Source organism: Dyella sp. EPa41 (genome assembly GCF_016586165.1).
Lineage (GTDB): Bacteria > Pseudomonadota > Gammaproteobacteria > Xanthomonadales > Rhodanobacteraceae > Dyella.
On the sequence record NZ_BCPR01000011.1, the window covers coordinates 1 to 55,717 of the forward strand.

General features: G+C 64.7%; 56 protein-coding genes, 1 tRNA gene and 1 other RNA gene (1 of these 58 cut by a window edge). 26 read left to right on the top strand and 32 right to left on the bottom strand.

What is annotated here, in order from left to right:
- The 4 genes from JMF82_RS05555 to rpoZ all read right to left on the bottom strand — a co-directional run.
- A partial coding sequence (locus JMF82_RS05555) for a DEAD/DEAH box helicase (protein WP_201313545.1) occupies window positions 1-1,102 on the bottom strand: 1,102 nt, incomplete at its 3' end.
- Window positions 1,103-1,182: 80 nt separating this feature from the next.
- A complete protein-coding gene (locus JMF82_RS05560) occupies window positions 1,183-1,566 on the bottom strand; it encodes a RidA family protein (RefSeq protein ID WP_038614840.1) in 384 nt (127 codons plus the stop codon).
- 85 nt (window positions 1,567-1,651) lie between these two features.
- Complete coding sequence (locus JMF82_RS05565) at window positions 1,652-3,817, bottom strand: bifunctional (p)ppGpp synthetase/guanosine-3',5'-bis(diphosphate) 3'-pyrophosphohydrolase (protein ID WP_201313546.1); 2,166 nt, start codon at window positions 3,815-3,817, stop codon at window positions 1,652-1,654.
- Between the two features lie 130 nt (window positions 3,818-3,947).
- Window positions 3,948-4,238, bottom strand: coding sequence for a DNA-directed RNA polymerase subunit omega (gene rpoZ / locus JMF82_RS05570; protein WP_038614834.1), 291 nt, complete (start codon window positions 4,236-4,238; stop codon window positions 3,948-3,950).
- Between the two features lie 194 nt (window positions 4,239-4,432).
- Here rpoZ and JMF82_RS05575 point away from each other — a divergent pair, with 194 nt between their 5' ends.
- On the top strand, window positions 4,433-5,269 hold the full coding sequence (locus tag JMF82_RS05575; protein WP_201313547.1) for a VacJ family lipoprotein: 837 nt from the start codon (window positions 4,433-4,435) through the stop codon (window positions 5,267-5,269).
- Window positions 5,270-5,346: 77 nt separating this feature from the next.
- Here JMF82_RS05575 and JMF82_RS05580 read toward each other — a convergent pair whose 3' ends face one another.
- The 7 genes from JMF82_RS05580 to JMF82_RS05610 form a co-directional block, all read right to left on the bottom strand.
- Window positions 5,347-5,652, bottom strand: a complete 306-nt coding sequence (locus tag JMF82_RS05580) for an STAS domain-containing protein (protein ID WP_201313548.1) — start codon at window positions 5,650-5,652, stop codon at window positions 5,347-5,349.
- Complete coding sequence (locus JMF82_RS05585) at window positions 5,649-6,320, bottom strand: ABC transporter substrate-binding protein (protein ID WP_201313549.1); 672 nt, start codon at window positions 6,318-6,320, stop codon at window positions 5,649-5,651. The genes JMF82_RS05580 and JMF82_RS05585 overlap by 4 nt, the downstream gene beginning before the upstream one ends.
- Before the next feature lie 53 nt (window positions 6,321-6,373).
- Window positions 6,374-7,225 carry an outer membrane lipid asymmetry maintenance protein MlaD gene (gene mlaD / locus JMF82_RS05590; protein ID WP_201313550.1) on the bottom strand — a complete coding sequence of 284 codons (852 nt, stop codon included), beginning with the start codon at window positions 7,223-7,225 and terminating at the stop codon, window positions 6,374-6,376.
- A 49-nt stretch (window positions 7,226-7,274) separates the two neighbouring features.
- A complete protein-coding gene (gene mlaE, locus JMF82_RS05595; RefSeq protein WP_201313551.1) occupies window positions 7,275-8,048 on the bottom strand; it encodes a lipid asymmetry maintenance ABC transporter permease subunit MlaE in 774 nt (257 codons plus the stop codon).
- Complete coding sequence (locus JMF82_RS05600; RefSeq protein WP_201313552.1) at window positions 8,045-8,881, bottom strand: ABC transporter ATP-binding protein; 837 nt, start codon at window positions 8,879-8,881, stop codon at window positions 8,045-8,047. The genes mlaE and JMF82_RS05600 overlap by 4 nt, the downstream gene beginning before the upstream one ends.
- Window positions 8,882-9,150: 269 nt before the next feature.
- Window positions 9,151-9,792, bottom strand: a complete 642-nt coding sequence (gmk, locus tag JMF82_RS05605) for a guanylate kinase (protein ID WP_201313553.1) — start codon at window positions 9,790-9,792, stop codon at window positions 9,151-9,153.
- On the bottom strand, window positions 9,789-10,649 hold the full coding sequence (locus JMF82_RS05610) for a YicC/YloC family endoribonuclease (protein ID WP_201313554.1): 861 nt from the start codon (window positions 10,647-10,649) through the stop codon (window positions 9,789-9,791). Before JMF82_RS05610 ends, gmk begins: the two co-directional genes overlap by 4 nt.
- 81 nt (window positions 10,650-10,730) lie before the next feature.
- Between JMF82_RS05610 and rph the strand changes: the two genes are divergently transcribed.
- From rph to hemW, 4 genes are read left to right on the top strand one after another with little or no spacing between them, the layout of a single operon-like run.
- On the top strand, window positions 10,731-11,462 hold the full coding sequence (gene rph / locus JMF82_RS05615) for a ribonuclease PH (protein WP_201313555.1): 732 nt from the start codon (window positions 10,731-10,733) through the stop codon (window positions 11,460-11,462).
- Between the two features lie 8 nt (window positions 11,463-11,470).
- Entirely contained in the window at window positions 11,471-11,980 is a 510-nt protein-coding gene (locus JMF82_RS05620) for an N-acetyltransferase (RefSeq protein ID WP_201313556.1), read from the top strand.
- Between the two features lie 3 nt (window positions 11,981-11,983).
- Window positions 11,984-12,583, top strand: coding sequence for an RdgB/HAM1 family non-canonical purine NTP pyrophosphatase (rdgB, locus tag JMF82_RS05625; RefSeq protein WP_201313557.1), 600 nt, complete (start codon window positions 11,984-11,986; stop codon window positions 12,581-12,583).
- Window positions 12,584-12,587: 4 nt separating this feature from the next.
- The gene (gene hemW, locus JMF82_RS05630; RefSeq protein ID WP_201313612.1) at window positions 12,588-13,754 is read left to right on the top strand and encodes a radical SAM family heme chaperone HemW; all 1,167 of its coding nucleotides are present in this window, start codon (window positions 12,588-12,590) and stop codon (window positions 13,752-13,754) included.
- Window positions 13,755-13,766: 12 nt separating this feature from the next.
- Here hemW and JMF82_RS05635 read toward each other — a convergent pair whose 3' ends face one another.
- From JMF82_RS05635 to JMF82_RS05665, 7 genes are all read right to left on the bottom strand, one after another.
- Window positions 13,767-14,414, bottom strand: coding sequence for a hypothetical protein (locus JMF82_RS05635; protein WP_201313558.1), 648 nt, complete (start codon window positions 14,412-14,414; stop codon window positions 13,767-13,769).
- 10 nt (window positions 14,415-14,424) lie between these two features.
- Window positions 14,425-14,931 carry a nitrous oxide reductase accessory protein NosL gene (locus JMF82_RS05640; protein WP_201313559.1) on the bottom strand — a complete coding sequence of 169 codons (507 nt, stop codon included), beginning with the start codon at window positions 14,929-14,931 and terminating at the stop codon, window positions 14,425-14,427.
- Complete coding sequence (locus JMF82_RS05645) at window positions 14,928-15,764, bottom strand: ABC transporter permease (RefSeq protein ID WP_201313560.1); 837 nt, start codon at window positions 15,762-15,764, stop codon at window positions 14,928-14,930. Before JMF82_RS05645 ends, JMF82_RS05640 begins: the two co-directional genes overlap by 4 nt.
- Window positions 15,761-16,690 (bottom strand): ABC transporter ATP-binding protein, encoded by a 930-nt coding sequence (locus tag JMF82_RS05650; protein WP_236585316.1) that lies wholly within the window; start codon window positions 16,688-16,690, stop codon window positions 15,761-15,763. Before JMF82_RS05650 ends, JMF82_RS05645 begins: the two co-directional genes overlap by 4 nt.
- Window positions 16,680-17,936 carry a nitrous oxide reductase family maturation protein NosD gene (locus JMF82_RS05655; protein ID WP_201313562.1) on the bottom strand — a complete coding sequence of 419 codons (1,257 nt, stop codon included), beginning with the start codon at window positions 17,934-17,936 and terminating at the stop codon, window positions 16,680-16,682. Before JMF82_RS05655 ends, JMF82_RS05650 begins: the two co-directional genes overlap by 11 nt.
- A complete protein-coding gene (locus JMF82_RS05660) occupies window positions 17,933-20,050 on the bottom strand; it encodes a 4Fe-4S binding protein (protein ID WP_201313563.1) in 2,118 nt (705 codons plus the stop codon). The genes JMF82_RS05655 and JMF82_RS05660 overlap by 4 nt, the downstream gene beginning before the upstream one ends.
- An 89-nt stretch (window positions 20,051-20,139) precedes the next feature.
- The gene (locus tag JMF82_RS05665) at window positions 20,140-20,562 is read right to left on the bottom strand and encodes a c-type cytochrome (RefSeq protein WP_201313564.1); all 423 of its coding nucleotides are present in this window, start codon (window positions 20,560-20,562) and stop codon (window positions 20,140-20,142) included.
- Window positions 20,563-20,806: 244 nt separating this feature from the next.
- On the opposite strand from JMF82_RS05665, the gene nosZ reads away from it, so the two are divergent.
- The 9 genes from nosZ (at window position 20,807) to cydX (ending at window position 32,039) form a co-directional block, all read left to right on the top strand.
- Entirely contained in the window at window positions 20,807-22,750 is a 1,944-nt protein-coding gene (gene nosZ, locus JMF82_RS05670; RefSeq protein WP_201313565.1) for a TAT-dependent nitrous-oxide reductase, read from the top strand.
- An 83-nt stretch (window positions 22,751-22,833) separates the two neighbouring features.
- The gene (locus JMF82_RS05675; protein WP_201313566.1) at window positions 22,834-23,958 is read left to right on the top strand and encodes an FAD:protein FMN transferase; all 1,125 of its coding nucleotides are present in this window, start codon (window positions 22,834-22,836) and stop codon (window positions 23,956-23,958) included.
- Window positions 23,959-24,116: 158 nt separating this feature from the next.
- Window positions 24,117-26,414, top strand: a complete 2,298-nt coding sequence (locus tag JMF82_RS05680) for a DUF1631 family protein (protein WP_201313567.1) — start codon at window positions 24,117-24,119, stop codon at window positions 26,412-26,414.
- A gap of 5 nt (window positions 26,415-26,419) precedes the next feature.
- On the top strand, window positions 26,420-26,779 hold the full coding sequence (locus JMF82_RS05685; protein ID WP_201313568.1) for a PilZ domain-containing protein: 360 nt from the start codon (window positions 26,420-26,422) through the stop codon (window positions 26,777-26,779).
- A gap of 673 nt (window positions 26,780-27,452) precedes the next feature.
- Window positions 27,453-28,775, top strand: a complete 1,323-nt coding sequence (pepQ, locus tag JMF82_RS05690; protein ID WP_201313569.1) for a Xaa-Pro dipeptidase — start codon at window positions 27,453-27,455, stop codon at window positions 28,773-28,775.
- Window positions 28,776-28,945: 170 nt separating this feature from the next.
- Window positions 28,946-29,173, top strand: coding sequence for a cytochrome oxidase putative small subunit CydP (gene cydP / locus JMF82_RS05695; protein WP_201313570.1), 228 nt, complete (start codon window positions 28,946-28,948; stop codon window positions 29,171-29,173).
- Window positions 29,173-30,756 carry a cytochrome ubiquinol oxidase subunit I gene (locus JMF82_RS05700; RefSeq protein WP_236585317.1) on the top strand — a complete coding sequence of 528 codons (1,584 nt, stop codon included), beginning with the start codon at window positions 29,173-29,175 and terminating at the stop codon, window positions 30,754-30,756. The genes cydP and JMF82_RS05700 overlap by 1 nt, the downstream gene beginning before the upstream one ends.
- 11 nt (window positions 30,757-30,767) lie before the next feature.
- Window positions 30,768-31,898 (top strand): cytochrome d ubiquinol oxidase subunit II, encoded by a 1,131-nt coding sequence (gene cydB / locus JMF82_RS05705; protein WP_201313572.1) that lies wholly within the window; start codon window positions 30,768-30,770, stop codon window positions 31,896-31,898.
- A 15-nt stretch (window positions 31,899-31,913) separates the two neighbouring features.
- A complete protein-coding gene (cydX, locus tag JMF82_RS05710; protein ID WP_201313573.1) occupies window positions 31,914-32,039 on the top strand; it encodes a cytochrome bd-I oxidase subunit CydX in 126 nt (41 codons plus the stop codon).
- Window positions 32,040-32,145: 106 nt separating this feature from the next.
- Here the strand turns inward: cydX and JMF82_RS05715 are convergent, their stop codons facing one another.
- Together JMF82_RS05715 and JMF82_RS05720 are read right to left on the bottom strand one after the other, a co-directional pair.
- Entirely contained in the window at window positions 32,146-33,495 is a 1,350-nt protein-coding gene (locus JMF82_RS05715; protein ID WP_201313574.1) for an aminopeptidase P N-terminal domain-containing protein, read from the bottom strand.
- On the bottom strand, window positions 33,453-34,013 hold the full coding sequence (locus JMF82_RS05720) for a UPF0149 family protein (RefSeq protein ID WP_201313575.1): 561 nt from the start codon (window positions 34,011-34,013) through the stop codon (window positions 33,453-33,455). The genes JMF82_RS05715 and JMF82_RS05720 overlap by 43 nt, the downstream gene beginning before the upstream one ends.
- A 101-nt stretch (window positions 34,014-34,114) precedes the next feature.
- Here JMF82_RS05720 and JMF82_RS05725 point away from each other — a divergent pair, with 101 nt between their 5' ends.
- The 6 genes from JMF82_RS05725 to rpiA all read left to right on the top strand — a co-directional run bounded on the left by JMF82_RS05725 (window position 34,115) and on the right by rpiA (window position 36,698).
- Window positions 34,115-34,354, top strand: coding sequence for a TIGR02449 family protein (locus JMF82_RS05725; RefSeq protein WP_130619803.1), 240 nt, complete (start codon window positions 34,115-34,117; stop codon window positions 34,352-34,354).
- Complete coding sequence (locus JMF82_RS05730; RefSeq protein WP_111980891.1) at window positions 34,347-34,670, top strand: cell division protein ZapA; 324 nt, start codon at window positions 34,347-34,349, stop codon at window positions 34,668-34,670. The genes JMF82_RS05725 and JMF82_RS05730 overlap by 8 nt, the downstream gene beginning before the upstream one ends.
- A gap of 6 nt (window positions 34,671-34,676) precedes the next feature.
- A non-coding RNA gene (gene ssrS, locus JMF82_RS05735) (6S RNA) lies at window positions 34,677-34,863 on the top strand.
- A gap of 83 nt (window positions 34,864-34,946) precedes the next feature.
- Window positions 34,947-35,567 carry a 5-formyltetrahydrofolate cyclo-ligase gene (locus JMF82_RS05740; RefSeq protein ID WP_201313576.1) on the top strand — a complete coding sequence of 207 codons (621 nt, stop codon included), beginning with the start codon at window positions 34,947-34,949 and terminating at the stop codon, window positions 35,565-35,567.
- A complete protein-coding gene (locus JMF82_RS05745) occupies window positions 35,564-36,031 on the top strand; it encodes an EVE domain-containing protein (protein ID WP_201313577.1) in 468 nt (155 codons plus the stop codon). Before JMF82_RS05740 ends, JMF82_RS05745 begins: the two co-directional genes overlap by 4 nt.
- A 28-nt stretch (window positions 36,032-36,059) precedes the next feature.
- The gene (gene rpiA / locus JMF82_RS05750) at window positions 36,060-36,698 is read left to right on the top strand and encodes a ribose-5-phosphate isomerase RpiA (protein WP_201313578.1); all 639 of its coding nucleotides are present in this window, start codon (window positions 36,060-36,062) and stop codon (window positions 36,696-36,698) included.
- 28 nt (window positions 36,699-36,726) lie between these two features.
- On the opposite strand, the gene JMF82_RS05755 is transcribed toward rpiA, so the two are convergent.
- On the bottom strand, window positions 36,727-38,382 hold the full coding sequence (locus JMF82_RS05755) for an MFS transporter (protein WP_201313579.1): 1,656 nt from the start codon (window positions 38,380-38,382) through the stop codon (window positions 36,727-36,729).
- 267 nt (window positions 38,383-38,649) lie between these two features.
- Between JMF82_RS05755 and JMF82_RS05760 the strand changes: the two genes are divergently transcribed.
- On the top strand, window positions 38,650-39,495 hold the full coding sequence (locus JMF82_RS05760; protein WP_201313580.1) for a DUF4339 domain-containing protein: 846 nt from the start codon (window positions 38,650-38,652) through the stop codon (window positions 39,493-39,495).
- A gap of 103 nt (window positions 39,496-39,598) precedes the next feature.
- On the opposite strand, the gene JMF82_RS05765 is transcribed toward JMF82_RS05760, so the two are convergent.
- The 4 genes from JMF82_RS05765 to JMF82_RS05780 form a co-directional block, all read right to left on the bottom strand.
- Window positions 39,599-40,030 (bottom strand): DUF6326 family protein, encoded by a 432-nt coding sequence (locus JMF82_RS05765; RefSeq protein WP_201313581.1) that lies wholly within the window; start codon window positions 40,028-40,030, stop codon window positions 39,599-39,601.
- 19 nt (window positions 40,031-40,049) lie between these two features.
- Window positions 40,050-40,733 carry a DUF4386 domain-containing protein gene (locus JMF82_RS05770; protein ID WP_236585311.1) on the bottom strand — a complete coding sequence of 228 codons (684 nt, stop codon included), beginning with the start codon at window positions 40,731-40,733 and terminating at the stop codon, window positions 40,050-40,052.
- Window positions 40,734-41,516: 783 nt separating this feature from the next.
- Window positions 41,517-41,636: transfer RNA gene (locus tag JMF82_RS05775), tRNA-OTHER, on the bottom strand.
- Between the two features lie 4 nt (window positions 41,637-41,640).
- On the bottom strand, window positions 41,641-42,111 hold the full coding sequence (locus JMF82_RS05780) for a helix-turn-helix domain-containing protein (RefSeq protein WP_201313582.1): 471 nt from the start codon (window positions 42,109-42,111) through the stop codon (window positions 41,641-41,643).
- Between the two features lie 447 nt (window positions 42,112-42,558).
- On the opposite strand from JMF82_RS05780, the gene JMF82_RS05785 reads away from it, so the two are divergent.
- Both JMF82_RS05785 and JMF82_RS05790 read left to right on the top strand, forming a co-directional pair.
- On the top strand, window positions 42,559-43,191 hold the full coding sequence (locus JMF82_RS05785; protein WP_201313583.1) for a hypothetical protein: 633 nt from the start codon (window positions 42,559-42,561) through the stop codon (window positions 43,189-43,191).
- Between the two features lie 2 nt (window positions 43,192-43,193).
- The gene (locus JMF82_RS05790) at window positions 43,194-44,408 is read left to right on the top strand and encodes an XRE family transcriptional regulator (protein ID WP_201313584.1); all 1,215 of its coding nucleotides are present in this window, start codon (window positions 43,194-43,196) and stop codon (window positions 44,406-44,408) included.
- A 67-nt stretch (window positions 44,409-44,475) separates the two neighbouring features.
- On the opposite strand, the gene JMF82_RS05795 is transcribed toward JMF82_RS05790, so the two are convergent.
- The 3 genes from JMF82_RS05795 to JMF82_RS05805 all read right to left on the bottom strand — a co-directional run bounded on the left by JMF82_RS05795 (window position 44,476) and on the right by JMF82_RS05805 (window position 46,313).
- A complete protein-coding gene (locus JMF82_RS05795; RefSeq protein WP_201313585.1) occupies window positions 44,476-45,222 on the bottom strand; it encodes a hypothetical protein in 747 nt (248 codons plus the stop codon).
- A 10-nt stretch (window positions 45,223-45,232) separates the two neighbouring features.
- Window positions 45,233-45,934, bottom strand: a complete 702-nt coding sequence (locus JMF82_RS05800) for a hypothetical protein (protein WP_201313586.1) — start codon at window positions 45,932-45,934, stop codon at window positions 45,233-45,235.
- 130 nt (window positions 45,935-46,064) lie between these two features.
- Window positions 46,065-46,313, bottom strand: coding sequence for a helix-turn-helix transcriptional regulator (locus tag JMF82_RS05805; protein ID WP_201313587.1), 249 nt, complete (start codon window positions 46,311-46,313; stop codon window positions 46,065-46,067).
- Window positions 46,314-46,561: 248 nt separating this feature from the next.
- On the opposite strand from JMF82_RS05805, the gene JMF82_RS05810 reads away from it, so the two are divergent.
- Together JMF82_RS05810 and JMF82_RS05815 are read left to right on the top strand one after the other, a co-directional pair.
- Window positions 46,562-46,909 carry a hypothetical protein gene (locus JMF82_RS05810; protein ID WP_201313588.1) on the top strand — a complete coding sequence of 116 codons (348 nt, stop codon included), beginning with the start codon at window positions 46,562-46,564 and terminating at the stop codon, window positions 46,907-46,909.
- 11 nt (window positions 46,910-46,920) lie between these two features.
- The gene (locus tag JMF82_RS05815) at window positions 46,921-47,448 is read left to right on the top strand and encodes a hypothetical protein (RefSeq protein WP_201313589.1); all 528 of its coding nucleotides are present in this window, start codon (window positions 46,921-46,923) and stop codon (window positions 47,446-47,448) included.
- Window positions 47,449-48,058: 610 nt separating this feature from the next.
- Here JMF82_RS05815 and JMF82_RS05820 read toward each other — a convergent pair.
- Both JMF82_RS05820 and istA read right to left on the bottom strand, forming a co-directional pair.
- On the bottom strand, window positions 48,059-48,784 hold the full coding sequence (locus JMF82_RS05820; protein WP_201313590.1) for an ATP-binding protein: 726 nt from the start codon (window positions 48,782-48,784) through the stop codon (window positions 48,059-48,061).
- A complete protein-coding gene (gene istA, locus JMF82_RS05825) occupies window positions 48,778-50,310 on the bottom strand; it encodes an IS21 family transposase (RefSeq protein WP_201313591.1) in 1,533 nt (510 codons plus the stop codon). The genes JMF82_RS05820 and istA overlap by 7 nt, the downstream gene beginning before the upstream one ends.
- Before the next feature lie 498 nt (window positions 50,311-50,808).
- Between istA and JMF82_RS05830 the strand changes: the two genes are divergently transcribed.
- Window positions 50,809-53,043 (top strand): AAA family ATPase, encoded by a 2,235-nt coding sequence (locus JMF82_RS05830; protein WP_201313592.1) that lies wholly within the window; start codon window positions 50,809-50,811, stop codon window positions 53,041-53,043.
- On the opposite strand, the gene JMF82_RS05835 is transcribed toward JMF82_RS05830, so the two are convergent.
- Both JMF82_RS05835 and JMF82_RS05840 read right to left on the bottom strand, forming a co-directional pair.
- On the bottom strand, window positions 53,044-54,675 hold the full coding sequence (locus JMF82_RS05835; RefSeq protein ID WP_201313593.1) for a MobA/MobL family protein: 1,632 nt from the start codon (window positions 54,673-54,675) through the stop codon (window positions 53,044-53,046). It abuts the gene before it with no gap.
- Window positions 54,676-55,138: 463 nt separating this feature from the next.
- On the bottom strand, window positions 55,139-55,717 hold the 3' portion of the coding sequence (locus JMF82_RS05840) for a hypothetical protein (protein ID WP_201313594.1). Its footprint extends 285 nt past the window's final position; the window shows 579 of its 864 coding nt (coding positions 286-864); its start codon lies beyond the right edge, outside the window; the stop codon is at window positions 55,139-55,141.

The following is a 55,717-nucleotide window of genomic DNA, read 5'->3' on the forward strand; positions in this document are numbered from 1 at the left end:
CTTTGCCGGCCAGCCACGCCACCTCGATGCCGAGCGGTGTCAGCCAATGGCGAAAGTGATGCAGGTGCTGTTCGGCGAGCAGTTCGGTCGGCGCCATCAGGGCGACCTGGTAGCCCGACTCCACCGCGGCCACGGCCGCGAGCGCGGCGACGATGGTCTTGCCGCTGCCCACGTCGCCCTGCACCAGCCTCAACATGGGCTCGGATTGCGCGATGTCGGCCGCGATCTCGGTCGAGACGCGTTGTTGCGCACCGGTAAGCCCGAACGGCAGCGCCACCCGCAATTGCTCGCGCAACACGCCGGTGCCACGCAGCGACGGCGCGTGCCGGCGCCGCACGGCTTCGCGCATGCGCTTGAGGCTCAGGTGCTGGGTCAGCAGTTCTTCGAAGGCCAGACGCTGCTGCGCGGGATGCCGCCCCGTGGTGAGTTGGCCCAGGTGCGCGTCCGGCGGCGGCCGGTGCACGTACAGCACGGCTTCGCGCAGCGACGTGAGGCCATGCGCCTGGCACAAGGCCGGCGGAATCAATTCGAGCTGCGCGTCGGGCGGCAACAGCGCCAGGGCCTTGGCGATCACGCCTGCCAGTCGTTTTTGGCCCAGGCCCTCGGTGGTGGGATAGATCGGCGTGAGCAGCTCATCGACTTCCACGGGTTCGTCGCCGCTGAGCCGCTGGTACTGCGGGTGCACCATCTCCAGCCCCTGCGCACCCTGGCGCACCTCGCCGTAGCAGAGCAATCGCGTACCCGGCTGCAGCTGGTCGGACTGGCTGCGGCGGAAATGGAAAAAGCGGAGCATCAGCGTCTGGTGCGAATCGTCACCGATCGCCACCTTGAGCTGCGGCCGATAACGAAAACCCCGCTCGACCGCTTCGACCACGCCTTCGACCTGCGCCCGCTCGCCGGGGCGCAGATCCGCAATGGCGGTGACCTGCGTCTTGTCTTCGTAGCGCAGCGGCAGGTGGAACCAGAGATCCTGCACGCGCTCCAGCCCCAGCCGCGCCAACGCGTCGGCCAGCGCGGGCCCGACGCCCGGCAGCGATGCCACGGGGGTGGCGCCGGGGTCGGCAGGCGTAACCAGGCGGTGGGAGGGATGACGCGCGGGCATCGGCGAAGCCTAACCGAGCCGACACCCGCCGCGCAGCCGGTGGCGGCTCGCCGGCTGTCGGCGCACGCAACCGCGAAGGATCAGTCGAGCACCATGATGGCGTCGACTTCCACATCGGCGAGCTTCGGCAGCGCCGACACTTCGATGGTGGAACGCGCCGGGTAGGGAGCCTGGAAATACTCGCCCATCACTTCGTTGACCGAAGCGAAGTGGCCGAGGTTGGTCACGTAGATGCCCACGCGCACGATCTTGTCCATCGAACCGCCGGCAGCGGCGACCACCGCCTTGAGGTTGTCGAACACGCGACGCGTCTGCAGCGTGATGTCGCCCTCCACCATCTGGCCCGTGGCCGGATCGAGCGGAATCTGGCCCGAGAAGTACACGGTGTTGCCGGCGCGCACGGCCTGCGAATACGGACCAATGGCGGCGGGCGCCTTGTCGGTGGCGATGATCTGACGGGACATGGAAAGGCCTCGTGGTTGCACAGGCCGGACAGTCTAGAGCGAGACGGGGACGAAAAGGAGGGACGGAACGCCTCGGCGCCGCCGTTTACAGCGGGTAGCGATAGGCGCCACTGACCACGCCGGTGCGGCGTACGCGGCGGATCACTTCGGCGAGATGCTTGCGGTTCTTCACTTCCAGCGCGAACAGCAGCGTGGCTGCCGCGGCGTCGCGCTCGACGTATTCCACGTTCTCGATGTTCGAGTTGGCCGCGGCGATGGCTGCCGCGACGGTGGCGAGCACGCCCGGGCGATTGATGACCTCGATGCGCAGCTCGGCGCGATAGTCACCCTGCACATCGCGATCCCACTCGATCGCCACGCAGCGCTCCGGCGACTTGCGCAGCTCCACCACGTTGGGGCATTCCACGCGATGCACCACGATGCCCTTGCCCGAGGACAGGTAGCCGATGATCTCGTCGCCCGGCAGCGGGTGGCAGCAGTTGCCGAAGCTGAGCACGCCGCGCTCGGCACCGGTGATGCGGATCTTTTCCATCGCATGCGGCGCCGACTGCACGTCGGCCGACTTCTTGCCGCGCGCCGCCACCAGCTGGCTCGCGACCAGATGTGGCATGCGGTTGCCCAAGGCGATGTCGGAAAGCAGCTCCTCCAGGCGCTTGAGCTTGGCGGTCTCGAGGAAACGGTCCAGCACGGCCGGCGGAATCGCATCCAGGCTGGTGCCCAGCGCGTCCAATGCGCGGTCGAGCATGCGATGGCCGAAGTCGACCGCGTCCTCGTGCTGCAGGTGCTTCAGGTACTGGCGGATCGCGGTACGCGCCTTGCCCGTGACCACCGATTCCAGCCACGCCGGATTCGGCACCGCCGACGGCGCGGTGATGATTTCCACCAGTTGGCCCGATTCCAGGCGCGTGCGCAGCGGCACCAGCTTCTTGTCCACGCGCGCGGCCACGGCGTGGTCGCCCACGTCGGTGTGCACGGCATAGGCGAAATCCAGCGCCGTCGCGTTGCGCGGCAGCGCCAGGATGTCGCCACGCGGCGTGAACAGATAGACCTCGTCCGGGAACAGGTCGATCTTGACGTTCTCGATGAACTCCGACGACGAGGCGGTGTGCGCCTGGCTGTCCGCCAGCGACGACAGCCACTCGCGGGCGCGCGCCTGCGCGCTGTTGGCTGGGCCGGAATCGGTCTTGTAGGCCCAGTGCGCGGCCACGCCACGCTCGGCCACCGAGTCCATCTCCGCGGTGCGGACCTGTACTTCGATCGGCGCGCCAAACGGCCCCAGCAGCACGGTGTGCAGCGACTGGTAGCCGTTCGCCTTGGGAATGGCGATGAAATCCTTGAAGCGGCGATCGACCGGCTTGTACAGGCTGTGCACCGAGCCCAGCGCCATGTAGCAGCTCATCGCCGAATCGACCACGACGCGGAAACCGTAGACGTCCATCAGCTGGGCGAACGTCTTGTGCTCGCTGCGCATCTTCGAATAGATGCTCCACGGCGACTTGATGCGACCCACCACGCGCGCGGCGATGTGCTCGGCGGCCAGGCGCGCGGACAGCGCCGTCTCGATCTTGCCCATCGCCTCGCGACGGTTGCCCAGCGCCGCGCGAATGCGCTCGCTGATCACGCGGTAGCGATCGGGATACAGCGCGCGGAAGCCCAGGTCCTGCAGCTCGGCCTTGAATTTGTTCATGCCCAGGCGCTGGGCGATGGGCGCGTAGATTTCCAGCGTTTCGCGCGCGATGCGGCGGCGCGACGGGGCATCTTTCGCGCCCAGCGTGCGCATGTTGTGCAGGCGGTCGGCCAGCTTGATCAAGATGACGCGCAGGTCGCGCGCCATCGCCAACAGCATCTTGCGGAAGCTTTCGGCGTCCGCCTCCTGGCGGCTGGAGAAGCGCATCTTGTCCAGCTTGGTGACGCCGTCGACCAGTTCGGCCACGGTCTCGCCGAACTCGCCGGACAATTCCGTGCGGCTCAACGCGGTGTCTTCCAGGGTGTCGTGCAGGATCGCCGCGATGATGGTCTCGGCGTCCAGGCCCAGCTCGGCGAGGATGCCGGCCACGGCCACGGGATGCGTGATGTAGGGCTCGCCGCTCTTGCGGGCCTGGCCCTCGTGGGCCACGGCGCCGACCTGGTAGGCACGGATCACGCGCTCGACCTGCGGCTCCGGCAGGTAGGCCACGCGCTCCTTCAAGGCCAATACGTACGGGGGCAGCGTCGACGTATCCAGGGCAGAGGAATCCGTGACGGCCGGCATGGATGTACGGTCCCCGCTCAGGCGACCGCCTCCATGCGTTTGGACATCAGGCTGGCGGCTTCTTCAAGGCAGCGCAAAGCGCCGGCCATGCCGGCGTCCGGGAAGCGCTGTCTACAGCCGCCACCTTCCATCAGTCGTCACCGCCCTTGGAGAGGTCGTCGTCCACTTCGGCGGCGGCCCATTCCAGCGCCTCGCGCTCGGCGCGCTCGCGCTCGGCCTTGTCGATCTCGTCGATGGTGGCCTGGTCGATGCGGCGATCGGCGATTTCGCGCAGGGCGAGCACGGTCGGCTTGTCGTGGTCGGGATTGACTGCCGGCTCGGCACCCTTGGAGAGCTGGCGGGCGCGCTTGGTCGCCATCAACACCAGTTCGAAGCGGTTGTCGACTACCTGCAGGCAGTCTTCGACGGTAATGCGGGCCATCTGAAATCCTTAGAGAATAAAGCGACTTATCGCGTGTCAGTGTAGCCAGAGGCTGCTTTGCTGGCAATGCAGCAAACCGTAGAATGCGCGGTTCAGCCGGCCTGCAGCCACCCCCCGAAACACTGCAGGGGGCTATACACAATAAAAAACCAACCAGTACAATATTATACTTACCCCTAGGACTGTCGCCACAGATGCCGTCCGCCCTCCTCCCAATCCTCAAGCGCAGCCTCCCCCTGGCTGCGATCACCCTGCTGGCGGGCTGCACCATCGCCAAGCCGCGTACCGACGATCCCTACGAGAAATTCAACCGGGACATGTACGCGTTCAACGACTCGGTGGACAAGGCGGTCATCCGCCCGGTCGCGGTGGGTTACCGCAAGGTGACCAATCCGCCCGTGCGACGTGCGGTGAGCGACTTCTTCACCAACATCCGCATGCCGATCACGGTCGCCAACGACCTGCTGCAGGCGCGGCCGATGCAGGCGGCGCAGAGCACGGGGCGTTTCCTGGTGAACCTGACCCTGGGTATCGGCGGCTTCTTCGACCCCGCCAGCCAGCTGGGCATCCCGCTGCAGGACACCGATTTCGGCATCACCCTGGCGCGCTGGGGCGTACCGGAGGGCGGCTACCTGGTGCTGCCGTTCGTCGGCCCGACCACGGTGCGCGACGTGTGGCGCCTGCCGGTGGACAGCTACTTCTTCGACCCGCTGAGCTATTACTCGCGCAACCACAGCTTCAAGTACGGCCAGGAATACCTGCCCGAGCTGTTCTACCTGGTGACGCTGCGCTCGCGCGGCATCGATGCCGAAAGCTTCCTGCAATCGGCTTACGACCCGTACGTGTTCATCCGCGACGCCTACCGCCAGCAGCGCCTGTACGAGCTGTACGACGGCAACCCGCCGGCGGAGATCATCGAGCAGATGCAGGGCCTGAAGGACAAGAACTTCGATCCCGACGAGCTGCTGGAAGAGCAGCACTCCTGGGAGAACAAGCAGCCCGAGCAGGGACAGCAACCGGTCAAGAACTGAGCGCCGGCGTTTCGCGGAAGAACCAAAAAAGGGGCCCCGAAGGCCCCTTTTTCCTTGTGGCCGCCGGTGGCCGAAGGTCAGGCCAGCAGGGCTTCCACCTCGCAGACGCTGGCCAGCAGATGCATCCCTTCAGGCATGTTGCGCACGGTCAACGAGCGTCCCCGCTCCGCTGCGCCCGCGAGCACCGCCAGCAAGCAGGCCAGGCCGGCGCTGTCGCTGCGGGTCACGCCTGACAGGTCGATCACCTGGCGGCCGTCGCGAGCCACGGCGGCGCCGATCGTGTCCAACGCCCTGGCGGCATTGGCGAAGGTGAGCACGCCCGACACCCGTACGGCGTCGGGCGCGATGTCGTCGACCTTCACGGGCGCGGCGGCATCGCTCATGACTTGCCCTTGGTGTCCTTTTCCATCGTTTCCAGTGCCTTGGAGCCCTGGGTTTCCAGGTTGGTGGTCAGCTGGTCGATGCCGACCTTGCGGATTTCCGCATCCACCTGGTTGCGGTAGTTGGTGACGTAGGAAATGCCTTCGATGATCACGTCGTAGGCCTTCCAGCTGCCGTCGCGCGACTTGCGGAAGGCGTAGTCCACGCCGACGGTCTTGCCGTCGTCCAGCACCACCTGCGTGCGTACCACGGTGCGCTTGTCGTTGAGGTCGCCGGAGAACGGCAGCACCTTCACGCGGCCACGGGTGTAGTTGAGCAGGCCTTCGGCGTAGCGATGGGTGATGGAGTTGTAGAACGCCTTGGCGAAGCGCGCGCGCTGCTCCGGCGTAGCTTCGCGGGCATGCTGGCCGAGCACCAGGATCGACGCGTAGTCGATGTCGAAGTGCGGCAGGAATACATCGTCGATCACCGCGATCAGCTTTTCCTGATCGTTCTTCAGCTGCTGCTGGTGCCCTTCGATGGCGCTGGCGAGCTGGTCGGCGATGACCTGCACCACCTGCTCCGGCTGCTGCTGGGCACCGGCCGCGGCAGGGGCGTTCTGGGCGAACGCCGGGGCGGCGATCACGCCGCCGAAAGCGATGGCGGTGGCAAGGGCCAGGCTACGCAACATGGGGTAACTCCTGATGATGATCCGTGGGGAATATCGGGACGTGACGCGCTGACTCAATGCTTGTTGTCGCCGTCGGCAGGCTTCTTGTCGCTGGGCGAACCACTGACCAGGAACTTGCCGATGAGATCCTCGATCTGCAGCGCCGACTGGGTCAGTACGAGCTCGTCACCGTCCTTCAACATGTCCGGCGAACCGCCGGGCTGGATGGCAACGTACTGCGTGCCGATCAAACCACTGGTGAACACGGCGGCGGCCGAATCGTCGGGGATCTGGCTGTATTTCTTGTCGATGGACAGGCTCACTTCAGCATCCAGCTTGACCGGATCGGCCTGCACCGACTGCACGCTGCCGATGGCCACGCCAGCCATCTTCACCGGGGCGCCGACCGACAGTGCGCCGATGTTGGTGAAGCGCGCCTTGACCGTATAGCTGCCGGACAGGTTGTCCGCGGCACCGCCGGCGCCGAAGAACTTGCCCAGCATCTCTTCCAGTTGCTGCGCCGGGCGGGTCAGTGACAGCGTGCCGCCCTCGGCCAGCGTCTTCTTCGAGCTGCCGTACTGCAGGCCGATGTACTGGTCACCCAGCAGGCCGCTGGTGAAGATGGTGGCGACGGTGTCCTCGGGAATCTTGTCGTAGCGCTGGTCGATGGCCAGCTTCACGTCGGCCGTCTCCTTGCCCGCATCGAGCGTGATCGACTGCACCTGGCCCACGCGCACGCCCGCGACCTTCACCGGCGCACGCGCCTTGAGCTGGCCGATGTTGGCGAAATGCGCCTCGACGGTGTAGGTCGGCCCGCGGCTGGTGTTGACCACCGAGGTGGTCTGGGTGGCGAGATAGCCGAGCGTGGCGAAGCCAAGCACGATGAACAGGCCGGTGCCGACGGCGTAGGAGGGTCTCTGGCTCACGGCACGATCCTCAGTGAAGGGTTGATGGTGAATTCGGTCATGGCGACGCTCACATCAGGAAGGCGGTGAGCACGAAATCGAGCGCCAGGATGGCGATCGACGAGGCGACCACGGTGCGGGTGGTGGCGTAGGCCACGCCCTCGCTGGTGGGCGGCGTGGTGTAGCCCTGGAATACGGCGATCAGCGAGACCACGGTGCCGAACACCAGGCTTTTCCACAGCACGCCGTTGATCACGTCCTTGCCCACCTCGACGGTGGCGGTCATGTTCGACCAGAAGGTGCCGTTGTCGATGCCCAGCCAGGTGACGCCCACCAGGTGGCCGCCGAAGATGCCCATCGCGCAGAACACGCAGGTCAGCAGCGGCATGGCGATCATGCCGGCGAGGAAGCGCGGCACCGCGACGTAGGCGATCGGGTCGACCGCCATCATCTCCATCGCGGCGATCTGGTCGGTGGCGCGCATCAGGCCGATCTCGGCGGTGACCGAGGTACCCGCGCGGCCGGCGAACAGCAAGGCCGTGACCACCGGGCCCAGCTCGCGGTAGATCGCAATGGCCACCACCGTGCCGGTGGCCGAGGTGCCGCCGAAGATCGACAGCACATCGTAAAGCTGCAGGCCCAGCACCATGCCCACGAACAGGCCGCAGACCATGATGATGATCAGGCTCATCGCGCCCACGAACCACAGCTGCCGCACCGTCTCGCGGTAGTGGCGCAGGCTCTGCGGAACGGCTGACAGCAGGCGCAGCAGGAACAGGCCGCAGTTGCCGATCTGCTCGAGCGAGCGAATCACGATGTTGTCGCGACTCATCGACAGGCTCATGCGCCCCTCCGTGGAAAGCCGAGCGCGGTCGCGTAGTCGCCCGCGGGATACTGGAACGGCACCGGGCCATCGGCCTCGCCACCGAAGAACTGCCGCGTCCATGGCGAACCGTCGTCCGCGATGGTCCTGGGGTCGCCCTGCGCCACGACCTTGCCGTTGGCGATGAGGTAGATGTGGTCGGCGACCTGCTTGATCGCCTCCAGCTCGTGCGCCACCAGCACGCTGGTGATGCCCAGCGTCTGGTTGAGCGTGCGGATCAGCTTCAGCACCTGGTTCAACGCGATGGGATCGAGGCCGACGAACGGTTCGTCGTACAGGATCAGCATCGGGTCGAACACGATGGCCCGGGCCAGCGCCACGCGACGCGCCATGCCGCCCGACAGCTCCGACGGCATCAGCGCGGCGGCGCCGCGCAGGCCCACCGCCTGCAGCTTGGTCAGCACGATGTTGCGGATCAGCACTTCCGGCAGCTCGGTGTGCTGGCGCAGCGGGAAGGCCACGTTCTCGAACACATCGAAATCGGTGAGCAGCGCGGAGTTCTGGAACAGGTAACCGATGCGCTCGCGCAGCTCGAACAGCTTCTCGCGCGACAGCTTCGACACGCTGTGGCCGTCCACCCACACCTCGCCCGCATCGCCGCGCATCTGGCCGGTGATGTGCTTGAGCAGGGTGGTCTTGCCGGTACCGCTGGGGCCCATGATCGCGGTGATCTTGCCGCGCGGGATATCCATGTCCAGCGCGTCGAACACCTTCTTGCCATTGAGCACCGTGGTCAGGCCACGGACGCGCACGAGGGCGCTGTCGTCGGGCTTGGCGCTAACGGAGTCGGTCATGGGCGGGCTACGGGCGGGAGAAAGCCGCCACGTTAGCTGAATACCGCTATGAAGGCCATGCGCCGCCTCTTCTGCCGCTCAGGAATCGCTAACGAAACAAGACTTTGCGGAACCCGCACCTTTCTGTAGGAGCGCACCCAGTGCGCGATCGCGGCGTGGCGGTCCGCCTCGGTGCATCGTCCGCGCGACATCCTCAGACTTGCGGCTTCACCGCCCTGTAGGCTTTTCGCGCACTGGATGCGCTCCTACAAAAAACGACAGGCGGGGCTTCAGGCCAACAGCTCGGCAATCAAGGTTTCATGCCGCTTCCACTGCAGCTGGCTGCGCTGGCGCACGGCGCGCACGATGGCCTGCAGGTCATCCAGGGCCTCGTCGAAGTTGTCGTTGACGATGATGTAGTCGAACTCGTGGGCGTGCGCGATTTCCTCGCGCGAATTGTGCAGCCGGCGCGCGATGACCTCGGCGCTGTCCGAACCGCGGCCGCGCAGGCGGCGCTCCAGTTCGGCGCGCGACGGCGGCAGGATGAAGACGCTCACGCAATCGGGCTTGGTCTTGCGGATCTGCCGGGCGCCCTGCCAGTCGATCTCCAGCAGCACGTCACGCCCCTGCTCCAGCAAGGTGTTCACCGTCGTGCGCGAGGTGCCATAGAGGTTGCCGTGCACTTCCGCATGCTCGAGGAAGACGCCCTCGGCGATCTCGCGCTCGAACTCTTCGCGTTCGACGAAGAAGTAGTGCCGACCGTACTGCTCGCCCGGACGCGGCGGACGCGTGGTGTGCGAGATCGACAGCGAGATGGCTGGCTCCCGTTCCAGCAGCGCATTGACCAGGGTGGACTTGCCCGCGCCCGAAGGCGCGGCCACCACGAACAAGGTGCACTCGGTGCTGGGCGAGTCGGGCGCGGCGGTATTCATTCGATGTTCTGCACCTGTTCGCGCATCTGCTCGATCAGCACCTTGAGCTCTACCGCCGCATTGGTGCTGCGCACGTCCACGGCCTTGGAGCCCAGCGTGTTCGCCTCGCGGTTGAATTCCTGCATGAGGAAATCCAGGCGGCGGCCCACCGCCTCCTTGGTGCCCAGCACGCGGCGGGTTTCGGCGATGTGCGCCGTGAGCCGGTCGAGCTCCTCATCCACGTCGCTGCGGGTGATCTGCAGCACCAGTTCCTGTTCCAGGCGGCCGGGATCGGCGGGTTGCTTGATATCGGCCAGTCGCGATTCCAGGCGCGTGCGCAGGCCTTCGCGGATCTGCGGCATGAAACTGCGCACGTCGGCCACGATGCGCTCGATCGCATCGAGACGATCCTTCAGCAATTCGGCCAGCTTGGCGCCCTCGCGCTCGCGGGTGGCGGTAAGCGCATCGAGCGCGCGCTCAAGCACATCCAGCAGGGCGGCCTGCAGCACATCCTGGTCCACCTCGGACTGCTGCAGCACGCCGGGGAAGCGCAGCAGTTCGGTGAACTCGATGTTCATGCGGGGGAAGCGGGCTTCCAGGTCCATCGCCAGTTCCGACAGGCGCGCCAGCGTGCCCGCGTTGACCTGCAAGGACTCGCCGCGCGCCTCGCCGCGCAGGCGCACGGTGATGTCCACCTTGCCGCGCGAAAGCCGGGCCGCGATGCGCTCGCGCAGGGCCGGCTCGAACACGCGCAGTTCATCCGGCAGGCGCGGGCTGAGCTCAAGGTAGCGATGGTTGACCGTGCGCAGCTCGCAGCTGAGCGTGCCGGCGGGGCCGGCGGCCTCGGCGGAGGCGTAAGCCGTCATGCTGCGGATCATGGGTGGCCTTGAGGTGTCAGGAAAGGGCGAATGGTAAACTTTCCGGCCCTGGCTTGCCCAATCCTTAAGGCCAACGCATCCATGAGCTCCCCCAGCCGCCCCAGTGGCCGCGCCAGCGACCAGCTGCGCACCGTCACCATCGAACGCCATTACACCCGCCACGCCGAAGGTTCGGTGCTGGTCAGCTTCGGCGATACCAAGGTGCTGTGCACGGCCAGCATCGAAGACCGCGTGCCGCCGTGGCTGCGCGGCAAGGGTGAAGGCTGGGTTACCGCCGAGTACGGCATGCTGCCGCGCGCCACCAACACCCGCATGCAGCGCGAAGCCGCGCGCGGCGGCCAGGGTGGCCGCACCATGGAAATCCAGCGCCTGATCGGCCGCAGCCTGCGCGCCTGCGTGGACCGCCAGGCCCTGGGCGAGCGCGTCATCACGCTGGATTGCGACGTGATCCAGGCCGACGGCGGCACCCGCACGGCGGCCATCACGGGCGCCTATGTGGCGCTGGTGGATGCGGTGAACGTGCTGATGAAGCGCGAGAACCTTCGCCGCAACCCGGTCGTCGGCGCCGTGGCCGCCATCTCGGTGGGCATCTACCAGGGCGTGCCGGTGCTCGATCTCGACTATGCCGAAGACGCCAACTGCGACACCGACATGAATGTGGTGATGAATGACGGCGGCGGCTTCATCGAAGTGCAAGGCACGGCCGAAGGCCATGCGTTCCGGCGCGATGAGATGGACGCCCTGCTCCTGCTCGCCGAAAAGGGCATCGGTGAACTCGTCGCCGCCCAGCGTGCGGCGCTGGACCTGCCGTAAGCCTGCGGATGTTCGCGATCCGTCAGCCGCGTACCGACGAACTGGCCGCCATCATGGCCGTCCATCGCGCCGCGTTCGGGCGCGATGACGAAGCCGCCCTCGTGCGGCGCCTGCGCGCCGATGGCGACGACGCCTTCGAACTGCTGGCGGAAGCCAACGGCGACGTCGTTGCGCACGTCGCCTATTCGCGGGTGCGGATCGAGCGCGGCGATGACCGGCGGGCGCTGGGCCTGGCGCCCGTCGCGGTATTGCCGGCATGGCAGCACCGTGGCGTGGGCAGTACGCTGATCCGCTACTCGCTGGATGCGCTGCGCCAGCGCCCGATGCGCGCCGTGGTCGTGCTGGGCGAGCCTGGCTACTACGCACGCTTCGGGTTCCAGCCCGCCTCCAACGCGGGCCTGCACGACACCTATGGCGGCGGCGACGCCTTCATGGCGCTCTCCCTGCAGCCCGGCGGCCTCGACGGCTACCGCGGCCGCGTCGACTACGCCCCCGCCTTCGCCCTGCTCACGGACTAGCCCATGACCCGCATCGTTCTCGCCAGCAGCAATCCCGGCAAGCTGGCCGAATTCAACCACCTGCTCGCCGACAGCGGGCTCAATGTCGTGCCGCAGTCGGCGTACGATGTGGATGACGTTGAAGAAACCGGTCTCACCTTCGTGGAGAACGCGTTGCTCAAGGCGCGCCACGCATCGCGCATCAGCGGCCTGCCCGCGCTCGCCGACGACTCCGGCCTGTGCGTGGAATACCTGCGCGGCGCACCCGGCCTGTATTCGGCCCGCTACAGCGGCGTGCACGGCGACAACGCGGCGAACAACGCCAAGCTGCTGCAGGAGATAAGCCATGTGCCCATCGAGCAGCGCGGGGCGTTCTTTATCTGCGTGCTCGTGCTGCTGCGGCATGCGGACGACCCGGCCCCGCTGGTCGCCGAAGGCCGCTGGCATGGCCGCGTGCTGACCGAACAGCGCGGCGTCCATGGCTTCGGCTACGACCCGTTGTTCCTGCCCGATGGCGAGGCGGCGAGCGCCGCCGAACTGCCGCCGGGGCTGAAGAACCGCATCAGCCACCGCGGCCGCGCGCTGGCCGAGCTGCGCCAGCGCCTTGCCGAGCCGCATGTCTGACGCCATGCCGTTGATCGCGCCGCCGCTGTCGCTTTACGTCCACATGCCGTGGTGCGTGAAGAAGTGCCCGTACTGCGACTTCAATTCGCACGGCGTGAAAGGCGAGCCGCCGCCGTACGTTGAATACGTCGACGTCCTGCTCGCCGACCTCGATGCCGACCTGCGCGACTTCGGCAACGCTGCACGCGGTCGCCCGGTGCACAGCATCTTCTTCGGCGGCGGCACGCCCAGCCTGTTCGCACCGGAGCTGATCGACCGTTTCCTCGATGGCGTGCGCGAACGCTTGCCGCTGGCCGATGGCACCGAGATCACGCTGGAGACCAATCCGGGTACGGTCGAGCACGGCCGTTTCGACGGCTATCTCGCGGCAGGCGTCAACCGCCTGTCGTTCGGCATCCAGAGCTTCGATGACGACAAGCTGCGACGCCTGGGCCGCATCCATTCGGCCAGCGAGGCCGAAGCGGCGGTGAAATCGGCGCAGGACGCGGGCTACGCCAACATCAACCTCGACCTGATGTATGCGCTGCCGCAGCAGACCCTCGATGGCGCGCAGGCCGACGTGACGCGGGCGATCGCGCTGCAGCCGACGCACATCTCGCATTACCAGCTCACGCTGGAGCCCAACACCGCGTTCGCCGCGAACCCTCCGCCGCTGCCCGACGACGACCACGCCTGGGCCATGCAGGAGGCCTGCGAGCAGCAGCTTGCCGCCGCCGGCTATGGGCAGTACGAGATCTCCGCCTACGCCCAGGCGGATCGCCGCTGCGTGCACAACCTCAACTACTGGCGCTTCGGCGACTACCTCGGCATCGGCGCCGGTGCCCACGGCAAGCTGACCCGCACGGACAAGGGCACGATTCATCGCCGCTGGAAAACGCGACACCCCAAGGCCTACCTGGCCGCTGCCGGCGATACCGGCCGCATCGGGGGCGACGGCCCGGTGGCGGTCGACGAATTGCCGTTCGAATACATGCTCAACGCGCTGCGTTTGATCGACGGCGTGCCGCTTGCCGATTTTTCCGCGCGCACCGGCGTGCCGATGGAACGCATCGCTTCCGCGCTTGCCTCGGCACGCGAGCGCGGCTGGCTGGTCGAGGATGCCGGGCGCCTGCAGACCACGGCGCTCGGTCAACGTTTCCTCAACGACGTGATTTCCAGCTTCCTCGACTGAGCGGTCGCCGGCTCAGTCCAGGCCAAGCGTCGGCGAGTGGGCCAGCGCCTGCAGGAAGGCCAGCACCACTGCCGGGGTTTCGCCCATCAAGGGCAGCGATATCGGGTTGGCGACCACCGAGCCGTCCGGTCGATGCACGTGCGCCACGCTGTCGACACCCGGATGGGTGACCGGTGCGGTATCGAGGCGCCAGGCCTCACCGGCCCAATGCCACTCGAATGACCAGGCCTGCGGCGTCAACGCGCGCACCAGCACCTGGATGCCCGATTCGCCACTGAAGGAGATCGCATCCGGGTGCAGGCGCATGCCACCCGCGAATACGGGCGGCAGCATCGGCCGCATCGCGTACGCCAGCGCGGCCAGGCCGGAACGCGGCGGCGGCAAGCGCTTTCCGCCGTTCGCGATCAGGCAACGCCACTGCAAGGTAGCTTGCAGGGCGCGCTCGCGGTCGCCGAGCAGCCTCGCCGCCAGCCAGGCGTCGTAGCCGGGATGCTCGGGCAGGCTGCCCTCGCGCACCGCCGCCAGGATCTCATCGGCCTCGCCGCAGCCCGTCTCCCCAAGCAGCCGCTTGCACCGTTCGCGCAGGTCGAACATCCGTCGCGACACATCGGAAATCGCCGTAGCGGCCCGCGGATCCACGTTCTCGAAAAAAGCTCTCATACGCTCGTCCTCACATGCCCATGTCGCCGCCGGCGCCGCCATCCAGGCGCACCATGTCCGGCGTGATCTGCGTGTAGCCCAGCACCTCGCCGCCGTACTGGCGCGCGAACGCCTCGGCGTCGGCACGCTCGGTGAAGCTGGCCAGCGAGGGGCCCATGCTTCCACCGCGACGCGAACCGCGCACGTAGTAGGCCTTGGTCGCGTCGATCCAGTGCCCTTGAGGGTGATCCCAGTCGGCATGCGCCATGTCCTGGGTGTAGGCACCGGCCACGGCACGCACCTGTTCGGGACGAAGCAGCATCGAGAGCAACTCCAGCGTGTCGCAGAAGTACGCCGTCTTGCCGTCCGCATAATGGATCTGCCCCTTGGGACCGGGGTAATCGGCCAGCGTCATGCCGTCGAGCTCGCAGTGCGCATCGGCACGCGGTTCGACCGGCCCCACCGTGGCAGCCTGCTGCGCGCACGCGGCGAGCAGCAGCACGAGCAGGCCAGGCATCCAACGTCGCATCGAACTCATCGAAACCTCCAAAGTGCCACGCCGAGCGGCGCGGCGATCCAGGCAAGCAAGACGCCATAGAGCGTGGCCGGCGCGTTCCACCCCTGGGCCATCAGGGTGCCCAGGCCGAACGAGCTGCGCAGCGCCTCGGCGCCGAACACGTTGATGACGCGAAACACGTCCGCGGGATTGAGCAGCAAGGCATACGGCGCCCAGGTCGACGCATGGCTCCCCGCCGATGCCACCAGCGCGCCGAGCAGCGAGAGGTCGAACACCAGCACGAAGCCGAACCACAGCGCGATGGCGGCACCGGTGGCCCGCGTGCGATCACGCGCTACCGTCGACACCAGCACGGCGAGACTGAGAAAGGCCAGGCCGAGCATCAACGCGCTGCCCACGAAGCGCAGGTAGATCACCAGCGCGGCGAGGTCCATTGACGGCGCCAGCGGCACCAGCGCGGCGCCGAAACCGACCAGCGTCGCCATCGACAAGGCCGCTGCGAGGCCGAGGTACTTGCCCGCGAGCAACTCGGCGCGCGTGATCGGCTGCGACAGCAGGAGATCCAGCACGCCGCGTTCGCGTTCGCCGACCACCGCATCGAACCCGAGCAGCAAGGCAATCAAGGGCACCAGGTAGATGGCCAGGCTGGTCAGGCTGGCGACCGTCGCTGCCGCGCTGCGCAAGCCCACCACGCCCGATGGCGCACCGCCGAAATAAGCGATCAGCAAGGCAAAGGCGCCAAACACCACGGCCACCGCCAGTACCCAGCGGTTACGCAGGCGATCACGCCACTCCTTGGCCGCGATCGCGGCGACCAGGCGCCACTGCCAGCACGACGTCGCCGATCGACTCATGCCGCTCGCTCCACCCAGGTGGTGCCACGCTGGTGACTGAGGAAGACGTCTTCGAGCGTGGGCTCGGTGATCGTGTATTCCAGCAGTTCGTCAGAGAGCGATGCCAGCACGCGCAGCAGCGCCATGCGAAGGGGCGCCCGCACGGCCGCCCGCACCGCGCCGTCGCCTGCCTCCTGCGGAACAAAGCCGGCAGCGAGCAAGGCACGGCTCACGCGAGCGCGAGCGCCCTCGCGGGGCGTTACCATTAGTCGTGCCGGCAGGCCCGACGCGGTGGCCAGCGCGGTTACCGTGCCTTCCGCCACCAGCTTGCCGCTCGCCATGATCACCAGGCGGTCCACGCGCGACTGGATCTCGGCCAGCAGATGCGAGCTGAGGACGATGGTGGTCCCGGCCGCCCTCAACTCCTGCAGCATGCCGTAGAAACCGTGGATGGCTTCCGGATCGAGGCCGTTGGTGGGTTCGTCGAGCAACAGCAGGCGAGGCTCGCCTATCAGCGCCTGCGCGAAACCCAGGCGCTGGCGCATGCCCTTGGAGTATTCGCGAACGGCGCGATGCATCGCCTCGCCCAGGCCCACGCATTCGAGCAGGCCCTTGCAGCGCGCGGGATCGGCGGATTTCAGGCGCGCGAAGAAGCGCAGCGTTTCCAGCCCCGAGAGGTTGTCGTACAGCGCCACATGTTCCGGCAGGTAGCCGATGGCGCGGCGCACCTCGCGGAACCGGCGTCCACGCACCGGCTCGCCGAACAGGAGGATGTCGCCCTCGTCCGCGGCGATGATGCCAAGCATCATCTTGAACAAGGTGCTCTTGCCGGCGCCGTTGTGGCCCGCCAGCCCGATCATTTCGCCCTCCCTGCAGGCAAAACCGACGCCGCGTACCACGGGCATCGCGCCGTAACGCTTCACCACGTCCTTGATTTCAACGACCACTGCGTTCAAGCCACTGGCTCCAGTCGACATGATGGGGGCGCATCGCCGGATGCGCATCGATGATGGTGGCCACGCGAAGGACCGGGAACTGGCGCGCCGCCAGGCCCAGCGCCTGCAATGCGGGACTGCTGTCGAGCAACTTGACGAAGGGGTAGCGCGAGACCAGCCGGTCGGTCAGCTCGTTGGCCTCGAACGGCACGTCGCCGTAGCCGTCGGCGTCGGCGTCCCAGCCGAGGTAGTTGCTCCAGTAGTTGCCTTCGCGCCTGCCCCAAGCCACGTCGCGCGTGGCGACGTAAGTGACCTGCTCGGTGTTGCCGATGAAGTCGTTGCCGTCCACCTCGTTATTGTACGAGCCCGCCCACAGATGCACGCCGACCGCGTTGCCGACCACGAGGTTGTTGCGCAGGGTGACGTACTCGGCGTCGTAGACGAACAGGCCTTCGCCGTTGCCCGCCGAGACATTGCCGGTGATGGTCGAATCCTGGATGGTCCGCAGCATGATGCCGTGGCTCTCGTTGTCCCATGCCACGTTGTTGTGCACGTCCAGGTCCCTCACTTCCATCAGCGCCAGCCCGCCGAGGTTGTGGAAGCTCTCGTTGCCTTCCCACAGGTTGTGGTAGGAGTTCATGTAGTGCGTGCCATAGCGCACGTCGTGGATGCGGTTGCCGACGAAGCGCGCGTGATGCGATACGTCCACATAGATGCCATCGCGGGCGAAGCTGATGTGGTTGCGCTCGATCGATGCGCCTTCGGTGTTGTACAGCTGGATGGCGTTGCCGCGCTGCGAGGAGAACTTCTCGCGCATGCCGGTGATCAGGTTGTCTTCCACCGACACCTGGTTGCTCTTTTCGATCCACAGGCCAAACAGCACGTGGGCGAAATCGCAGTGACTGACCACGGCGCGATCCGACCCCGGCTGGATGTAGACACCGGCGTTCTGCGCGCCGAGATCGTCGCCGCTGTCACGCACGATCAGCCCTTCGATGCGCACGTCGGGCGATGCGATGCGTATGACATCGCCCTTCCCTTCGCCGCTGATGGTGGGTCGCCCCACGCCGACCAGCGCCAACGGCTTGTCGATGCGCAGGCCGCCCGGGTACTGCCCGCGCTCGACTTCGACCGTGTCGCCGGCTGACGCCCGCGCGATCGCCATGTCGATCCGTTCACCGGGATGCACGCGAATCGTCGCCGCATCCACGGGAAGCACGGCCAGGCCAAGCAGCAGTAGCGTCGCCAGGTGCTTCATTCGACCAGCTTGATCGGGATGAAGTGGCCGTCACGACCGATCGGCGTGAGCGGCAGGCCCGCCTTGGCGCGCCGCTTGCGCTCGGCACTGAGCGGTGGGCAGGCATGGTCGTCGTGGTAGAGCACCAGGCAATCGAGGCACTGCATGCACTCGGAAGGGTCGATGCGCCCCTGCGCATCGATGGCCTGCGAACCACAGCCGACCGCGCACGCCTTGCAGGTGGTGCATTCGGCCTTGCGCTTCAGGCCGAACAGGCGGAACCGCGACGGCAGCGCCAGTGCCGCTCCCAGCGGGCACAGGTACTTGCAGAACGGCCGCTCGACGAACAGGGAGAGCGCCACCAGCGCCGACCAGAACAGCACGAACGGCCAGCTGCGGTTCCACACGTGGACCATGAAGGTGGTCTTGAACGGCTCCACCTCCGCCATGCGTTCGGCCAGCGCCATGGAGTGGAACGAGGCCGCCACCAGCACCAGCAGCACGACGTATTTCATCCAGCGCAGGCGATGGTGCCAGCGCGAGGGCAGCGCGAACTGCCAACGCCCGAGGCCGAGACGCCGCGCACCGCGGAACAGCAGCTCGCTCATCGAGCCATACGGGCACAGCCAGCCGCAGAACACGCCGCGCCCCCACAAGGCAATGGTGACGGCGATGAAGATCCAGAACAGGAAGATCAACGGGTCGCTGAGGAACAGGTCCCAGCGCCAGCCATCGAAAGGCGCATGGATCAGCGTGAGCACCTGCACGATCGAAGGCTGTGCCAGCTGCACGGCGCCGATGAAGCCTACGGCCACGACCCAGGCGGCGATGTGCGGCCATAGTATCCAGCGCTTGTCGTTACGCCGGGACCGTGCGGCCCACCGCATGCGCAGGGCGTAGAACACGCCGACGGACAGCAGGAAGGCCACGAAGCCCGCGATGGTGACCGCCTTTGCCTTCCACAGTTTCACCCACGCCGGCGTCGGCGTCTCGATGGCCGGACGCCCGCCTTCGAGATAGCGTGCCGGCAGCCAGTATTCCGCGTTGAAGTTGGCGAAGTCCGCGGTGCCATGGTCGTCGGCATGCTTGGACAGGAACGCGAGCCGCCACGGATACGCCGCGGAAAACGACTTGCCGCGCAGGATGAAGATGCCTGACTCGTCGTACGGCGGTGCGCCCGCCACATCGACGTGATAGAGATTGCGGTAGTCGCCGTCACCGAACTGGTAGGTGTCGGCGTCCTGGGTGACCTGGATGCGGTCATACACGCCGCCGCGCACGAAGGCCGAGCCCTTGAACGAGCTGCTGCCGCTGTTGATGATGAAGATGGCGTGCTCACCCGGCTTGAGGTCGCTCATCAGGCGCTGGTAACCCGCTTCACCGAGCACGGCCTTGCCCACGGCCGGTGCATCGAGATAGCCGAACCACAGGTCGATGAAGGGCTGCCCGGCGCGCGGCTCGCCTACCTGTTCGGGCATCACCTTGAGATGACCGATGCTTCCCTCCGCAACCAGCCCCTCCCAGTCGGACGGGCCAGCCACGGCGGTGAAACGGGCCTGGGGACGTTCCACGGCATGGATCAACCCGACCTGTCGCGCCACGGCGTAGCTGCCCCGCCCCACCATCTGGTTCTCCGCCAGCACCGTGACGGTGGCACCGCTGATGGCGGCCATCGGCACGTTGGTGCCATCGGCGCGGCCGAGCTCGAAGTGGGCACCGGCAGGCTTGCCGGTGTACTGGGCCACATAGCCCATGAGCTTTTCTTCGGGTATGCCCGCCAGCAGGATCGGTTCGCTGTGGCGGAGGATGCGCACGCCCGTGATGCGGCCCTGTGCATCCATGCCGACCAGGGTGACGATGGGCTTGCCGGAATAGCCGACGACATCGGGCGTGGTGTCGGTGGACAGGAACACGTAGCCGACGACTTCATCATGGCCGTTGCGCTGGCGAATGCCTTCCACGTACGCCGGCTGGCCTTTGCGCAGCGAGAAGCGCTCGGCTGCCGGCAACACGCTGCCGCACGGCGCGTAACGGCACAGCTCGGGGCTGGCGAACATCGCCGCCGGCAGCTCCGCCTCGTAGGCACCGGCCAGTGCCTGGCTGCTTCCGAGCAGCACCCAGGCGAACAGGATCAAGACGCATGGCCATCCAAACCGACGGCCATGCCGGGCAGCGGCGCCTCGATCATGGCGCAAGCCTTCCATGCCCATGACGCGCTTCCGCCCTATTGCACCTTGCCAACCATGTAATCGACGGCCGCCTTTATCGCGGTCTCGTCGAGGCTCGGGTTGCCGCCATGCGCTGGCATGGCGCCCTTCTCGCCCGTGAAGCCGTCGAGGGCATGCTTGTAGAGCACATCCTTGCCTTGCGCGATGCGCGGAGCCCAGTCGTCCTTGTTGCCAAGCACGGGGGCACCGACGGCCGGACTGCCGTGGCACATCACGCACGTACCCTGGTACACCTTTTCTCCCGGCGAAGGCTCGGTCGCCACCGGTTCGGCGGCGGGCTGGCTGGCAGTGGCCTCGACAGCCGCCGCGGGTGGCGGCGTTGCATCGCCGGAAGACGCGCTCTTGTCGCCACCACCACACGCAGCAAGAAGCATGGCCGCCGCGACCATCAGCGGGCCAGCAAGAAATCTGACTTTCATCGATTGAATTCCCTGGGTACGGATGCGGGTCGTGCACGTGCAAACGCTGACTGCATCGGACGACACGAAGATGAGAGCAGCGGGGTGCAGATTTCACCTTGACATGCGTCAGCCCTGTGGCAATCGATACCGCACGCAACGCGTGCAATTTCCGCTCCAAGTGACCTGCATCAATTGCTTGGCGCGTAGCGAATCCTAGAGTCCGCGTCGTCTTAAACCGACGCAACCAAAGAGGGATGCGCAGATGAGCGGTAACGAAACGAAGGACGACTATTCGGCGATCGATCCGAGCCGAAGGAAATTTCTTGGCACGACTGCGATGGCCGGTCTCGCCGGTACCGGCGCGGCCCTGGGTTTGACGGCATGCGGCGCCTCGCAGCCAGCGGGTGACAAGGCTGCCGCCGGTCTGGCGCCCGCCGCCGCACCTGCCGAGCACGGCGCTTACGATGTGCCGCCAGGCAAGCTGGACAGCTACTACATCATTTCGTCCGGCGGCCATTCCGGCGAAGTGCGCATCTACGGCTGCCCGTCCGGTCGCACGATCAAGCGCATTCCGGTGTTCAACATCGACCCGATGGTGGGCTGGGGCATCACCAACGAATCGCGCGCCATCATCGGCACGCGCCCGGGCGGCCAGCTCAAATACTGGACGGGCGATACGCACCACGTGCACGGCTCCTACAAGGACGGCACGTATGACGGCAAGCACTTCTGGGTCAACGACAAGTTGAACGCCCGCGTGGCGCGCATCCGCGGCGACACGTTCGAAGTGGACAAGATCACCGAGCTGCCGAACGTGCAGGGCCACCACGGCATTTTTCCCGACAAGCGCGACCCGGTGGATGCGTCGATCAATCACACCACGCGCATCTTTGCCGGCGCGGAATTCCACATTCCGCTTCCCAACGACGGTCGCGACGAAACCTCACCGGACAAGTACGGCTGCCTGTTCAGCTGCCTCGACGCGGAAAGCATGGACGTGCGCTGGCAGTGCCGCATCGACGGCAACATGGACCTGGTCGCCACCAGCTACGACGGCAAGCTCGCCGCGTCCAACCAGTACAACACCGAGAACGGCATCCACTACGAGGACATGATGTCGGCGGAGCAGGACGCCTGCGTGTTCTTCAACATCGCGCGCATCGAAGCGGCGGTGGCGGCGGGCAAGACCACCACCATCGGCGATTCCAAGGTGCCGGTGGTGGATGGCCGCAAGGAAGCCAATGCGGACCCCAAGACGGCATTGACGTGCTATGTGCCGATTCCGAAGAACCCGCACGGCGTCAACGCCAGCCCGGACGGCAAGTATTTCGTCTGCTCCGGCAAGCTGTCGCCGACCTGTTCGGTGATCGACCTGGCGCTGGTGAACAAGTGGTTCGACGGCGAGCTGGCCAAGCCGCGCGATGCCGTGATCGCCGAGCCCAACGTCGGCCTGGGGCCCTTGCACACCGGCTTCGACGGCCGCGGCAATGCGTATACGACGTTGTTCCTGGACAGCAAGATCGTGAAGTGGAGCGTCGACGCCGCCATCGCGCAATTCAAGGGCGATGCCAAGGCCAAGGTGATCCTCGATACCGTCGACGTGCATTACCAGCCGGGTCATGGCTACACCTCGATGGGCGAGACCAAGGAGCCGGACGGCAAGTTCTACAACTCGGGCAACAAGTTCTCTAAGGATCGCTTCCTGCCCGTGGGTCCGCTGCACGTGGAAACCGAACAGCTCATCGACATCTCCGGCGACAAGATGAAGCTGATCCACGACCACACGGCGTACCCGGAGCCGCATGACGCGATCATCGTGCGCGCCGACATCATCAAGACACGCCAGATCTACGACCTCAACGAGTTCCCCAATGCCGTCAAGAGCAAGGAGGAGAGCACGATCGAACGCAACGGCAACAAGGTGCACATCAGGCTGATGTCGCAGGCGCCGGCGTACTCGATGCGCGAGTTCAACGTGAAGAAGGGCGACATCGTCACCATCACGCTGACCAACCACGACAAGGTCGAGGACCTGACCCACGGCTTCGGTATCCCGAAGTACAACATCAACTTCATCGTCAATCCGCAGGAGACGAAGTCGGTGACGTTCGTGGCGGACAAGCCGGGCATCTTCTGGTGCTACTGCACGCACTTCTGCCATGCACTGCATCTGGAAATGCGTTCGCGACTGATCGTGGAAGGTTGAACCTGCACCATCCGAGGGGCGGCGCCACGACGTCGCCCCTCCCGTCTTTCAGGCGGCGCGTCTTGCCGCCTCCGGGAGCAGCCATGACATCCCGCCCGCCCAGGCCGGCGATTCGCGCGGGCATCGTTCTCGCGACGTTCGTCCTGCTTGCCGGCCTGTTCCTTTGGCTACGCCCCTTGCAGCCGGTGCAGGGCGAGTTCCTGGTGTTCGGCACGCGCGCGCGCATCGAGTTGCTGGCGGCCAATCGCGACGATGCGGACGCGGCGCTGCAGGACATCGGGCGTCTCTTCATCCATGACCACCACACCTGGCACCCGTGGGAACCGAGCGAACTGACCCGGCTCAACGCTGCCTTGGCGCATGGCCAGTCCTATCGCGTACCGGCGGACGTTGCCGACCTGATTCGCCGTGCGCAGACCGGCTTTGCCCAGACCGACGGATTGTTCAACGCCGCGGCCGGGCGCCTGATCGGCGCATGGGGGTTCCATACCAGCCGCTATCCCGTGCAGACGGCCGCGCCCTCCGACGTTGAGGTGAAAACCCTGCTCGACCAACGGCCGGGCATGGACGATGTCCACATCGCGGCCGATGGCACCATCAGCGCCGGCAATCCGGCCGTGTCGCTGGATATCAATGGGCTCTCCGAGGGCTACGCCTCCGCCCAGGTCAAGCAGTTGCTCGCCAGGCATGGCATCGACCATGCCCTGATCTACCTCGGCGGCTTCGTCATGGCGGTCGGGCGCCACGAGGGCCAGGCCTGGCGCGTCGGCGTGAGCGCGCCGGCGGGCGTACTGGGGAGCATCGACCTGGACGGCGGCGAATCGCTGGCGTCCTCCGGCGACTATCAACGCCATCGCGCCTCGTCGGCCGACCTCGGCCATATCGTCGATACGCGCACCGGCTGGCCGCAGCGGGCGAGCGCGGCGACCAGCGTGCTCAGCGACGACCCGGTGTATGCGGACATCGCCGCCACGGCGCTCATGGTGGCTGGCCCGGCCGGGTTCCAGCACATGGCCGACCACATGCACCTCGACTGCGCCCTGCTGCTGGGGCATGACGGCAAGCTCTACATCACGCCCGGCATGCGGGCACGCCTGCATACGACCTTCCCGGCCGGAGACATCCGGGTCGTGCCACGCCCGACCCGGAGCTGCACATCGGACGGACCGGCAGGCGGGAAGGCCGTGGTCGTTCCCGTCGGCGTGTAGCGGCCAGCTGTCCGCCGAACCGGCGTTTCTCCCAACGCGTCACGTTCCGGCAGTCCGGCCGGCTACGCCGCCCGGCCTCCCCCATCCAGCCGATGGCGGCGCCGAGGGGAGAGCCCCTACACTGGCCTCATTCCGGGGGGAAATTCACAAGGTCAGCCATGGATGTCGAACAGCAGGGTCGACGTCAGCCGCTTGCATTTGATCGGGACGCCCGCCCCGACAATGCCCAGTGGTCGCCGCGCGCGCGCCGCTTGATCGAAGAAACCCATGCACTGTGCGTCAGCTGGCTCGAAGCGCCGCTGCGGGCATGCCTGTTCGACATCGAGCAACGCCTTTATTCGCGCGCCGAGCGCTCGCGCAACAACATGGAGCAGCAGCGGTGCCTGTTCAGCCGCCAACTGCTGCAGCAGCAGCGCCCCTCGCTGGAGCGCCGCTTCCTGGAAGGAGTGCGCAGGCATTTCAGCCGGCTGGGCGCGCCCGGCGGCTCGACGCAGGAGCAGGAACCCGCCCACCGCCCCCTTGAGCTGCTCGACCAGGCGGAGCACGAGCAGCACGTTGCCGTGCAGACCCTGGTTGCGCGTGGCGAAGCCCGCCATGGCCCGCCCTTGTTCGAACTCGGCTACCGCTTTGCCGTGCTGGTGAGCCAGCCCCCACTGGAAGGCGAGCTTCTGCCGCTGGGTCCCCAGGCGCTGGCGTCGGCGTTTCGCGAGGGCGGAGAGACCTTGCAGGATTTCCCCTCGGAGCATCACGTACTGATGCTGCAGAGCTTCGACACGGCCGTGGTCAGCGCGTTGGGGTCGCTGTACGACACGGTCAACGAGCACCTGCGCGCCGACGGCATCCTGCCCCAGCTGCGCGCCTTCCCCACCACGCCACGCACGCAGCCCGAACGGCAGCCGCGCGCCAACCCGGCAGACCATGCGCCAGGCAACGCCGCGCGCCAAGCGCCCGCGCCGGCAGCGGGCGCATCGCCCCATCCGGCTTCCGGTCGCAGCGACAGCATCGCGGTGCTGGACAACCTGCGCGAAATGCTGGCCCAGCATCGCGCCGGCCAGGGTGCACTGAGCTACCACCCGAGCGGTCGGCCCGCCACGCCGGAGGAACTGCAACTCGCCCTCGATGCGTTGCAGCTGCACGTGTCCGACGTGGCCGACCAGGCGCGACGCGAACTTCGCAGCGCGCATGCCCTACGCGAAGAACTGCTCACCCAGCTCAACACCGGCAAGCCGGCCGGGGCGCACCAGACCCACCTCTCCGACGAACAGGGCGACACGGTGGAACTGGTCGCCATGCTGTTCGAGCAGCTGGGCCACCAGTTGCAGCACGACGGCAGTGCGCATTCGCTGCTCGGCGACCTGCAGCTGCCGTTGCTGCGCATGGCGGTCGCCGACAAGGGTTTCTTCAACCAGCACGAGCACCCCGCGCGCAAGTTGCTGGGGATGGTTACCGAAGCGGCCAACGACTGGCTCGATGTGCCCGATGGCGATGTGGATCGCTCGCTGGCCGCCAAACTCAACCAACTGGTGGACCGCGCACGGCGCGAGCCGCCGAGCACCGGCCTCTATACCAGCCTGCTGGCCGACATCGAACACCACCTGGGCCTGCTCAACCGCAAGGCGCAGATCGCCGAGCGCCGCCAGGTGGAAGCGATGCAGGGCCGCGAGCGGCTGGAGCAGGCGCGCCGGCGCGCGGCCGACCTGATGACCGAACGCTTCGAGCGCTGCAATCCTCGCGGCCTGCTGCGCACGCTGCTGGAGCGCGCATGGTCCGACGTGCTGGCCTTGACCCTGCTGCGCCATGGCGAGGACAGCGAAGCGTTCGCTCTGCGCCTGCGCATCACCGACCAGCTGCTCGGCCAGCAGCCGGTGGCCGACCAGGGCCTGCTGCAATCGGAGGTGGAGTCGGGCCTGCAGCAGATCGGCATGCATGCCGAGGAAGCCGTGCAGGTCGCGCAACGCCTGCTGGGCATTTCCGCCACCACGCCGACCGCCAACCACGCCAACGACAACACCGCCACGACGACGGAACTCGCGCTCAAGCTCAAGCAGCACCAGCGACTGGGTGAACACGTCGCGCCGGAAACGCCCGTTGCCGCACCGACGCCTCCGCCCGTGCCTGCTTCACCCGAATCGCCCGAGCGCCGCATTTACCAGCGCCTGCGCCAGCTGCCATTCGGCACCTGGTTTGAATTCATCGATCCCAACAGCGGTCGCGTTACCCAGCGCAAGCTCGCCTGGTATTCGCCGGTGTCTGGCAACGGCCTGTTCGTGACGCGCCGCGGCCTGCGCGACGAGGAAGTGTCCTTGCAGCATCTGGCCCATGAAATGGCCTGCGGGCGCGTACGCGAGATGGCCCACGTACGAGACAACCTGCTCGATCGCGCGTGGCAGGCGCTGACCAGCCACCTGCGACAGGTCACCCGCCCGATGGCGACGCCGCCACGGCAGGGGGCGTAACCGGCATGAGCGAAAACATCGCCTCCATCGACCAGCGTCGCGCGCAACGCAAGCGCGCCAACTTCACCGCCATCGTCACCGACGTGATCAGTGGCCAGCCGATCGGCCACCTCGGCAATCTCTCCGCCAACGGCATGCTGCTGATCAGCGCCCACCCGCCACGCAGCGAAGCGATCTACCAGGTCAGCCTCTCGTTGCCCGGCCTGGGCAGCACACCGCAGAGCATCGAAGTCGGCATCCAGGAGCAATGGCACGAAGCCGCCGCCAGCCCCGGACAGATCTGGGCCGGCTACCGCATCGTGGCCATCGATGAATCCGATGCCGCGTTGCTGGACGCGTGGCTGGAGCAGCCGGACCGGTCGTGAGATTGGGGTTTCTTTCTGCCGCTACGCAACGCGCCAAAATGGTGGGGACTTAAAGAGGGTTGGCGCGCGTTCTGGCGCTTTCGCAAGATTGACCCTCACCCCAACCCTCTCCCCGGAGGGGAGAGGGAGAAAAAAAGCGGCGGTGCGGCGCGATTAGATCCCCTCACGGCTCAACCACGTTGCCTTAAGTCCTCTTCGTTAGGACGCGTTGCGGTGTAGCCGCGCCGTTCGAGGTAGTTACGGGTGTATCCGGCTGGCCTCGGTCGTCCGACGCTCCTATCCCGCATATCGCTATGAGCCTTGGCTCTGAAGGCCATTTTCTTTGGGTTACTTTTCTTTTGGGCCAGCAAAAGAAAAGTGACTCGAGCGCCGGCAGGGGATCGAAACGCCCGCCGCGTAGGCGGCAACCTGGCGGTAGCGGGGCGACCGAAGGCAGCACCCGCGCTCTAACAAAAAGCGACAAACGTGCAGACCGGCGCGAAAGGCTGTCGCGCACTGGGTGCGCTCCTACAGGGGTGGGGGCGGCAACCGGAGTGACCAGCGGCATGCCGTGGCCACCTGCAAAGGCGCGCCGCATCGCGCCGCGACTGGCACCCACGCCACCCAGGCGCCATCATGTACCACCCTGTCCTTGCGCAGCCGCACTCCACCGCAGCCGCCACACGGAGCTCCCATGCAAGACCGCCTCGCCTCGCTCTATCCCCAGCACCTCGCCACGCTGTGCGAACGCGCCGACAAGGCGCTCGCGCTCGGCGGGTTCGATCACCTGGTGATCGCCGCCAGCCTGCCGCTGCGCAAATTCCTGGACGACCAGGACTACCCCTTCGTCGCCAATCCGCACTTTCGCCACTGGCTCCCGCTCACCGACACGCCGGGCAGCTGGGTCGTCTATACGCCCGGCAACAAGCCCAAGCTGATCTTCCTGCAGCCCAAGGATTACTGGCACGTGGTGCCGGCGGCGCCCAGCGGTTACTGGGTCGAGCATTTCGACATCGACATCGTGCGCAATGCCACCGATGCCGTGGCGCTGTTGCCGGGCGCGAACCAGCGTCGCGCCATCCTGGGCCCCGAGTGCCCCGCCGTACCCGGCGCTGAAGCGAACAACCCGCAGGCGGTGGTCGACTACCTGCATTGGCACCGCTCGTACAAGACGCCTTACGAACGGGAGCTGATGCGCGAAGCCAGCCGCATCGGCACACGCGCGCACCGCGCGGCCGAGCGTGCGTTCCGCGCCGGCGAAAGCGAGTTCGGCATCCAGATGGCCTACCTCGCCGCGGCCCGGCAGATGGAAGCAGAGCTGCCCTACGCCAATATCGTCGGCCTCAACGAACACGGCGCCGTGCTGCACTACACCCATTTCGATCGCCAGGCGCCGGCGCAGAGCCGCTCTTTCCTGATCGATGCCGGCGCAAGCGCGGCGGGCTACGCCAGCGACATCACGCGCACGTATGCCGCACACGGGCACAGCGAGTTTCAGGCGCTGATCGACAGCGTCGACGCCGCGCAACAGGGCTTTGCCGCCAAGGTGCGCGCGGGGCAGAGCTATCCGGAGCTGCACATCCATGCGCATCACGTGCTGGCGGAGGTGCTTCGCGAACACGGCGTGATCCGCATGAGCGCGGAAAGCGCGGTGGCGTCGGGTGTCACTTCGGCGTTCTTCCCGCACGGCCTGGGCCATCCCATCGGCCTGCAGGTGCATGACGTGGCCGGGTTCCAGCAGAACGAGCGCGGCGGCACCATCGCGCGTCCGCAAGGCCACCCGTACCTGCGCATGACGCGCGCGTTGGAGCCTGGCATGGTGGTTACCATCGAGCCCGGGCTGTATTTCATCGACATGCTGCTGGACGAACTGCGCGCCAAGCCGCTGGCCGGCGAGATCGACTGGAAGAAGGTCGACTTCTTCCGGCCGTACGGCGGCATCCGCATCGAGGACGACGTGGCCTGCACCGACGGCGCGCCGGAAAACCTCACCCGCGACGCCTTCGCGTTGGCCTGAGGCTCCCCTGGCGGCGGCGCCCAGGGCCGCCGCCCGGCCTGCCCCCCATGCGCAGCGTCGCCGCTGCGCATTTTTCATGTCTGCGTCCTTCCGCCGCTGCGGCAACCCTCCGCACGACAGCTTCACACGGGTTGCGTATGCTCGCCCCGACACAGCAAGGGGCTGTTTGCATGTCCATGTGGCACATCAACCCGAACCGCGTCGAGTTGCCGCGGCGCCCGCTGCGCCGCCTGGGGCGCGAGCTGGTCCTGCTGGTACTCGCCAAGATCGCGTTGCTCACCCTCATCTGGTGGGTGGCGATGGCCTCGTACGAACGTCCCGATACCCGACCCGCCGCCATCGAGCACCTGCTCGCGCCGGCATCCGCATCATCCACTTCGCCAACGGACAACCCATGATCATCGATCCCGAGGTCGTCACGCTCTCTCGCATGCAGTTCGCGCTGACTGCGCTCTATCACTTCCTGTTCGTGCCGCTCACGCTTGGCCTCGTGTGGATCCTCGCCATCATGGAGAGCGTCTACGTCATGACCGGGCGCGAGGTCTGGAAGCGCATGGTGCAGTTCTGGGGCGTGCTGTTCGGCATCAATTTCGCCATGGGCGTCGCCACCGGCGTCACCATGGAGTTCCAGTTCGGCATGAACTGGGCGTATTACGCGCACTACGTGGGCGACGTGTTCGGCACGCCGCTGGCGATCGAAGGCCTGATGGCGTTCTTCCTCGAGGCCACGCTGGTCGGCCTGTTCTTCATGGGCTGGGATCGCGTCTCGCGCGTGGCGCACCTGCTGGTGACCTGGTTCCTCGCGCTGGCCACCAGCCTCTCCGCGCTGTGGATCCTGATCGCGAACGGCTGGATGCAGAACCCGGTCGGTTCGGCGTTCAACGCCGACACCATGCGCATGGAAGTCACCTCGTTTGCCGAGGTGATGTTCAACCCGGTCGCGCAGGCCAAGTTCGTGCACACGGTGAGTGCGGGCTACGTGCTCGGCTCGATGTTCGTGCTGTCGATCAGTGCGTGGTACCTGCTGCACAACCGCAATGTGGACTTCGCCAAGCGCTCGATGACGGTGGCCGCGAGTTTCGGCCTGGCCGCCGCGCTTTCGGTGGTGGTGCTGGGCGACGAATCCGGTTACGCGGTGTCGGAAAACCAGAAGATGAAGATGGCCGCCATCGAGGCCATGTGGGAGACCGAGCCGGCGCCGGCGTCGTTCACGCTGTTCGGCATTCCCGACGTGGAGAACCGCACCACGCATTACGCCCTGCGCATCCCCTGGGTGATGGGCCTGATCGGCACGCGCTCGATCGACAAGCCGATCCCGGGCATCGCGAACCTGGTGGAAGACACCAAGGGGCGCATCCACAACGGCATCCTGGCCTATGACGCCATGCTGGTGCTGCGCGAGGACAGGAACAACGCGCAGGCCAAGGCCATCCTTGCCGCGCACGACAGGGACATGGGCTACGCGCTGCTGCTCAAGCGTTTCATGGACGATCCGCGCCATGCCACGCCGGCGGACATCCAGAAGGCCGCCGACAGCACGATCCCGAACGTGCCGGTGCTGTTCTGGTCGTTCCGCATCATGGTGGCGTGCGGCTTCTACTTCATCGCGCTGTTCGCGGTCATGTTCTGGCAGGCGAGCAAGCGCCAGCTCGACAAGCGCCGGTGGCTGTTGAAGCTTGCGTTCTGGAGCCTGCCGTTGCCGTGGCTTGCCGCCGAACTGGGCTGGATCGTGGCCGAATATGGTCGCCAGCCCTGGGCGATCGAGGGCGTGCTGCCCACGGCGCTGGGCGTGTCCAGCGTGACCACGGGCCAGGTGTGGACGTCGCTGGGCGGCTTCGTGTTGTTCTACAGCGCGCTGGCGATCGTCGACGCGGCGCTGATGCTCAAGTACGCGAGGAAGGGACCGGAAGGCCTGGGATTGTGGCCTGCCGCCGCGCCTGAACCGCCCGTCGCCACCGTCGCCGCGCACGCGGGCGTCTGAAGGAGCACGCCATGTTCGATTACGAAACCTTGCGGGTGATCTGGTGGGCGCTGCTCGGCACGCTGCTGATCGGCTTCGCCGTCATGGACGGCTTCGACTTCGGCATTGCCGCCCTGTTGCGGGTGCTGGCACGCACCGACGATGAACGCCTGGTGCTGCTGGAGACCATCGAGCCCACCTGGGAGGGCAACCAGGTGTGGTTCGTCCTCGGTGGTGGCGCGGCGTTCGCCGCCTGGCCGCAGCTTTACGCCGTCTCGTTCTCAGGCATGTACCTGGCGATCTTCGTCGTGCTGCTCGCCTTCATCATGCGGCCGGTGGGCTTCAACTTTCGCGGCAAGGTCCACGACGCGCGCTGGCGCAACCTGTGGGACTGGGTGCTCGCGGCATCGGGCGTCGTGGTGATGCTGGTGTCGGGCGTGGCCTTCGGCAACCTCTTCCTCGGCGTGCCGTTCCAGTTCGACGACAACCTGCGCATGACCTGGCAGGGCGGCTTCTTCGACCTGCTGCATCCGTTCGCCCTGGTCGCCGGCCTCGTCTCGCTCACCATGCTGCTGACGCATGGCGCCTGCTGGGCCGCGTACAAGGCCGACCACGTCGTCGCCGATCGCGCGGTGCGCATCGCACGCTGGACCACGCTCGCCTACGTGGTGTTCTACGTGCTCGCCGGCATCTGGCTGGCCTACGGCGTGGCGGGCTACGCCATCGTTGGCCCCGCGGTGACCGATGGCGTGTCCAATCCGTTGCACAAGGAAGTCGTCCACGGCAGCAGCTGGTTCGCCAGCTATATGCGTTATCCGTGGTTCTGGGTGGCGCCGGTGCTTGGCGTAGCGGGTGCCCTGGGCGTGCAGGTGAGCGTCGGCAAGAAGCAGCTCGGCTGCTTCATCGCGAGCACTGTGATGGTCGCCGGCACGATCCTTTCCGCCGGTTTTGCCCTGTTTCCCTTCCTGCTGCCGTCCAGCCTCGACCCGCGCTCCAGCCTCACCGTGTGGGACGCCTCCTCCAGCAAGGGCACGTTGGGGCTGATGCTGGCGATGACGCTGATCTTCCTGCCGCTGGTCATCATCTACACCAGCTGGGTATACCGCGTGCTGCGCGGCCGCGTCACGCTGGAACACGTGCGCCAGTCCGGCCACACCTACTGAGAGAGGAACGCAGCCATGTGGTATTTCTCCTGGATCCTCGGCCTCGGCCTGGCCTGCGCGTTCGGCATCCTCAACGCGATGTGGTACGAGGTGCACGCGACCGATGAAGCGCACGAGCGCAAGGAGCCGCGCGATCGTTGAAGCAAACTCCCTGTAGGAGCGCACCCAGTGCGCGATAAGCCAACGGAGCGGTGAAGCCGTCAGGTCGCGGTCGCGCACTGGGTGCGCTCCTACAAGGGAAACGATCTCAACGAGAGGCCAGCACGGCCTCGATCTCCTCGGCATCCTTGGGCACGCCACTGGTCAACACGTCATGGCCATCGCGGGTGACCGCCACGTCGTCCTCGATGCGGATGCCGATGCCGCGCCAACGCTCCGCCACGCTGAAATCGCCCGGCGGCACGTAGATGCCCGGCTCCACCGTCACCACCATGCCGGGTTCGAGCATGCGCGGCTCGCCATCCACGCGGTAGTCGCCCACGTCGTGCACGTCCAGGCCCAGCCAGTGACCGGTCTTTGCCGGGAAGAAACGCTTGTAGCTGCCTTCGGCGATCGCATCATCCGCGCTGCCCTGGATCAGGCCCAGCGCGCACAGGCCTTCGGCAATCACCCGCACCGCCGCCTCATGCGCGGCGCTGAACGCGCGCCCGGGCATCACCTCGTCGATGGCCGCCAGCTGCGCGGCATGCACCACTTCGTACAGCGCGCGCTGCTCCCTGCTGTAGCGACCGCTGACCGGGAACGTGCGCGTGATGTCGGACGCATAGCAGTCCATTTCCGCGCCCGCATCGACCAGCAGCAGGTCGCCGTCGCGCAGCACGGCGCGATTGGCGGTGTAGTGCATCACGCAGGCGTTGTGTCCGCCGGCCACGATCGGCGGGAACGCCGGCACCGCGCCGCGACTGCGCATCACGCGCAGGATCTCCGCTTCCACTTCGTATTCGTGGCGCCCGGCCACGGCCGCCTGCATGGCGGCCAGGTGCGCTTCGGCCGCGATGGATGCGGACGTCTTCATCAGCTTCAGCTCACCACGCGACTTGTACAGGCGCAGGTCGTGCAGCAGGTGCCCGAGCGCGACGAATTCCTTGGGCACCACGCCGCCACCGCGCAACTGGCGCAGGCGGCGCATCCAGCCAAGCAGGCGTGCATCGAACTCGGGTTCGCTGCCGAAATGGCAGTAGACGCGCGCCCGGCCTTCGATCATGCCGGGCAGGATGTCGTCGATGTCGTCGATCGGGAACGCATCGTCCATGGCGTGTTCGCTCACGGCGCGATCGGTACCGATCGTCTCGCCGTGCCAGCGCTCGTGTTCCTCGTCGCGCTCGCGGCAGAACAGCACGGCCTCGCCATGCTTGCGTCCCGGCAACAGGGCCAGCACGGCTTCCGGCTCGGGAAAGCCCGAGAGGTAGTGCAGGTCCGAATCCTGGCGGTAGGGCCAGTTCGCGTCCGCATTGCGCACGCGCTCCGGCGCGGCCGCGATGAGCAGCACGGCGTCCTCGCCGGCCATGCGCATCAGCTGGCGGCGGCGACGCGCGTATTCCTCGGGCGAAATGCTCAATGCAGGGTGTCGTTCTGGCTGGCGGGGCGCTTTGCGCATTCGGCGAACAACAGCATGGCGCCCATGCGCACGAATTCATGCACCTCAATCAGTGCATCCTCGTCCTCGCCCTCGTCACCGAAGTCGAACGAGGAAGCGGCGATGGTGCCCAGGTCACGAAGGATCTCCTGCGCCTCCTCGGACAGCTTGCCGTGGGTTTCGGCGCCGGCGAGGCCGAAGCCGCCGAGGAAACCGCGGCACCAATCCACCAGCGCCTCGGCCCGCTCGGGTAGCGGGCGATCGTCGGCGGGCAGCAAGGGTTCGAAGCCAAGCTCGGGGTCGGCCAGTTCGGCCTCGCTCTGGCTGACGAGGCGCTCGAGCAGGGCCTGGTCGCGGCCGGCCGGCGTCACTTCCGTGTCCATATGGAGCGCCTCGATCAGCGACTGCTTGCCGACACGGGCGCCGCCCGACAGGAATCCGCACAGGGAACCGTGCAGTTCGCTGGCGGGGACGGCCAGCTTGAGATGGACCACGGTGTCGTCCAGTTCGTCGTAGCCAATGAGCTCATCGGGGGCCATGGCCATACTCCATTCAGGGCAAGCGGCCAGTTTAATGCACCACCCCCGGAACGTGGCGGAGCCTGCTGTTTTGTCCGGACGGCCTGCTATAGTTCCGGGCCATGAGCGCGCCCGAATCCGTCAAGCCAGATCCCGTCAAGCGAGAGCTAGCTGCCCTCGGCGAACAGGTCGATCGCCTGCTCGACACCGTGCGTCGTCTCAACGAGGAAAACCGCAGCCTGCGACACAGCCAGGAACAACTGGCGAGTGAGCGCGCGGGCCTGATGGCGCGCAACGAACAGGCGCGCAGCCGCGTCGAGGCGATGATCCAGCGACTGAAGGCGCTCGAAAACAATGGCTGAAAGCAGCGTGAGCAACACCGCCAGCGAACCGGTCGCCCTGCGGCTGGTCGATCGCGAATTCCTCATCGCCTGCGCGCCGGAAGAACGCGAGGGCCTGCTGGAATCGGCCGCCTACCTCGACCGCAAGATGCGCGAATTGCGTGCCAACGCCAAGGCTCCCGGCTTCGACCGGCTGGCCGTGCTGGCCGCGATCAGCGTCACGCACGAATTCCTTGCCCTGCGCAAGCAGCACGGCGGATCCGACCAGGGCGTGGCCGATGGCCTGGCCGCATTGCGACAGAAGCTTGAAGCGGCACTGGACGCCCACATAAAATAGCCACGGCGTTTTCTGCGGTGTGCGCCAGCACACTCTTACATTTGCCTTGTTCCTAAATACGGCCCCGGGTCGGCTTTTCATCGGTCGTTGTGCATGTCCGCCGCGTGCGGAAAGCCTTGAGACCATGTCGCCCTCCCACCTGATCCATCGTGGATCAAGGTCGTTCGGTGGGCAGCGGCATCGCGGTTAACGCCACCTCATTCCCCTCGCATGGCGCCCATGGCGCCGTGCGTTCAGGGCGCCGTCCGCGGGCCCGCACTGGCAGGAGACGCGAACGTGGACGCCAACGCCCAGCGACGCGAACTACGCCGGCAACTGGCCGAACAACGCCGCGCACTGACGCCGCCGCAGCGCATCGCCGCTGCGCAGGGCCTGCGCCGTAGCCTGGAGCAGTTGCCTGAATACCTCACCGACGCCCGCGTGGCCGGCTATTGGGCCTGCGACGGCGAATTGCCTCTGAACCTCGTGATACCGCCGCTGGCCGCGCGCGGCCAGCAGTTCCTGCTGCCGGTGATCGGCTCCGGCCGCCAGCTGCGCTTTGCCCCCTGGCAGTCCGGCGAGGACGTCCAGCCCAACCGGCACGGCATTCCTGAACCGGTATCGCCCCGTGAACTGCTGGAGCCGTTCCAGCTGGACCTGGTGCTGGTTCCCTTGCTGGCCTTCGACCGTCGCGGCCACCGCCTGGGCACGGGCGGTGGCTATTACGACCGCGCCTTCGCCTTCCTCAACGAGCAGGTCCGCCCGACCGAGCCGCTGCTGGTCGGCGTTGCCTATGCGTTCCAGGAGCTGCCGGACATCGACGAAGAACCCTGGGACGTGCCGCTGGATTTCATCGCCACCGACCACGAACTGATCGACTGCCACGCCACCGGCGAGGATGGAGAAGCCCACGCATGACCAAGCGCGCCACCCATTACTGGTTGATGAAGTCGGAGCCGGACGCGTTCTCCATCGACGACCTCAAGCGCAAGGGCCAGGAGGCCTGGGACGGCGTGCGCAACTACCAGGCGCGCAATTTCATGCGCGACGGCATGCGCATCGGCGACAAGGTGTTCTTCTATCACTCCAATTGCGACGAACCCGGCATCGTGGGCGTCGCCGAAGTGGCTACCGACGCTTACCCGGACCCCTCCCAGTTCGATCCCAAGAGCAAGTACTTCGATGCCTCCGCGTCGCGCGACAACCCGCGCTGGATGCTGGTGGAGGTGAAGTTCGTGAAGAAGCTCAAGCGCACCATCACGCTGAAGGAACTTCAGGCGGATCCGGCGCTGGTCGAGATGCCGCTGGTGCGCAAGGGCAACCGCCTGTCGGTGATGCCCGTGGGCGCCGCCGAATGGCGGCACGTCCTGGCGATGGAATAACGCTTACTCCCTTATCGGAACCAGCCCCATGAGCACCAACGAAAAACGCCAGGCCGGCGAAGCCGCCATCCGCTACGTGGAGGACGGCGCCATCATCGGCGTCGGTACCGGTTCCACCGTCGCCTACTTCATCGACGCGCTGGCCGATCTGAAGGATCGCATCCAGGGCGCGGTCTCCAGCTCGGAGCAATCCACCGCGCATCTCAAGCGCGTGGGCATTCCGGTGCTCGACCTCAACGCCACCGGCAAGCTCACGCTCTATGTGGACGGCGCCGACGAGTGCGACTCGCACAAGCGCCTGATCAAGGGCGGCGGCGCGGCGCTCACGCGCGAGAAGATCATCGCCGAAGCCAGCGACCAGTTCGTCTGCATCATCGATTCCAGCAAGCTGGTGAACCTGCTCGGCAAGTTTCCGCTGCCGATCGAGGTGATCCCGATGGCGCGCAGCCTGGTGGGACGCGAGATCGTCAAGCGCGGTGGCAACCCGGTGTGGCGCGATGGCGTGGTGACCGACAACGGCAACTGGGTCATCGACGTGCACGGCTGGCAGATCGCCGATCCGGTGGGCCTCGAAAACGATCTCAACCAGATCCCCGGCATCGTGACGGTGGGCCTGTTCGCTCGCCGCCCGGCCAACGTGGTGCTGGTGGGCGACAAGGTGCTTTAAGCGCCGGCGTACCGGCACGGCGCCGCCGTCACTGCACGTCGTTGCCGTGCTCGAGCGACTCGTAGCTTACGCCCAGGCTGATCCGTGGCGGCGCCTCGCCCTTGTGCAGCGCCTTCACGTGATCGATCAGCGCCTTGTCGGACAACGTCATGCGATCGAGCATGCGCAGGTGCTGCAACCAGCTTTCGACCAGCAGCACTTCACGCCAGATTTCCTCGTCGCGCACGTCGCGAAACATTCCCCAGTAGCGCCCGCCGTTGCGCAGCCGCAGGCGTCGCAGCGCGTCGGCGGTCGCCATGAACTCGGCGGTGCGCTCAAGGGGGATGATGTATTCGATGGACATCACCACGTCGCCGCGTTCGTGGTCGAACGTCAGCTGCGGCGGTGTCGTCTTGCCTCGCGTGGCCAGGCGAAGACCGCCGGCGTCGGGCTGCGGAAACTGCGAGTGATAGAGCAGGAAGGTGGATATGGCCATCACGATCGCCGCCGTGAGGATCGCACCTGGCACGCTCATGGTTTCGGCAAGGTGTCCCCACAGGAAGGAACCGATCGCCAGGCCGGCATACAGCGCCGTCTGGTAGAGCGCGAGCGCACGGCCCTTCACCCAATCGGGCACCAGGATCTGCACATTGGCGTTGTATTCGGTGAGCGCCGCGATCCAGCACGCGCCTGCCACGCACAGGGCCGGCATCAGCATGGGCAAGGACTGTGCGTAAGCCAGCGGCACCAGCATCACCGCCAGCGTGCCGGCCGCCGCGCTGATCAACCGGCTGGTGCCCAGCCATCGCCGAAGTGAAGGCACCAGCACGCTGCCGAGGATCGCACCGACACCCAGCATGCCGAGCATGTATCCATACAGGGCCGCGCTGCCATCGGGAAAGTCGCGCGCCACCAGCGGCAGCAACGCCCAGATCACGCTGGCGGTAAAGCCGAACATGAAGGAACGAAGCATGGCCAGGCGCGTCACCGTGGAATTCCAGGTGAACCGCAAGGCCGCCACCATGCCTTCGCGGATGCCTTCCGGCGGCAGGCTGCGCGCGGGCGTCTCCCGGCGCCAATACCACAGCGCGGCGAGCAGGCCCACGTAGCTCAGCGTATTGACCAGGAACACCCAGCTAGGCGCCAGCACGCTGAGCATCAGGCCGCCCAACGCGGGGCCGAGCGCCCGCGCGGCGTTGTAGTTGACGCCATTGAGCAGCACGGCCGAACTCACCATCGGGCGCGGCACCTGCTCGCTCACGGCCGATTGCCACGCCGGCACGGTGATGGCGCTGCCCAACGAAATCCACAGCACGGCCAGGATCAGCACCAGCGGATCGAGATAGCCCAGGAAGGCCAGCGCGGTCAGGAAGATCGCGCCCGCCATTTCCACCACCTGCCCCACCAGCATGATGATGCGCTTGTCGTAGTTGTCCGCCAGTACGCCGGTGGCGATCGACAGCAGCACCAGCGGCGCGGCTGACGCCACCTGCACCATCGCGACCATGATGGGGCCGGCATGCGCGGCGGTGATCACCCAGGCCACTGCCACCGACTGGGCCCAGGTGCCAAGATTGCCGACCAGGTTGGCCGTCCAGATACGCCGGAACGCCGCGACGCCGAGCGGCGCCAGGATGCCGGATTCGCGCGGTGCCGGCTCCGCATGCAGCCGGGCATCCACTTGCGGCGTGGTCGATTGCAGCATGCTGGCGACTGGCTGGCCCGTGGGTCGGCCAAGATTCGGTGTTCACCCGTCCTCGGTGCGTGAACGCGTAGATCCCCTGCCCCGGCCCATCTTGTGACGTAGCACACACCGGTTTAGGCTGCCCCCGGGGAGCCAGGAACCGTGCCTTGGATCACCGGCCGCGCGCCGTACGCGCGGTCGGCGCCGATCGATGGCACCTCGCCCCATGACATCGGGTCTGCCCGCGCATGCACGGGTGGATTGATCAACCGCGAAGAGGAAAGGGATATGTCCGACGGCGAGAAAATATGGGTGGCACAGAACGGCGAGCGCAGCGGACCGTTTCCCGAGGGCGACGTTCGCCAGTGGCTGACGGAGGGCCGCTACGACGCACAGACGCTGGCCTGGCGCAAGGGCATGGCGGAATGGGCGCCGCTGTTCTCGCTGTTTTCCGAACGCCCCGCGGCCGCCACGCCGCCATCGCCCCCACCGGCTGCCGTGTTCGAAGCGATGGATCGTCCAGGGTTCACCCACGTGCTGGATGAGCCCACCTCCGCCTATCGTCCGCCCGCCGAGGCACCGGACGCGGACCTGCCGCCAGCACCTTCCATGCATTGGGGGCTGGTGCTGCTGCTGGGCATCGTCACCATGGGCATCTTCACCCTGGTCTGGCCTTTCATCCAGGCCAACTGGGTGCGCAAGATCGACAGCGAGAGCAAGGCGACGCTCTGGCTGGGTATCGGCGTCGGTTGCCTGGTGGTCGGTGAAGGGATGTCGGTCGGCAACCCGGGGTCGGCCCTCGGCGGCCTGCTTGTCCTGGCCTACGTCGTGCTCTTCATCGTGGCCTACTTCGCGATGGCCGGTTCGATCCGTCGCAAGCTCGCGGACCATGGCCTGCCCGTGGAGATCGGCGGCGTCACGCTGTTCTTCTTCAATACCCTCTACCTGCAGGGCCAACTCCGCTGGATCTCGCGCTGGCAGCAAACCGGCACGAGCCATCCCAAGGCGCCCAAGGGCGTATTCTGGTTGCTGTGGTTGCCGATCGTCCTGCTGGCGATACTCGCGGCCATCGCCATTCCTTCCTACCAGAATTACGTACATCGCGTGCAGGCGATGCAGCAGCCAAGCGAATAAGCCGGCCACCGCGTAACGACGAAGCCCGCCGCGATGGCGGGCTTCTCTTTTGCGGCCGCGCGGCTACCGCTTTCGCCGCATGCCGCGGCCCAATGGGAGCGCTTTACGCCGCGGATGATGGGCCGACACGCGGCCATCGCCATGCCTGCCATGCGATCAGCAGCGACAGCATGGCCTCGATCACGCCGAGGAACTGGTAGAACAGCCATGCACCCGGCATCGAGACCAGGATGATGACGGCGTAGGCCACGCCCAGCACGACGTTGACCCATCGACTCAGCACCGCCGACAGCGCCAGCGTAAGAAAAACCATCAGGCTCGGAACCGCCATGAGGGCGGCCGTGCCCAGGAGGACACCCTGCGTGGTCGGGCCCAGCGGCCCCATCTGCCCGTTCAACATGTCCCGCAGGTTGCCGGGCTGGTAGAGCCCGAAATAGTCGCCGTAGATGTAGCAGAACATCAGGCTGGCCCAGAGCGCGGACAGCTTCAGCCTGATGGGTATCTTGATGTCTTCGAGCGAAGGGGATGAGGCCATGGCGATTCCACGCGTCGGGTCAAAGGGGACGGACCGGCGGCACAGGCAGCCCGGTCACGCGACGAATGCCTGCGAGCAACAACCACAGGCAGCTTCCGATCTCGCCGATGGCCGCAGGCAAGGTCATGTAGTTGGACATGGCCATGTCGCCATAGCCAGGCAAGACGATGCTGCACACCACGTCGACGACATACCCGGCGCAACCGATCATCAGGAATACTCCGAGGACCCGCGGCAACAGCCCGGAACGCATGACCAGGAAGCCGAAGGGAAACAGCCACAGCCCCCAGAACAGGCTCGTGACCAGCAGCCCGTGGCTGTATGCGTCGAACGACGAGCGCGCCAGCGCCAGCAGCTCACCGGAAGCATGCGTTGCATCACTGCGCTCGAGCAGCGAGAGCAGGTTCAACCGCTCTACCACCGTCATCAAGGCAAGCGGCACGCTGGCAACCACCAGCAGCACCATGACCGCCGCCACGACCTGATCGACCGCGCGCAAGAGGCGGTAGAGCGCGAAGGCGAGAAAGAGGAACGCCACCTGCTCCACCAGGAAGCTCGCCACGCCGTATCGGAGCAGCATTTCGGACGCGGCCATGCGTTCGAGCGTCGCCTGCGGATCGCCGTGGACAACGAGCCGCGAGGGCACGTAGGCCAGGCTGAAGAAGCCCGTGAGCACCACGATCAGATAGAGCAAGCCGGCCACACGGGCCAGCCGTGATTCCGCATTCATTGAACGCTTCCTTGTAGCCCGGTCAGCCAGCGGCCGGCCCGCGGAAACACACCCGCTGCCGGTGTGGAAGTGCAGCCTGCAACGACACGTTATGACGCCCTGCGTTTCGGCAGCTTGTGCCATTTGGCATGGCGGTGGGCTTGGCGCCATGTCGACGATCCAACCAACAACAAAAGGCCCGCCATGAAGGCGGGTGTACAAGGGACTCAGTCGCGTGGCGCCCAGGATGGTTCGCCCCATCCATGGGGCTCACTCCTCCGCGCTGCGCGCTCCGGGGCCAGCGCTGCGCGCTGTCCAAATTCGTTCCAGACGAATTTGTCGAACGAGGCTCGTCTCCCGACCCTCCCAGCCAAAAACAAAAGGCCCGCCATCGAGGCGGACTTGTGTACAAGGGACTCAGTCGTGTGGCGCCTAGGATGGTTCGCCCCATCCATGGGGCTCACCCCTCCGCGCTGCGCGCTCCGGGGCCAGCGCTGCGCGCTGTCCAAATTCGTTCCAGACGAATTTGTCGAACGAGGCTCGTCTCCCGACCCTCCCAGCCAAAAACAAAAGGCCCGCCATCGAGGCGGGCCTTTTGTTTTTTGGCTGGGAGACTTACCCACCCTGTAACAGGGCCTAAGCCATTGACCGATAAGTCCCTGATGCGCGAGGCAACTCGGTGGGTTTGACCTCCGAAGTTGACCGAGGGTGGGAACGCTATCAGGGCGCCAGTCTGCAGCCAAGAGCCACGCCGCCCATGGCTTCCAATAAGTAAGGGAGCGGTGCCTGGATTTGAACCAGGACCTGTCACGTTTTAGGATGAACTTGCCCGTTCACTCCCAGACCGCCTCCGCGGCGACCATTGCGTGACCGCTCTATCCATTGAGCTACACCGCTTTTTTCATTTCACAACTTTTAGCTGAGGCTTCCGGCGTTTTGCGCGTTCGGTTGCCTCGGCCATACGCCGCTTCTTTTCCTCAATGCGTTCCAAGGCGAAGGGGGTGGCGGCTTCAATCAAGCCAGCAAACGAATACTGGTTGGTGGTGGTGCCACCTTTCTTTGTGCTGCGCCGTGTTCGGGTGATGAACCCTGCTCCACTAAGTTTGGTAATCCGACGCTGGATAGTGCGAGGGTGCACGCCAATCGCAGCAGCAATCGTGGCTTTCGAAGGATGGGGCGCATTGCCTGCTTTCCACCAGTAGCCAGCCAAATGAAGAATGATATTGATGTCCAGCGGATCCAGCCCTAGGGCGTTCTGCCGTTCAAAAATGACCGACGGGATCGCCGTCCAGCCAGCATCTGTCAGCGGCTTCGACCACTTTTTCTCGACCTCAGAAATGTCTTCTGCGTTTTGCTCTTTGGTGTCTGCCATGGTCGCGTCGTCGTGATGCTTGTTCGTTGGATCAATGGTGATCCTGGTCTCCATCGCAAAACAATACTTTTGCCCCTACCCCCCAGCGACAGCAGCGCCTCCCTCTCATAGGTCTAATGGGTGTGGTTTCAAATGGGCGTCTGCTTACACCAAGGGGTCTACTTTGGGAGACAACAGCACCCCTAGGCTACCGGACACATCTGCCTCCCCCTAGAGGCACTGATGCCCCCGGCATGGGAGATCAGACGTTGCAAATCACGGCCAATATCTGGTGCCGGTCACGTCCAGCGCTCGATATTGGCCCGCCCGCGTGGGCATATTTAGGCAGGCGTGACACCAAGCTGGGCACCATTGGGGCAATCACACGCGCCGAACTTCGGATTCTATTGACACGCGCAACTTTTAAGTGATGAAATCCGCCTCAACGCAACTCTACAGGCGTAGTCCTTGGATAAGCCCACCATTCAGCAGTTACTCCTGGCCCACCTGTCCCGCGATTTGGTGCTCAACGTCGAGGAGCTGCTGGAAACCGGTGCGCAGCGTGCCTTTGGCAAGGCCAAAGGGATGAATGATGGGCATCTCCCCAGCGTGGTCGGCCAGCTTCGTCACTTCCACATGAACGAAGGGTTTGCCGCCGCCCTGGAAGGATCGGGCGCCTTCCCCACGCCGATCAAGGGCAATTCGCTGGTTACGGGCCGGGCGGGCATCTTCCAGCTCGGCCGTTTCAACCTCCGGCAGGGGCCTTGGTACAACGCTCGTCGCAGTGCCAAACGGCGTGTGATGGCGCAGGCCAACGCTGCCATTGAACCTCTGGTGCAGGGTGGCCTCTTTGACAGCCAGAAGCCCATCGCCACCGGGTCCGTATTCTTTGTCTGCATTTTCAGTGCATCGCTCGAACATGGCGAGAAGCCCATGTCGATCGAGATCGCCGTGCCCAATCAGCATATGACTGACTGGCTTTTCCACGAGCCTGTTTCGCTGTTTGTTCAACGTTACAACGATGTCGCCGTTCAAGATGACCGCGCAGTACCGATGTTGAAGACCCAACAGAAGACGGGCTCAAACCCAGAAGGGACGTAGCCATGACGCGGGGAATTAACGGGTTTCAGCCAGGGCGCTTAGCGCAAATCCTGGCCATAAGGCGTTTGTCGCAGGTGCAGGTCGCCACCATGGTTGGCGTGTCCCCCTCCACCATCAGCAAGTGGCGGGTGGGGCCCCAAGCCCCCGAAGCGGACAAGCTGGAAAGGCTGGCCTCGGTGGTCAATGTCCAGCCCGAATGGTTTACGCGGCCAATCCAAGAAAAGACAACCACCCCGCTCTTTCGCAGCAATGCCTCTGCGCACAAAGCTGCGCGTGAAATGCTGGAAGGTCGGTTGGAGTGGGCTCAGGAGATCGCTGCCAGCCTGGAAGAGTTCGTGGACTTCCCCGCAGTGCATTTTCCCGAGAAAACGTTTACAAACCCGGAAGAAATCACCCCGGAAGACATTGAGGCTGCTGCTCAGGACTGCCGTGACCTCTGGCGCCTTGGCTCGGGCCCCATCCCAGATGTCGCCCTTGCGCTTGAGAACGCCGGCGCCATCCTTATCCGGGAGGAAACGGGGGTCGCGCAGATTGAAGGACTTTCCGCGTGGAGCCGCAGGCTTCAACGGCCACTCGTTCTTCTTGCTGCCGACAAAGACAACGGTTTTCGCAGTCGCTTTGACGCCGCCCACGAATTGGGGCATGTGGTCCTCCACAAGCACATCCCAAGGGCCACCGAAAGGCTCCGCCACAATGAAATGGAGAAGCAAGCTCACCGGTTCGCCGGAGCATTTCTCCTACCGGCGGAAAGTTTTTCCGCTGAGATCCGGCTGCCAGTGACACTGGATAGCCTGCTTCTCCTCAAACAGCGTTGGGGGGTCTCTGTTGCTGCCTTGGTGATGCGGCTGGATGCCCTTGGGTTAATTTCAGAAGAGGACAAACTGTCTCTGTTCAAGCGCCGTTCTGCTCGTTGGGGCGTCAAGTCGGAACCAGGTGATGACGGCCGCATCCCAGAAAAACCCAGGCTGCTCAAAAGAACCATCGAACTCTTGCTGTCCTCCAACACGATGCCCGCAGATGGGATTGCTCGCCATTTTGGGCTCTCAGCGCAAGACATCGAAATGCTCGCTGGCTTACCCGAGGGCTTTTTGAGCAACGACAAGGCAGACGTGATCCCGTTGTCGGGCTTGCGCATCAGACAGCAACCCGAGACTGCGGAAGCTGGCATTTCCACTGGAACCGTGCTCGCCTTCCAACGGCGAAGTAAAGGCCGCTAGTCGTAATGATCGGGCCGCCTAGTTAGGCGGCCTTTTTATCTGGTTTTAGCGGCACCACTGCCTTGGTTCATGGCAGGTGTTGCGCGTGGGCCTCCGCGAGCTCCCCTCGTAGAAGCTCCACCATTTCCAGATATTCCTTCCCAGGCTCCTCGCCTCGAAGCACTTGGAGTTGCCCCTGCAAGATGGACATGCGGATATCACTCAACGCAGCCGCGTATAGCTCCGATGGCGGCGATAACGTGGTCCAGAACGCTCGATCCAAACGCACCACACTGTCCTGTTGGATGATGCCGCCACTGCGTGGCAAGAAGACCAACTGGGGATACACCAGGCACTCAGCCCGCGCGGCGATTGTCACCGTCATGGCTCTCGGCTCCGTCGGTGTCGAAACGGAGTAAGCGGGTGCCACAAGATATGACGGCCGCTGAAAAGCGTTCCTGGCTCTGTCTCTCTCACTCGACGGCAGGTGGTTGTCAGGTATGCCATCGGCCACCGCCAGGACCACACACCTACGGGCCTTTGCCCGAATAGCCAAAAGCTCCTCGCATTCACCGAGCTTCAATTTCAAAATCGGGAGCCGATTTTTGGGCCGGAAATCCTTGGAGGCGTCAATCGGCCGGATTTCCCCTCCCACCGCAGCGTGACTGTTTTGATCGGCACGCGCAGCATCGAAGAGGTGTAGCGGATGGCCAAATTCGGGAGTAACGGTCAGGACAAGCTGGCCGACAACGGGAGGGCCCACGGTCGAGATTGATGGGCCCGAGTGATAGACCGGCAAGATGTCGTGGATGTCCGTTCCGTTGCCGAAGCCCACGACAGCCTCCTCAGATCAAACGGGCGTCAAATGGGATATGGCCGTTGCTGGTCACATCTTCGGCATCCGCCTCAGCCATGGCACGGGAAAAGGCGCCGTCATAAATCGGACGATGGGCAGCCATGGCCCGATCCGAGGCCCTACCCACCTCGAATTTCTTTCTCATGGCCTCGCTCAACTCTAAAAGGCGCATGATCTTGGCTGGGTCTTTGATGTGCGTATGACGGTGAGGGGTTTGCTCGCCCTCGATCGCCAATCCCTGAAAATCAAGCTGATCCCCGGGAGACGCATCCCGCATGGGCGTCGTTTTGAAATAGACGTAGTCCAGCAGTTTGCCCAAATCATTGGCGTATTTGCTGATGTAGCCCGCAAACCGAGACGCCAAAGAGCCCGACAACCCCAGATCGGTCACTCTCGGTCCGATCGGATATTCCCCGAGCCAAAAGAGGGCGAACTCCTTGTTTTTCGACTCGCCCGCCTTGGACTGAATAACCCCCTGGACACCAAGCTCATCAATGGCCGAAGCCAAATCTGTCGCAAATGGCCCATAGTGGTGCAGATACCAATGGGCACCACTGAGGGTCTGCCCGCCGTGTCCCTCGGCATACAGGCAGTCCAACAGATACACCAACTTGGTCAAACTGGTTTTAGAAATGCCGCGCACACCCGCCTGTTTGGCCTCCTGTAAGACGGCCAAGACGGCGGAACGCATCGTGGGGCTGACGGCAGGCATAGGCGGCAGCTAGGGAATAGAACTCAACATTATAGCAAGCCCATGTTTGAGGGGAGTTTGACCGTCTCTACCCAACCATAAAGCGCAAATAGCGCAAGCCCTGGTCCAACTATGGTTTTGGCTTCATGAGGGCCTTGGCCGGGGTCAGACCGGCCGCGATCCGGCGATCCAGTTCGACGATCACGGCAGGCCAGTCCGCACCGTACAAGTTCACCAAGTCTCGGACCACCAGCAGATCCAGGCCCCTGGCACCGTTTTCCATTTCAGAGATCCCGGCCTGGGTGATGCCCACGGCTGCGGCGGCTTGCGCTTGGGTCAGGCCGGCCGCCAGCCGGAGCTCCCTGAGCAACTGAGCCACCACCCGGTGCTCCGGTCGGTGAACGGAGGTGGGTTTGGGCTTCGACTTCGGCGTTTTGGGCGGGCTGACCATACCGCCACGCTACGCATCAGGCGTAGATATTCATTTTTACTATGTTCATTTGTTTTTCGTATATTTGGCGTAACGGAATGAGCGGCTGCATGTGGCATCCCCTCTTCCCGACGCCAACGCCGGGCAGGTGACGTTTGGCGCCCCTTCTCCACCTGCCTCGATACAGGGACCGACACATGAAGTTCGGATGGAAAACCGCTTTGACGTTGTTCGCGGCGGTGCTACTGGCTGGTTGCGCCACCACCATGGGACGTGACTACGACCAGAGCAAGGTCGCGCAGTTTGTGCCGCATCAAACGACGATGAATCAAGTCATCGCAGCCCTGGGGCAGCCGCAAGAACGGGAAACCGAAAGCGACGGCACCACGCGCCTCCACTATCAGGTCATCGTCAGCAAGTCGTCCGTGGGCGATTACATCCCCTTTGCCCCGGTCAAAGCAAACGTTTCCGACAAAGATACCTACCTCTTTTTCGACCGCAACGGGACATTCCTGCGGGCTGAAAACACCCAGTCAAACGAGTGAAGGGAATCAGCATGGGCATCCTGATCCAGATCGCGCGCATCGCCGTGGCCATTGCGGCTGGCTTCATTGCCGGATGGCTCCTGTTTTTTGTGGTGGGGCTTCGTTTCCTGCCGCCTGGTTTGCTGGTGCCCGGCTGCATGGTCGCGGCGTGGTTCCTGTTGCCTCGGCTCTTTCCGGTCTTCAAACCCCACCCCAAGACCGAGAACGCTGGGCCAATCACGCTGCACGCGAACGGCCATTCTTTCGAAGCCACGCACCACACCAAAAACGTTGCGATCAACGCCGTGACTAGGCAGGTCTGGTTCCGCGACACAAAGGGTAAGGAATGGATTCTCTCCCCTGGGGATATTCGCAGTTGGAACCACGAGTGGACGGACCGTTCCAATGCCCATGGGATGGTCGCGCACAACGACAACCGCCTGGTCATCACGACGAACGACCTCAACCACCCGACACACAAGATCAAGATGGGCGGTCACTTCAAGCACGACCTGGCGAAGGAATGGCACGCGCGCCTGACGGCGATGCTGAAATCCTGACCGCTGCGCTGCTTACCAGGCTTGGGTGACCTAGGGAAGTCAGGCGTTCTCGCCGATGCACCAGGTGACCTAGGAGGCCGCTTCCATCGGAGGCGGCCTTTTTCTTTGAACCTTGAAACAAGGACCAAGGGAGCCGTAGGCATCACCTCGACCGCGTCACACTCATGGCGTGATCAAAATCTGCTTCTGGCCGAGCGGTTCCACACTTCTGGCCAGCGCGTTCAATCACAGCGGCCAACTCCGGCAAGCGTGGACATCATGGCTATTCTGGTCCACCTGACCACCCGTGCTTGAACACGCTGGCCACACAAGGCGTAACAGGCTGAAAGGATTGATTTCCCTCCTGGCCACTGGCGGCAATGCCCTGTGGGCTAAAAGATGCGCCTCCGACATCGGGGCCACAACCATGCTTGAACCAACTGGCCACATGATGGATCCCGCTGGCCACCTGAAAACGGCTTGTTTTCAGGGCTAACGTGCGTGTGGCATGCGTCCACACAACCGGCCAGATTGTTCAAGCACGGGTGGTCACGTGGTCCACAAACATCACCTCACCTGGATCAGGCCAAAAAGAAACGCGCCTCGTGGGCGCGTTTCTAGGCGGGCATGGTCATGCGCTTCTCGTTGGTGGCTTGGGCCGTTGTAACTCGATCACTTGGACCTTTTCGGCCAGGCGGCTACACACGGCGTCTGCCGTGGTTGTGTCGTCGAAATAGGTTTCCCAATCCTGCAAATGGTTGGGCGACACCACCAGGGTGGCCCTACCGTGGCGACGGCGACTGTCCAGCACCTTCAACAGGTCATAGCCCTGGGACATCGTGGTTTTCTGGGCCGCGAAGTCATCGAGGATCAACAAGGGCACGCGGCTCAACGACCGAAACTGTTTGGTGCGTGCCGCTCCTGCTGGGGTATCCCCCAGCGTTTCCAACAGGTCCGGTGTGCGCCAATACGTCACGCCGAGTTTCAACAGCATCGCTTCACGTCCCAGGGCGCTGGCCACAAACGTCTTGCCTGCACCACTCGGCCCCATGATGACCACCTGGTGCCCCTGCCGCACCCAATCGCAGCTGGCCAACTGGCACAACACCCGGGGCGGCAACCCGCGCTGGGTGGTCGTGCGCACGTCTGCCACGCAAGCCACCGGCAAATCTGCTTCCCGGAAGAACCGTTCCACACGATGATCCGCCGCGTCCTGCTTCTGGGCCAGCACGAGGGCTTCGACACACTCCAACGAGGGCCGGTCATGATTGGCCGGTTGATCCATCCATTCCTGCAAACACGCCGCCATCGCGCCCAGTCGAAGGGCGCGCAAATCTTTCAGGGTCTCGGTCAGCATGCGGCCTCCTTGACCTGTCTAGCGAAGGCCTTGGAGCCCTGCGCATACCGATGGCGAGGCCGGGTGGTCTTGGCCGGTGCATTGGCCTGGGATTGCTTGCTCAGGATCCGGCGAAGTGTCCCGAGTGAAACGGTGTTGAGGTGAAGCGTCTCACCTGCCGCCTGGTTCAGCGCCAGCGTGCCATGTTTTTCGGCCAAGGCCTTCACTTCATCGCAGGCAGGCAACGCGGCGAGGGGGTGGGATTTGCCGATGAGGTTGCGCACGAACTGCGCCACGTGCGGGCCGGCTTTCTTGGCCCATGCCACCATGTGTTCCGGCGTGCGTTCCGACCAGGCACGGTGATCGTCGCTGAGGTGGGCCGGATCCGTGGTATGCCCACCCCGCTCGAAACTGCGCGCGTGGCTGGTGACCTGCTCGGTTTCCTTGAAAATCTCCACGCGGTCCGCCGTCAACCTGGCGGTCAGGCGTTGTCCCGTCAGTGCATGCGGCACGGAATAATGGTGATGGTCCACACGCACGTGGTAGTCCTTGGGCACCCGTGGGATCGCCACCCACTTGGCATACACAAACGGCTCGGTGGGCAACGGCTGCAAGGCTTGGCGTTCCGAGGCCTCGAACCGTTCCCATCGGCTCTTCCGATACTCGGTCATGGGCCGCCGGTTCAGTTCGTCGAGCAGTTCCGCCAGGGATGCGTTGAGCTCTTCGATCGAATGATGGGTGCGCTGGTGCAAGCGGGCCACGATGTGGTCCTGGACGATGCGAACCGACGTCTCCACAGTTGCCTTGTCCCGGGGCCGAAACGGCCGGGCCGGGTTGATCGCAATGCGATAGTGCCGGGCAAACTCCTTGTAGTCCGCCTGAAGCACAGCTTGGCGGCCGGCCTTGATCACCGCTGACTTCAGGTTGTCGCACACGATCGTGAGCGGTGCGCCTCCGAAATACACCAGCATGTCGATATGGGCCTGGATGAAGTCCGGCACCTTCTGGCTGGGCACGCACCTGGCGAAGATAAGCGAGGACGCCGGCAGCACGGCCACGAAAAGCTGGACGGTCACTGGCTTTCCTGTGGTCGCATCCAGGTATGTGGGCAGTGGAATGCGCTTGAACCCGGCGAAGTCGACGTAGGCCTTGAAGCCCGGCTCATGGGACATCCGCATCCCTGTGGGCAGCGTTTTCCGGTAGCGGCGCATCCGTGCCGCCAGCTGGGAATAAGACAGCGTGCCGTGGGGGTCTTCACGCCGGTAGTCCTCCCACAGCACCTGCAACGTGGCCCCCTCATCCAGGCGCTGCTGGAACTCTGCGAAATCCGGTGCCCGTCGGGTCTTGTTGCCATTGGGATCCCGGTTGAACCGTTGGGTCAGTTTGGAGGGCGTCAGGTGCGCCAGATCGGACCATCGCAAATGTTTGGCATCGGCCAACCGTCGGTAGCGCCCCACCGTGGTCTTCGACACACCCACAGCGTCAGCGATCTCCCGATCGGACAAAGGGGTGGTGAGCACCAGGCGGACGGTGTCGTGGATTTTCATTCGGACAAACTCCTTTCACCGGCGGTGTCCCAACCGCCGGGGGCTGTTTCAGGCAAAGGGGAATCGAGACGGCGCCCCGGGTCTCGGGGCGTCGACTTGACAGTCGTGGGGGACGGGCCTAGAACAGTCGGCGCAGTGTTGGGACCAACCGCACCGCACCTAGAAGGGTCGAGAGTTCACGCTCTCGGCCTTTCGCGTTTCTGGCCAGGGGGCATCAGTGATGGGGGTGCATGGGTGGGCTCCTCTGGAATAGGGTCACCCTGCGGCGCAGGGTTCCAGAGTTCTAGCCTCGGCGGCCGTTTTGTCAATCGACACCTGGCCGGGCGCCGGGAGCCCCTCCGGCGCGGCGAGATGAGATGAGGCCCTCCCTGCCTGATGGCCCTGGCGAGCCTATAAGCTTTGGTCAGGACAAATGGCGCCTTCGGCACCCGGTGCCTCCTGGTCCTTGTTTTGCTCCGCTATCTGATCCGAAACCTGGAAGGAACCACGGGGGGAACCATGATCAAGAGCATCTCTATCCAGGGTTACAAGAGTTTCGCCCGCGAACGGGCCACGTCCATTGAGTTCGATGCAACCAAGCGGGTGGCCCTGCTTTATGGCGTCAACGGCGCCGGCAAGTCTGCGATCGGCCAAGTGATCCATCACAACGGCAACAGCACCAACCCCATCGCCAACTGTTCTCTTACGCTCACGCGGGACGAACCCTACCAATACCTGGTCTACAACGAAGAGTTCATAGACGAAACGTTCCGCAATCGGACCAACATGCCGGGCATCTTCACCATCGGCAAACCCGAGGCCGCCGCCCTGGAACAAGCGGAACGATTGGAGCAGCAAACGAACCAATGGCGAGACGACATCGAGCGTCTGAATGAGCAGAAAGAAGCACGTGAGGCGGAGGCCAACCGCGCCTACACGGCGGTCCTCGATGGCGTGTGGCCTGCCTACACATCCCACAAAACCGGCGCCATGAAGGAATGGCTGGAAGGTTTTGGAGGAGCCAAGCGCAAGTTGTTTGAAGAACTGAGCCGCATCTCCTTCGATGCCACTGTCGTCCCGCCGACCATCGAGGCACTTACCACCCGGATGGCGGACGTGGCCGACCGAACGGCAACCGCTCGATCAGAATGTTCCCTGGACCTGACCGAGTTCGAAAGCCTCGAAAGCAACGCGCTGTGGGGCCAGGCCATCCTTGGATCTGGCGACAGTTCCTTGGCGGCCCAGATCCAAGCCCTCGGCAACATGGATTGGGTGAGGCAAGGCAAACCCTATGTGGAACACAGCACCAGTTGCCCCTTCTGCCAGCAGGATTTGCCGCACGATTTTTCCACCCAACTGGCCCGCCTGTTCGACACGTCTTACGAAAACCGCATCGCCGAGATCAACCAGTTGGTGGAGGACTACCAGTCCGAGGTGACCCGCCTATCTGACACGATGGACCAGTTGCTGGCCGATGAGCCCTTTGCGAAAGATCACCCAGACCTTTCGCGCACCTGGGCCGAACTGAACTTGGTGCTGTCCGCCAACATCGGTCTCATCGAGAAGAAACAACAGTCGCCGGGTGAAGTGGTTGCTCTCCAAGCGTCCAAGGATGCTCGCCAGGCAGTTTTGGATGCGGTCACGCAGGTGAATGAACGCATCCGGCAGTTCAACGCGCGCATTGCCGATCGTGACAATGAGCGCACCCGCATCAAGAAAGGTTTCTGGCTCCGGTTGCGCCATGACTACGAGGGCGTTCTCTCGGTCTACAAGGCTTCAAAGACTTCAACGGACAGCGCCATCGCCACCATCACCGCTGAGGTCAATGGTCTCCGTCAAAACCTCATCACCGCCGAAGGGCAGCTGGTCCAGTTACGCGCCAGCACCACGGGAACCGACAAAGCCATCGAAGCCATCAATGGTCGCCTGGTTTCTCTCGGGATTGATGCCTTCAAGATCAAGAAGGAGGGAACCGGCCATCTTTACCACTTGGAGCGCAGGGATGGTGGCGTGGATGACTATCGCTCGCTCAGTGAAGGCGAGAAAACGCTGATCACATTTTTGTATTTCGTCGAGCTGATCAACGGCTCGGCTGTCGCGGACAGCACCATTCCACTGAACCGAAAAATCGTGGTCATAGATGACCCCATTTCGAGCCTCTCCCACAACTACGTCTACGACATTGCCTCCATCATCGTCCACGACATCGTTGCCTTGAAGGACGATGAAGGACACCAGCTCAAACAGGTCATCATCCTGACGCATAGCCTGTTCTTTCATCACGAACTGGTCTCCGTCCACGGCAAAGCGAAGCAGCTGGATTTCAAGCGTGTCTTGAAGCATAGCCACACCGTGGTGGTGCCGATGAACAGTGATGAGTTGCTCAACGATTACGAGGCCTATTGGCAGGTTGTGCGAGATGCCAAGGAAGGCAATGCCACCCGGATCATGCTCGCCAACGCCATGCGCTGCATCTGCGAACGGTTTTTCTACTTCACCCGCCGACAAGACGATTTCAAGGCGGCCCTGAAAAAGATCAGCGAGCAAGAACACCGGTTCACCCCGTTGGCGCGCTACCTGGACCGCCAATCCCACGCCGATGGCGTCAATCACACCGATTTTGGCGATTACGATGTGGGCTACTACCTGGAAAAGTTTCGGCTGGTCTTTCAAGAGACCGACCAAATGGCCCATTACACAGCCATGCTTCGTGAAGAGGGGGCTCCTGGCGAGGGAACCGCAGACGCAGCCTGATCACCCCACCAGCCGAGGCGCAGGCCGCAACCGTGGCTGTGGTGGCACTTCTTCCAACGGCACAACCGGCGCAGGTGCAGGTGCAGGCCTAACCGCCTCAATCCAGACCCGCTCTTCTTCATTGGTAGCCGACATCAACTTGTCAGCAAGCACCTGGCTCAATGCCTGCACACGGTTCAATGCTTGATCGAGCCGGCTCTTGTTTTCGACCTCTTCCTGTTTCAACACCTGCGCTTCCTGGTCGAAAGCATCGAGGTGCACCTGATGGTGTCGCCGTGTCCCTTTGATCTCCTGCACCCGACACTCCTGGACTTCAACGGCATTGCGCAGTGTCCGCCAAGCGGCGGGTTTGCCCTCGTCGTTCCCAGCCTTCTTCGCCAAGAACATCAACAACGGGTGGACATCTTCCCAGTCCGTCAGCCGCTGTCTTGTCGCTGCACGCATGGCTCGGGCTTGGTCCAGCTGGAAATCTGTATCGAGCTTCGCGGCCATCCGCCGTTCCCGGCCTTCGCCGTGAATTCGGAACCGATCCGCCAGCTCAGCCAAGGCGCCCAGCACCCGCTGGATCACCTGAACCAATCGGAGCACGCGGGCCAACACCTGGTGGGCCTCCGGCGTTTCCGGGATGGGAGCGGCGGCCTGGAACCGGGCGACCAATGATCCGGGCTCGCCATCGAGAAGCGGCATCAAGACCACCGGGGCAAGGGTGGCTGGCGGAATGATTTCGCCAGGCCCGACCGTCTCAGGCTCGGGGTTGGCCTCCCGGACTGTTTCCCTCTCCCGCGCCACATCTTCCATGGCGCGCCGGTGCTGTTCGTCGAGCACCACGGCATGGGCGGCCTCGTAGACCTTCGCCGGGAGCATGATGTCGCCGCGCAAGGCATCGCCGCGCCGGGTGAAGAAGCCCCGGCGTTCCATCGCCGTCACAGCGGCGCCAAGGGTCGGTTGCGGCGTGATGGGCAAGTCCTGGCGGGCATAGCTGAGGTGGGTGTAGTCCGCGGGCAGGTTGTTGGCCGCCGTATAACGGTTGGCCAGTTCTGCCCACTTTTCATTGAGGCGTTCCACGAACGCCCCGGACGTGTTCTTGTTCGAGAGCAGCACCAGCTTGGCGCCCAGCCCCCAGTTGGAGGCGCCGTCCTCCCCCTGGATCTCTTCCAGCCGGCGGGTCGGGAAATAGATATGAGCATGAAAGCCCTGCCTATCAGGTGGCTTCACATTGCCAAGGGCGTCCACGTCTGCATCGCGGTGCAGACCCAACGAAACCGCCGTATGCAGTTCTCGGCAGATGAACCGAGCCATCTCCTCGGCCAAGTCGCCGGCCTGCTGATCCGTCAAACCAATGGGCACCGGGATCCTGTAATCCCTGGCCACCTGGGCATCTTTCCGCTTCTCGGCGGCTTCCACGCGGTTCCAGAGCTCTCCCGGATCCGTCGCCCAGACCGGGGCGCCCTCGGGGGCCACCGTGAGCGCCCTGACGATTTCCTCGCCGATCTTCCGCCGGCGGTAGTCGTGCCAAACGCCAGTGCGGCGGTCGTAAAGACGCAAGCCGAGGCGGTAAGCGACCCCTGCGATGGCGGAGTGGCCCGCGCCGCGAGAGTGAGTTTCAAGGTGGGGGCGGGCATGCAAAGCCATGTCGTCGTCCTTGTCGTAGGCCACCCTTGCGGATGGCGGTCGGTCATCCTGACCATGAAGAAGCGGAGCGCCGGCTGTGCATGCCCGCCCCACGCCAACATCCAAGCAAAGGCGGCCAATATGTCAAGCATGCTTGACATATCTGAGTCGGGATTTGTGATGGCGGGCGGGGTGGTCGCGCCTAGCTTGGCGGGTGCTCTGGCTCGACGCTTAGCGTTGGCCTTGGCTCTGAGCGTCGTGTTCGCAGAACACTAAGACGCGCTCTGCGCCTTTTATTTGGACGTCTATATGACGCGTCTTGACAGACCTTCGGCTTCGGCTAGAACTGGCGCCAACCCGTTTGCCCAGGATTGCTCATGCAACGCACACAGCGGAAACCAACCCTGTCGAATTGGATTTTTTGGCTGGTGATCTGCTCATCAGGCTGCTATTTCCTATCGATCTTTTTTCTAGCGATTGCTCATCAATGAGGTGGTGGCGGCAAACACTGATTTTGGTTAACCACCTTAACGAAGAGCGCATCCCAAAAGGCCCATGAAAAAATGGCAACAACGAGGACCATGGCGAGTAGAAAATAGGGCGATAGACCTGCGAAATATAATCTAAAAGCCCCTTCGTCTCCATGAAAACAAACTACGCGCCAAAGCAACAGGATCACCGATAGCACTGCGGATAAAAGGCAAATGAGGACGATAATTGCCGAACCACAAGGGTGGACGTAAGCGTTGGAAAGAACCCCCAAAAACAGAAAGAAGACGGCCCCTTCATACATACCAAGGTCGGAAACCTTATCTTTCAAATAAAGCTTTCCGCCGACGAGAGCTGCCGCCAGGCACGGCAACACATAGCCAAGGAAGTCAGCCACCGGGCCATAGCCAACAGTGTAGTGGCTTAGCATGATTGCTGAGAGCACAATGATAACGAAGAAACCAGAAACCAAGAACTTAACTTGATTTACTGAAAAAACCGTCAAAGGCACCTCAGACTTTGTCTCTGGATGCCTCTTCGAAAATGCAACGAAGTCCTCTTGGTCGCCCACATG

Bases quoted from the DNA above. Each gene is read 5' to 3' on its own strand.
- JMF82_RS05835 (WP_201313593.1), bottom strand. From the start codon at position 54,675: ATGGCTTTGCATGCCCGCCCCCACCTTGAAACTCACTCTCGCGGCGCG.
- JMF82_RS05620 (WP_201313556.1), top strand. From the start codon at position 11,471: ATGTTCGCGATCCGTCAGCCGCGTACCGACGAACTGGCCGCCATCATG.
- JMF82_RS05675 (WP_201313566.1), top strand. From the start codon at position 22,834: ATGACATCCCGCCCGCCCAGGCCGGCGATTCGCGCGGGCATCGTTCTC.
- rph (WP_201313555.1), top strand. From the start codon at position 10,731: ATGAGCTCCCCCAGCCGCCCCAGTGGCCGCGCCAGCGACCAGCTGCGC.
- JMF82_RS05685 (WP_201313568.1), top strand. From the start codon at position 26,420: ATGAGCGAAAACATCGCCTCCATCGACCAGCGTCGCGCGCAACGCAAG.
- JMF82_RS05820 (WP_201313590.1), bottom strand. From the start codon at position 48,784: ATGCTGACCGAGACCCTGAAAGATTTGCGCGCCCTTCGACTGGGCGCG.
- JMF82_RS05815 (WP_201313589.1), top strand. From the start codon at position 46,921: ATGGGCATCCTGATCCAGATCGCGCGCATCGCCGTGGCCATTGCGGCT.
- JMF82_RS05640 (WP_201313559.1), bottom strand. From the start codon at position 14,931: ATGAGTTCGATGCGACGTTGGATGCCTGGCCTGCTCGTGCTGCTGCTC.
- nosZ (WP_201313565.1), top strand. From the start codon at position 20,807: ATGAGCGGTAACGAAACGAAGGACGACTATTCGGCGATCGATCCGAGC.
- rpiA (WP_201313578.1), top strand. From the start codon at position 36,060: ATGAGCACCAACGAAAAACGCCAGGCCGGCGAAGCCGCCATCCGCTAC.
- JMF82_RS05755 (WP_201313579.1), bottom strand. From the start codon at position 38,382: ATGCTGCAATCGACCACGCCGCAAGTGGATGCCCGGCTGCATGCGGAG.
- JMF82_RS05600 (WP_201313552.1), bottom strand. From the start codon at position 8,881: ATGACCGACTCCGTTAGCGCCAAGCCCGACGACAGCGCCCTCGTGCGC.
- JMF82_RS05585 (WP_201313549.1), bottom strand. From the start codon at position 6,320: ATGTTGCGTAGCCTGGCCCTTGCCACCGCCATCGCTTTCGGCGGCGTG.
- JMF82_RS05580 (WP_201313548.1), bottom strand. From the start codon at position 5,652: ATGAGCGATGCCGCCGCGCCCGTGAAGGTCGACGACATCGCGCCCGAC.
- JMF82_RS05665 (WP_201313564.1), bottom strand. From the start codon at position 20,562: ATGAAAGTCAGATTTCTTGCTGGCCCGCTGATGGTCGCGGCGGCCATG.
- rdgB (WP_201313557.1), top strand. From the start codon at position 11,984: ATGACCCGCATCGTTCTCGCCAGCAGCAATCCCGGCAAGCTGGCCGAA.
- hemW (WP_201313612.1), top strand. From the start codon at position 12,588: ATGCCGTTGATCGCGCCGCCGCTGTCGCTTTACGTCCACATGCCGTGG.
- pepQ (WP_201313569.1), top strand. From the start codon at position 27,453: ATGCAAGACCGCCTCGCCTCGCTCTATCCCCAGCACCTCGCCACGCTG.
- JMF82_RS05720 (WP_201313575.1), bottom strand. From the start codon at position 34,013: ATGGCCCCCGATGAGCTCATTGGCTACGACGAACTGGACGACACCGTG.
- JMF82_RS05830 (WP_201313592.1), top strand. From the start codon at position 50,809: ATGATCAAGAGCATCTCTATCCAGGGTTACAAGAGTTTCGCCCGCGAA.
- gmk (WP_201313553.1), bottom strand. From the start codon at position 9,792: ATGAATACCGCCGCGCCCGACTCGCCCAGCACCGAGTGCACCTTGTTC.
- cydP (WP_201313570.1), top strand. From the start codon at position 28,946: ATGTCCATGTGGCACATCAACCCGAACCGCGTCGAGTTGCCGCGGCGC.
- istA (WP_201313591.1), bottom strand. From the start codon at position 50,310: ATGAAAATCCACGACACCGTCCGCCTGGTGCTCACCACCCCTTTGTCC.
- JMF82_RS05765 (WP_201313581.1), bottom strand. From the start codon at position 40,030: ATGGCCTCATCCCCTTCGCTCGAAGACATCAAGATACCCATCAGGCTG.
- JMF82_RS05800 (WP_201313586.1), bottom strand. From the start codon at position 45,934: ATGCGTTCCGCCGTCTTGGCCGTCTTACAGGAGGCCAAACAGGCGGGT.
- JMF82_RS05575 (WP_201313547.1), top strand. From the start codon at position 4,433: ATGCCGTCCGCCCTCCTCCCAATCCTCAAGCGCAGCCTCCCCCTGGCT.
- JMF82_RS05745 (WP_201313577.1), top strand. From the start codon at position 35,564: ATGACCAAGCGCGCCACCCATTACTGGTTGATGAAGTCGGAGCCGGAC.
- JMF82_RS05635 (WP_201313558.1), bottom strand. From the start codon at position 14,414: ATGAGAGCTTTTTTCGAGAACGTGGATCCGCGGGCCGCTACGGCGATT.
- JMF82_RS05560 (WP_038614840.1), bottom strand. From the start codon at position 1,566: ATGTCCCGTCAGATCATCGCCACCGACAAGGCGCCCGCCGCCATTGGT.
- rpoZ (WP_038614834.1), bottom strand. From the start codon at position 4,238: ATGGCCCGCATTACCGTCGAAGACTGCCTGCAGGTAGTCGACAACCGC.
- JMF82_RS05680 (WP_201313567.1), top strand. From the start codon at position 24,117: ATGGATGTCGAACAGCAGGGTCGACGTCAGCCGCTTGCATTTGATCGG.
- JMF82_RS05730 (WP_111980891.1), top strand. From the start codon at position 34,347: ATGGCTGAAAGCAGCGTGAGCAACACCGCCAGCGAACCGGTCGCCCTG.
- JMF82_RS05725 (WP_130619803.1), top strand. From the start codon at position 34,115: ATGAGCGCGCCCGAATCCGTCAAGCCAGATCCCGTCAAGCGAGAGCTA.
- JMF82_RS05655 (WP_201313562.1), bottom strand. From the start codon at position 17,936: ATGAAGCACCTGGCGACGCTACTGCTGCTTGGCCTGGCCGTGCTTCCC.
- JMF82_RS05790 (WP_201313584.1), top strand. From the start codon at position 43,194: ATGACGCGGGGAATTAACGGGTTTCAGCCAGGGCGCTTAGCGCAAATC.
- JMF82_RS05760 (WP_201313580.1), top strand. From the start codon at position 38,650: ATGTCCGACGGCGAGAAAATATGGGTGGCACAGAACGGCGAGCGCAGC.
- JMF82_RS05565 (WP_201313546.1), bottom strand. From the start codon at position 3,817: ATGCCGGCCGTCACGGATTCCTCTGCCCTGGATACGTCGACGCTGCCC.
- JMF82_RS05715 (WP_201313574.1), bottom strand. From the start codon at position 33,495: ATGCGCAAAGCGCCCCGCCAGCCAGAACGACACCCTGCATTGAGCATT.
- JMF82_RS05645 (WP_201313560.1), bottom strand. From the start codon at position 15,764: ATGAGTCGATCGGCGACGTCGTGCTGGCAGTGGCGCCTGGTCGCCGCG.
- cydB (WP_201313572.1), top strand. From the start codon at position 30,768: ATGTTCGATTACGAAACCTTGCGGGTGATCTGGTGGGCGCTGCTCGGC.
- JMF82_RS05610 (WP_201313554.1), bottom strand. From the start codon at position 10,649: ATGATCCGCAGCATGACGGCTTACGCCTCCGCCGAGGCCGCCGGCCCC.
- JMF82_RS05810 (WP_201313588.1), top strand. From the start codon at position 46,562: ATGAAGTTCGGATGGAAAACCGCTTTGACGTTGTTCGCGGCGGTGCTA.
- JMF82_RS05780 (WP_201313582.1), bottom strand. From the start codon at position 42,111: ATGGCAGACACCAAAGAGCAAAACGCAGAAGACATTTCTGAGGTCGAG.
- mlaE (WP_201313551.1), bottom strand. From the start codon at position 8,048: ATGAGCCTGTCGATGAGTCGCGACAACATCGTGATTCGCTCGCTCGAG.
- cydX (WP_201313573.1), top strand. From the start codon at position 31,914: ATGTGGTATTTCTCCTGGATCCTCGGCCTCGGCCTGGCCTGCGCGTTC.